This is a genomic window from Stenotrophomonas sp. STEN030, assembly GCF_056759995.1.
This window is the reverse complement of the sequence record NZ_JBRREB010000010.1, coordinates 52676-99425: the sequence shown is the minus strand read 5'-3', so window position 1 is coordinate 99425 and position 46750 is coordinate 52676. Positions and strand designations below refer to the sequence as shown.

General features: G+C 61.8%; 44 protein-coding genes and 3 tRNA genes (1 of these 47 only partly in view). 31 read left to right on the top strand and 16 right to left on the bottom strand.

Annotated elements, in window-relative coordinates:
* Positions 1-161 precede the first annotated feature (161 nt).
* A complete protein-coding gene (locus ACVOLR_RS05600; protein WP_481535554.1) occupies positions 162-1529 on the top strand; it encodes an NAD-dependent succinate-semialdehyde dehydrogenase in 1368 nt (455 codons plus the stop codon).
* 176 nt (positions 1530-1705) lie between these two features.
* On the opposite strand, the gene ACVOLR_RS05595 is transcribed toward ACVOLR_RS05600, so the two are convergent.
* The 8 genes from ACVOLR_RS05595 to miaB form a co-directional block, all read right to left on the bottom strand.
* Positions 1706-2998, bottom strand: a complete 1293-nt coding sequence (locus tag ACVOLR_RS05595; protein WP_481535553.1) for a M24 family metallopeptidase — start codon at positions 2996-2998, stop codon at positions 1706-1708.
* Positions 2999-3028: 30 nt separating this feature from the next.
* Complete coding sequence (locus ACVOLR_RS05590; protein ID WP_481510848.1) at positions 3029-4042, bottom strand: magnesium and cobalt transport protein CorA; 1014 nt, start codon at positions 4040-4042, stop codon at positions 3029-3031.
* Between the two features lie 14 nt (positions 4043-4056).
* Complete coding sequence (locus ACVOLR_RS05585) at positions 4057-5286, bottom strand: lipoprotein N-acyltransferase Lnb domain-containing protein (RefSeq protein ID WP_481535558.1); 1230 nt, start codon at positions 5284-5286, stop codon at positions 4057-4059.
* A gap of 5 nt (positions 5287-5291) precedes the next feature.
* Positions 5292-6170, bottom strand: a complete 879-nt coding sequence (locus ACVOLR_RS05580; RefSeq protein WP_282272562.1) for an HlyC/CorC family transporter — start codon at positions 6168-6170, stop codon at positions 5292-5294.
* Between the two features lie 71 nt (positions 6171-6241).
* On the bottom strand, positions 6242-6862 hold the full coding sequence (locus ACVOLR_RS05575) for a hypothetical protein (protein ID WP_481535552.1): 621 nt from the start codon (positions 6860-6862) through the stop codon (positions 6242-6244).
* A gap of 211 nt (positions 6863-7073) precedes the next feature.
* Positions 7074-7559 carry an rRNA maturation RNase YbeY gene (gene ybeY / locus ACVOLR_RS05570; RefSeq protein WP_313493664.1) on the bottom strand — a complete coding sequence of 162 codons (486 nt, stop codon included), beginning with the start codon at positions 7557-7559 and terminating at the stop codon, positions 7074-7076.
* Positions 7556-8542, bottom strand: a complete 987-nt coding sequence (locus ACVOLR_RS05565) for a PhoH family protein (RefSeq protein ID WP_481535557.1) — start codon at positions 8540-8542, stop codon at positions 7556-7558. Before ACVOLR_RS05565 ends, ybeY begins: the two co-directional genes overlap by 4 nt.
* 600 nt (positions 8543-9142) lie before the next feature.
* The gene (gene miaB, locus ACVOLR_RS05560; RefSeq protein WP_481535551.1) at positions 9143-10594 is read right to left on the bottom strand and encodes a tRNA (N6-isopentenyl adenosine(37)-C2)-methylthiotransferase MiaB; all 1452 of its coding nucleotides are present in this window, start codon (positions 10592-10594) and stop codon (positions 9143-9145) included.
* Positions 10595-10739: 145 nt separating this feature from the next.
* On the opposite strand from miaB, the gene ACVOLR_RS05555 reads away from it, so the two are divergent.
* From ACVOLR_RS05555 to ACVOLR_RS05530, 6 genes are all read left to right on the top strand, one after another.
* Positions 10740-11657, top strand: coding sequence for a lytic transglycosylase domain-containing protein (locus tag ACVOLR_RS05555; RefSeq protein WP_481535550.1), 918 nt, complete (start codon positions 10740-10742; stop codon positions 11655-11657).
* A gap of 178 nt (positions 11658-11835) precedes the next feature.
* Positions 11836-12456 (top strand): ubiquinol-cytochrome c reductase iron-sulfur subunit, encoded by a 621-nt coding sequence (petA, locus tag ACVOLR_RS05550; RefSeq protein ID WP_481515595.1) that lies wholly within the window; start codon positions 11836-11838, stop codon positions 12454-12456.
* Positions 12457-12458: 2 nt separating this feature from the next.
* Complete coding sequence (locus ACVOLR_RS05545; protein WP_481515594.1) at positions 12459-13721, top strand: cytochrome b; 1263 nt, start codon at positions 12459-12461, stop codon at positions 13719-13721.
* Entirely contained in the window at positions 13714-14457 is a 744-nt protein-coding gene (locus ACVOLR_RS05540; protein WP_481535549.1) for a cytochrome c1, read from the top strand. Before ACVOLR_RS05545 ends, ACVOLR_RS05540 begins: the two co-directional genes overlap by 8 nt.
* 143 nt (positions 14458-14600) lie before the next feature.
* Positions 14601-15236 carry a glutathione S-transferase N-terminal domain-containing protein gene (locus ACVOLR_RS05535; protein ID WP_296253894.1) on the top strand — a complete coding sequence of 212 codons (636 nt, stop codon included), beginning with the start codon at positions 14601-14603 and terminating at the stop codon, positions 15234-15236.
* 80 nt (positions 15237-15316) lie between these two features.
* Entirely contained in the window at positions 15317-15751 is a 435-nt protein-coding gene (locus ACVOLR_RS05530; protein ID WP_481535548.1) for a ClpXP protease specificity-enhancing factor, read from the top strand.
* A gap of 263 nt (positions 15752-16014) precedes the next feature.
* On the opposite strand, the gene ACVOLR_RS05525 is transcribed toward ACVOLR_RS05530, so the two are convergent.
* From ACVOLR_RS05525 to ACVOLR_RS05510, 4 genes are all read right to left on the bottom strand, one after another.
* Positions 16015-16365, bottom strand: a complete 351-nt coding sequence (locus ACVOLR_RS05525) for a DUF3301 domain-containing protein (RefSeq protein ID WP_062166374.1) — start codon at positions 16363-16365, stop codon at positions 16015-16017.
* 74 nt (positions 16366-16439) lie between these two features.
* Entirely contained in the window at positions 16440-17357 is a 918-nt protein-coding gene (locus ACVOLR_RS05520) for a DUF2272 domain-containing protein (RefSeq protein WP_481535556.1), read from the bottom strand.
* Positions 17358-17475: 118 nt separating this feature from the next.
* Positions 17476-18333, bottom strand: a complete 858-nt coding sequence (nadC, locus tag ACVOLR_RS05515; protein WP_481535547.1) for a carboxylating nicotinate-nucleotide diphosphorylase — start codon at positions 18331-18333, stop codon at positions 17476-17478.
* Positions 18333-18602: a Trm112 family protein gene (locus tag ACVOLR_RS05510; RefSeq protein WP_481535546.1), complete on the bottom strand. Its 270-nt coding sequence runs from the start codon at positions 18600-18602 to the stop codon at positions 18333-18335. Before ACVOLR_RS05510 ends, nadC begins: the two co-directional genes overlap by 1 nt.
* 59 nt (positions 18603-18661) lie before the next feature.
* Between ACVOLR_RS05510 and purE the strand changes: the two genes are divergently transcribed.
* The 3 genes from purE to ACVOLR_RS05495 are packed head-to-tail and all read left to right on the top strand — an operon-like array spanning position 18662 to position 20703.
* Positions 18662-19165: a 5-(carboxyamino)imidazole ribonucleotide mutase gene (gene purE / locus ACVOLR_RS05505; RefSeq protein ID WP_057629361.1), complete on the top strand. Its 504-nt coding sequence runs from the start codon at positions 18662-18664 to the stop codon at positions 19163-19165.
* Complete coding sequence (locus ACVOLR_RS05500; protein ID WP_481535545.1) at positions 19162-20322, top strand: 5-(carboxyamino)imidazole ribonucleotide synthase; 1161 nt, start codon at positions 19162-19164, stop codon at positions 20320-20322. Before purE ends, ACVOLR_RS05500 begins: the two co-directional genes overlap by 4 nt.
* A gap of 45 nt (positions 20323-20367) precedes the next feature.
* Entirely contained in the window at positions 20368-20703 is a 336-nt protein-coding gene (locus tag ACVOLR_RS05495) for a carboxymuconolactone decarboxylase family protein (protein ID WP_481535544.1), read from the top strand.
* Positions 20704-20896: 193 nt separating this feature from the next.
* On the opposite strand, the gene ACVOLR_RS05490 is transcribed toward ACVOLR_RS05495, so the two are convergent.
* The gene (locus ACVOLR_RS05490; RefSeq protein WP_481535543.1) at positions 20897-21475 is read right to left on the bottom strand and encodes a superoxide dismutase; all 579 of its coding nucleotides are present in this window, start codon (positions 21473-21475) and stop codon (positions 20897-20899) included.
* A gap of 117 nt (positions 21476-21592) precedes the next feature.
* Here ACVOLR_RS05490 and grxD point away from each other — a divergent pair, with 117 nt between their 5' ends.
* From grxD to ppnN, 5 genes are all read left to right on the top strand, one after another.
* Complete coding sequence (gene grxD / locus ACVOLR_RS05485; protein ID WP_481535542.1) at positions 21593-21913, top strand: Grx4 family monothiol glutaredoxin; 321 nt, start codon at positions 21593-21595, stop codon at positions 21911-21913.
* The gene (locus ACVOLR_RS05480) at positions 21910-22653 is read left to right on the top strand and encodes an SDR family NAD(P)-dependent oxidoreductase (RefSeq protein ID WP_481535541.1); all 744 of its coding nucleotides are present in this window, start codon (positions 21910-21912) and stop codon (positions 22651-22653) included. The genes grxD and ACVOLR_RS05480 overlap by 4 nt, the downstream gene beginning before the upstream one ends.
* Entirely contained in the window at positions 22650-23243 is a 594-nt protein-coding gene (locus ACVOLR_RS05475) for a YhgN family NAAT transporter (RefSeq protein WP_481535540.1), read from the top strand. The genes ACVOLR_RS05480 and ACVOLR_RS05475 overlap by 4 nt, the downstream gene beginning before the upstream one ends.
* 218 nt (positions 23244-23461) lie before the next feature.
* The gene (locus tag ACVOLR_RS05470) at positions 23462-26647 is read left to right on the top strand and encodes a TonB-dependent receptor (protein WP_481535539.1); all 3186 of its coding nucleotides are present in this window, start codon (positions 23462-23464) and stop codon (positions 26645-26647) included.
* Between the two features lie 114 nt (positions 26648-26761).
* On the top strand, positions 26762-28150 hold the full coding sequence (gene ppnN, locus ACVOLR_RS05465) for a nucleotide 5'-monophosphate nucleosidase PpnN (RefSeq protein WP_481535538.1): 1389 nt from the start codon (positions 26762-26764) through the stop codon (positions 28148-28150).
* On the opposite strand, the gene ACVOLR_RS05460 is transcribed toward ppnN, so the two are convergent.
* Positions 28151-29239, bottom strand: coding sequence for a sensor histidine kinase (locus ACVOLR_RS05460; RefSeq protein ID WP_481535537.1), 1089 nt, complete (start codon positions 29237-29239; stop codon positions 28151-28153).
* A 39-nt stretch (positions 29240-29278) separates the two neighbouring features.
* Here ACVOLR_RS05460 and ACVOLR_RS05455 point away from each other — a divergent pair, with 39 nt between their 5' ends.
* Genes ACVOLR_RS05455 through ACVOLR_RS05430 form a run of 6 tightly spaced genes read left to right on the top strand, consistent with a single transcriptional unit; the run spans position 29279 to position 35680 of the window.
* The gene (locus ACVOLR_RS05455) at positions 29279-29836 is read left to right on the top strand and encodes a GspH/FimT family pseudopilin (RefSeq protein ID WP_481535536.1); all 558 of its coding nucleotides are present in this window, start codon (positions 29279-29281) and stop codon (positions 29834-29836) included.
* The gene (gene pilV / locus ACVOLR_RS05450; RefSeq protein ID WP_481535535.1) at positions 29833-30336 is read left to right on the top strand and encodes a type IV pilus modification protein PilV; all 504 of its coding nucleotides are present in this window, start codon (positions 29833-29835) and stop codon (positions 30334-30336) included. The genes ACVOLR_RS05455 and pilV overlap by 4 nt, the downstream gene beginning before the upstream one ends.
* Positions 30333-31331: a PilW family protein gene (locus ACVOLR_RS05445; protein ID WP_481535534.1), complete on the top strand. Its 999-nt coding sequence runs from the start codon at positions 30333-30335 to the stop codon at positions 31329-31331. Before pilV ends, ACVOLR_RS05445 begins: the two co-directional genes overlap by 4 nt.
* Positions 31328-31864: a pilus assembly PilX family protein gene (locus ACVOLR_RS05440; RefSeq protein WP_481535533.1), complete on the top strand. Its 537-nt coding sequence runs from the start codon at positions 31328-31330 to the stop codon at positions 31862-31864. Before ACVOLR_RS05445 ends, ACVOLR_RS05440 begins: the two co-directional genes overlap by 4 nt.
* 8 nt (positions 31865-31872) lie before the next feature.
* The gene (locus ACVOLR_RS05435; RefSeq protein WP_481535532.1) at positions 31873-35253 is read left to right on the top strand and encodes a pilus assembly protein; all 3381 of its coding nucleotides are present in this window, start codon (positions 31873-31875) and stop codon (positions 35251-35253) included.
* A gap of 10 nt (positions 35254-35263) precedes the next feature.
* On the top strand, positions 35264-35680 hold the full coding sequence (locus ACVOLR_RS05430) for a type IV pilin protein (protein WP_481535531.1): 417 nt from the start codon (positions 35264-35266) through the stop codon (positions 35678-35680).
* A gap of 93 nt (positions 35681-35773) precedes the next feature.
* Here the strand turns inward: ACVOLR_RS05430 and ACVOLR_RS05425 are convergent.
* Together ACVOLR_RS05425 and ACVOLR_RS05420 are read right to left on the bottom strand one after the other, a co-directional pair.
* Positions 35774-35850, bottom strand: a tRNA-Asn gene (locus tag ACVOLR_RS05425).
* 61 nt (positions 35851-35911) lie between these two features.
* Positions 35912-36484: a GspH/FimT family pseudopilin gene (locus tag ACVOLR_RS05420; RefSeq protein WP_481535530.1), complete on the bottom strand. Its 573-nt coding sequence runs from the start codon at positions 36482-36484 to the stop codon at positions 35912-35914.
* A 153-nt stretch (positions 36485-36637) separates the two neighbouring features.
* Here ACVOLR_RS05420 and uvrB point away from each other — a divergent pair, with 153 nt between their 5' ends.
* The 10 genes from uvrB to pheT all read left to right on the top strand — a co-directional run.
* Positions 36638-38653: an excinuclease ABC subunit UvrB gene (gene uvrB / locus ACVOLR_RS05415; protein ID WP_481535529.1), complete on the top strand. Its 2016-nt coding sequence runs from the start codon at positions 36638-36640 to the stop codon at positions 38651-38653.
* A 97-nt stretch (positions 38654-38750) separates the two neighbouring features.
* Positions 38751-38825, top strand: a tRNA-Val gene (locus tag ACVOLR_RS05410).
* Between the two features lie 115 nt (positions 38826-38940).
* Positions 38941-39015 (top strand) — tRNA-Val (locus ACVOLR_RS05405).
* A gap of 356 nt (positions 39016-39371) precedes the next feature.
* Complete coding sequence (locus tag ACVOLR_RS05400) at positions 39372-40523, top strand: agmatine deiminase family protein (protein WP_481535528.1); 1152 nt, start codon at positions 39372-39374, stop codon at positions 40521-40523.
* A gap of 491 nt (positions 40524-41014) precedes the next feature.
* Positions 41015-42919 carry a threonine--tRNA ligase gene (thrS, locus tag ACVOLR_RS05395; RefSeq protein ID WP_481535527.1) on the top strand — a complete coding sequence of 635 codons (1905 nt, stop codon included), beginning with the start codon at positions 41015-41017 and terminating at the stop codon, positions 42917-42919.
* Between the two features lie 68 nt (positions 42920-42987).
* On the top strand, positions 42988-43512 hold the full coding sequence (gene infC / locus ACVOLR_RS05390; protein WP_313319538.1) for a translation initiation factor IF-3: 525 nt from the start codon (positions 42988-42990) through the stop codon (positions 43510-43512).
* 287 nt (positions 43513-43799) lie between these two features.
* On the top strand, positions 43800-43997 hold the full coding sequence (gene rpmI / locus ACVOLR_RS05385; protein WP_002811096.1) for a 50S ribosomal protein L35: 198 nt from the start codon (positions 43800-43802) through the stop codon (positions 43995-43997).
* Between the two features lie 10 nt (positions 43998-44007).
* Positions 44008-44367 carry a 50S ribosomal protein L20 gene (rplT, locus tag ACVOLR_RS05380; protein WP_054657697.1) on the top strand — a complete coding sequence of 120 codons (360 nt, stop codon included), beginning with the start codon at positions 44008-44010 and terminating at the stop codon, positions 44365-44367.
* Positions 44368-44567: 200 nt separating this feature from the next.
* Positions 44568-45563, top strand: coding sequence for a phenylalanine--tRNA ligase subunit alpha (gene pheS / locus ACVOLR_RS05375; RefSeq protein WP_481515573.1), 996 nt, complete (start codon positions 44568-44570; stop codon positions 45561-45563).
* A 126-nt stretch (positions 45564-45689) separates the two neighbouring features.
* On the top strand, positions 45690-46750 hold the start of the coding sequence (gene pheT, locus ACVOLR_RS05370; protein ID WP_481535526.1) for a phenylalanine--tRNA ligase subunit beta. 1321 nt of this gene lie beyond the right edge of the window; 1061 of the gene's 2382 nt are visible here — the first part of the coding sequence; its start codon is at positions 45690-45692; its stop codon lies off the right edge, out of view.

The window sequence follows — 46750 nt, the reverse complement described above, 5'->3', positions numbered from 1 at the left end:
GGGCCCCCGGGCTGGGGCTGCGCGCCGAGCACTCACATGTGGGTTTGTGGGCTCGGCCGGGGGGGTGCTGCGCCCCGCCACTACAGGGACTGCTTGGGATTTACCTGCGCGCAACATTCGCGGCGCTACCATTCCTGCATTCGTTGAATGCAGGTGAGTCCATGGCGTCGTATCAGACTATCAATCCCTTCAACGGCGAGGTCGTGCGTACGGTCGAGCTGCTGACAAGCGCGGCTATCGAACAACGTCTGGCCGCAGCTGAATCGGCATTCCCTCAATGGTCGGCCTTGTCGCTGGAGCAGCGTGGTGACCATCTGCGCAAAGTCGCAGCAGGCCTGCGCGAGCGCCGCGATGAGATCCAGCGCGTGATGACTTCCGAGATGGGAAAACTGCGCCGTGAGGCCTTGGCCGAGATCGAGAAAAGCGCAGCCGGATGCGAGTACTACGCCGACCACGCGGCCGACTACCTGAAGCCGCAGTCGATTCCCACCGAAGCCCAACGCAGCTACGTCATCTACCAGCCCATCGGCTGCGTTATGGCGGTGATGCCGTGGAATTTCCCGATCTGGCAGGTGATCCGCTTCCTCGCGCCGGGCTTGATGGCTGGCAATGTCGCCCTGCTCAAGCACGCCAGCAATGTGCCGGGCTGTGCGGATCTGCTGCGCGAGGTTGTTGCTGCTGCCGGCATTCCGGACGGCGTGTTCGACGTGCTGCATATCGATAACGACCAGGCTGCCGAAGTGCTGCGTGATCGTCGTATCAAGGCAGTGACGCTGACCGGCAGCGAGCGTGCAGGGCGGTCGATTGCGGCGAACGCCGGTGATCAGCTGAAGAAGTGCGTGATGGAGCTGGGCGGCAGCGATGCCTTCGTGGTGCTGGATGACGCGGATCTGGATCTGGCAGCGGCCGCAGCGGTGCGCTCAAGGTTCGACAATGCTGGCCAGACCTGTATTGCTGCCAAGCGCTTCATCCTGGTCGAGTCGGTTGCTGATGCTTTCGTGCAGCGCTTCGTCGAAGCTGCGCAGGCGCGTGTTTACGGTGATCCGCAGGAAGAGGCGAGCATGCTCGCGCCGATGGCGCGCGCTGACCTGCGCGACGAGCTGCACAAACAGGTGCACGCCAGCGTCAACAAGGGTGCAAAGGTGCTGTTGGGTGGCAAACCGGTTGCCGACAGCAACGCAGGCTATCAGGCTACGATCCTCGACAACGTCGGCCCCGGTATGCCGGCGTACGACGAGGAATTGTTCGGGCCGGTGGCGGCGATCATCCGGGTCAAGGACGAGGTCGAGGCCGTGCGCGTGGCCAATGACACCAGCTTCGGTCTGGGTGGCAGCGTCTGGACCCGTGATGTGCTGCGCGGCGAGAACGTTGCTGTACAGCTGCAATGCGGCGCGGCCTTCGTCAATTCAGTGGTGAAGAGCGATGCTCGGCTGCCGTTTGGTGGTACCAAGCGGTCTGGGTTCGGGCGCGAGTTGGCGGGGCCGGGTATTCATGAGTTCATGAACATCAAGACCGTTTACGTGGCCTGAGGAAAGCGCAGGCGTGATTGTGGGGGGGCGAGGTTGTAGGAGCGGCGTAAGCCGCGAAGCTGGTAGACCTTGCGCACCTGCGACAACCCGCAACTGCAGTGCGCCAGATTGCGGGTTGCCGGAGCGGTTTACCATCAGTGGCTTCGCGGCTTACGCCGCTCCTACAAAGAGCCGGCTCACCCAAACGGTTGGTCGATGGACCTGCTCTGCGGGGTCATCAGCGCGGCGCCATCCTCGGTAACGTAGAGGATGTCTTCCAGGCGCACGCCGAAGCGGTCCGGGATGTAGATGCCGGGTTCATCGCTGAAGGTCATACCCGGTTCCAGCAGGTGCTTGTTGCCGCGTACCAGGTAGTCCCATTCGTGCATGTCCAGACCGATGCCGTGGCCGAGACGGTGGCTGAAATAGCGGTAATCCGGGCCGTAGCCGGAATCGCTGATCACCTTGCGCGCGGCCGCATCCACATCGCCCATCGCCACGCCCGGGCGTGCCGTATTCAATGCGGCGGTCTGCGCCTTCAATACGATGTCGAATACCTTGCGGATCTCATCGTTGGGCTGGCCCAGCACCACGGTGCGGGTGATGTCGCTGGTATAGCCGCCGGCGCGGCAGCCACCGTCGAAGATGATTGGCGTGCCTTCGACCAGGTGCTGCGGTTTGTCCGAGCCATGCGGTGAGGCGGTGTACTTGCCGACGTTGACGCTGGCATCGCCATTCAGCCCGGTACGCGCGTAGGCCATGGCCAGCAGGCCGCTGATGTCCTGCTCGGTCATGCCCGGCTTCAAGGCCTTCCAGACTGCTTCGTATACCGCCAGGGTGGCTTCATTGGCCAGCTTCATCAATGCCAGCTCGGCCGCACTTTTTACCCGACGGCAGCCGGCTACCACCGGCCATGCAGGTACCACCTTGGCCTGTGGCAGGGCGTCGGCAATGCCTTTGGCGCGGAAGTAGGGCACGGCTTCTTCCATGCCCAAGGTGCCGGTGGCATGGCCCATGTCACGCAGCACCTTGGCGACCAGGGCGTAGGGGTCCTCATCTTCCTGCCAGCCGCGCACATCGTTGCCGAGCTTGATCTGCTCCAGCGTGCGCACGCGCTCGAACTCCGGTGTCACGTACACCGGTTCGCCCTTGCGCGGCAGGATCACCCCGGTGAGGCGTTCGCTGTCCCACCAGTGCATGCCGGTGAAATAGGTCAGCGAGCTGCCAGCGCCAATGAACACCGCATCGATGCCGTGCTCGGCCATCAGGCGCTGGGCCTTGGCCACGCGCGCGATGCGCTCATCGTTGCTGATTGGAACCACCTGCGCAGCGACTGATTTCAGGGCGCGCATCGATTCGGGCAAGGCGTTGTCGTTGCTGCTGGCAGTCTGCGCCGATGCCAGTTGCGACAACGGCAGCGCGGCGGCGCTGGCAATCAGCGTGTTGCGCAGGAAATTACGGCGTGCAGGATTGGAGTGGTCGTGCTGCATGGTTGCTCTCTCGAAAGACGAAGTGGCTGATCAAAGCCAGCCGGAACGTTTGAACAGGCGGTACAACACCACGCAGATCACGCCGACGCCAAGCATCAGCAGCGGATAGGCGAAGCGCCCGGCCAACTCCGGCATATGCGCGAAGTTCATGCCGTACCAGCTGGTGACCAGGGTTGGTGCAGCCAGTAGCGCTGCCCAGGCACCGAGCTGCTTGACCGTCTCGCCCTGCGCCAGTGTCACCAGCGAGAGGTTGACGCTCAGCGCGGTGCCCAGCATTTCGCGCAAGGTGTCGATGGCTTCGTTGACACGGGCGGCGTGGTCCTGCACATCGCGCAGATAGAGCCGCACTTCTTCGTTGATCAACTGCGCCTGGTTGCGCTGCAGCTGGGCCAAGGCATCCTGCAGCGGCGCCACTGCCAGCCGCATCTTGTTGAGCTCGCGCTTGAGCTCGTACAGGCGGATCACCGTGCGCCGCTCATAGGTGTCGGCGAAGATGTTTTTCTCCAGCAGGTCCAGGGTGTCGCGGAAGCTGTCGGTTATCGGCAGGTAATGATCGACCACGGCATCCAGCACCGAGTACAGGCAGAACGAGGGGCCCATCGCCAGCAGCTCGGGCTCCTGCTCCAGCCGCGCGCGCACTGGCGCATACGACAGCGAGGCGCCGTGGCGCACCGTCACCAGGAAGCGCGGGCCGAGGAATGCGTGGGTTTCGCCGTAGCGGATACGCTCATCCACGACCTGCGCGGTGTGCACCACCACGAACAGGGAATTGCCGTAGGTTTCGATCTTGGGCCGCTGATGCGCCTTGCGGGTGTCTTCGATCGCCAGTGGATGCAGGTCGAATTCTTCCTGCACCTTGTCCAGGATCGCATCGCTGGGCTCGTACAGGCCGACCCAGACGAAGCCCTTGGCATCATCGGCGAGTACATCGCTGATGCTGTCCAGGTCCAGTGGACGCTGGGTGCCGTCGGCACCGTACCAGGTGCAATTGATCACGCAGGCTGGATTGGCCTGGGCGGGAGTTGGAGTGATGCCGGTAGTCATCCCGGCATCGTGCCTCAGCTGGCCGGTAACGCCAAGCTGCGGCGCCCAAGAATCAGTGCCAGTGCGACGTGGATGGGCAGCAGCAGCACGATCCATTGCATGTTGAACTGCGCTTGCAGCGACAGCCAATGCAGCGGTAGCGCAAGCAGCGCAATGCCGGTCATCAGCCACAGGACGACTCGGAACCAGGCGTGCGGTTGACGCCCGCGCAGCAGACTCCATGCGCCGGGGATCAACAACAGTGCCAGTGGGCTGAGCAGCAGCAGGTTGCGGTTGGCCCAGGCGGCCTGGTGTTCGCTGAAGCCCCACAGGAAGGTCAGCAGGCCACCAGCAATGCCGCAGAACAGCCAGAACGGCAGGGCAAGGCCGCCAATCAGGCGCGGCTTGCGGCGTGCGGCGTACAGTGCAGCGGCGACGGCAAGGCCGACCAGCAGCCACGGCCACCAGGACCGCTGTTTTTCTTTTGGTTCGGGCGGCAGCCGTTGCGGCAGCAGTTCCTGCTCGGCCTGTACCAGCGGCCGGCCTTCACTGTTGCGTACTTCGCGCAGGCTGTCGGCCAGACGCATGGGCACGAAGGCTTCCTGCCAGCGCGACAGCGGCTGGTCGGCATTCGGGCCCAGACCGATGTCGAAGCCAAGCCACATCCACGGCGAAGGTGAGGCCAGTCGCACCGACTCGCTGCGGTAACTGTTGCCACGCGAACGACCCGCCAGCTGCGATTGCAGGGCGCCGCCCATGGCCTGGTCCAGGCTGTCGCGCACCATGGTGGCGCAGTTGGCGGTGAAGTAGTCGTAGCGGTAGCGTGCGTTTTCGGGCTTGGCGCGCTCGGCCAGTGCATCGGCCAGCGCCTGTGCCTGCGCCGGCGGCAGATCCAGCCACTGGATGTTTGCTCCGCGGCCGACACTCTCGTACTGCGCCAGATCCTGCTCCAGCGGCAGGGCGACCAGGTAATACATCATCTTGCCGCGCACGAAGTTGCCGATGAAATCCGGCTCGGACGGGTCGAAGAAGCCAAAGTTGTACGAAGTTGCCTGCCCCGTTACCGGGTCCAGCACCACCAGTGCGTCATGGCCGAAGCGCTCGAAGAACACTTCACCCGGCAACATGGTCACCACGCCGATGCGCGGTGCCGGGTGTGCGTTGGCTTCGTTGGGTTGGTTGGCGACCGGTTGTGCGCTGCTGGCCATCGCGGCCAGCAGCAGGAACAACGACGCAAACGCGGACAGCAGCCGCGGCAGGCGCAGGGTGATCAAGCTTCGTCCTGGTCTTCAGGTGGCAGGATGGTGACGTGGAAGGCCTGCACGCGGCGTGCATCGGCCTTGGCCACCCGGAACACGAAGCGCTCCAGGGTCAGCTCATCGCCGATTTCCGGCAGATGGCCGACGGCCTCGGTGACCAGCCCGCCGATGGTGTCGTAATCATCATCGGAGAACTCGGCGCCGAAACGCTCGTTGAAGTCGCCGATGGTGGTCAGCGCATCCACCACATAGCGGCCATCGGCAAGGATGGCAATCTGCGAGGTGTGGTCTTCGGTCTCGTCGTGCTCGTCGTCGATCTGGCCGACGATCTGCTCGAGCACGTCCTCGATGGTGACCAGGCCGGCGACGCCGCCGTACTCGTCCACCACGATCGCCATGTGGTTGCGCGAGAGCCGGAACTCCTTGAGCAGCACATTGAGCTTCTTCGATTCGGGGATGAGTACCGCAGGACGCAAAAGCTCGCGCACGCTGGCATGGCTGTTGTCGGCGACCACGCCGCGCAGCAGGTCCTTGGCCAGCAGGATGCCGAGGATGTCGTCCTTGTTCTCACCGTGTACCGGGAAGCGCGAATGGCCGGAATCGACCACCTGCTTCATCAGCTCGATGAAAGGCCGGTCCACCGGCAGCGACACCATGTGCGAGCGCGGGATCATCACGTCGCCGACGGTCAGCTCAGCCACCGAAATGGCGCCTTCCATCATCCGCAGGGTGTCTGCGGCGATCAGGCCGTCCTGCTGTGCCGTCTGCAGAATGCCAACCAGCTCGTCGCGGGTGTGGGGTTCGCTGGAGAACGCCGAACCCAGGCGCTCCAACCAGCTACGTTTCTTCTCGCCGTTTTCGGGCGAGGTACTACTGTCGTCTTCAGACATCTCTTGGTTTGACTGCACCCGGCAGGCCGGGCGGTGCCGACAAGTCTAGCAGGATGTTTGCCGCGGTCTGTTCAAGCTGGCGGCAGGTTGGGGGTCTGTACGCTTGGGGCTACCGGCGGTACATCGGCCGGGGTTTCGGCCGGCTTGGCGGGGGCGGGCGGGGCTTCTCCCTCGGCGGGAAGGTCCAGGCTGTAGGTGCAGCCGGCAAGGGTTTTGCCTGGGTGGGATTTAACCGTAGACACGCCGAGGATCACCGATTCGATCAACGCTTCGCCGGTCTTGGCGTCATTGACGTCGCGGCTGACCAGCTCGCGGCCCGCCATGAACTTGTCGGGGGTGTCGTAGCCGGTTTCCAGCTCCAGTTGTTTGGCTAGCGGGCGCGGATCGGGCATGTCGAGGATGGCGATGATGGTGCCGCCGGCCATGGCGATATGGTCGGCGCTATGCCCGAACACCGTGATCGGAGTGTTCAACATGTACTCGGCCATGAACAGATTGCCCTGCGGCAGGGGGCGCCAGCCAAGTGTTACCGCCTTCAGCGGGTCTTTGACGATAGGTGCCAGCGCGGAGAACTCACTGACGCTTTGCCGGCATTCGATCAGGGCGGGCAGGTCGATGGCGGGCTGGGCATGGGCCGAGCCGATGGCGACGAGCAGGAGCGGCAGCAGGCAGGTTGAGCGCACGGCATTCATTCGGGGAAGTCCTGACGCCGATGATAGCGGCATCGCGGGGCGGCGCAGTCTTGTAGGAGCGGCGTGAGCCGCGAAGCTCGCATTGCATCAGGGCCGGGAATGGCTGTAATCAGAACAATCAGAAGATGTATCTGCTTCGCGGCTTACGCCGCTCCTACAGTCTGTGGACTACCAGGCCATGGGTAAGGCCCCTGCCGAGCATGGCTCGGCACTACTGCTCGTTGGCGTAGGGATCTGCGATGCCAAGGTCGGCCAGGATCTCGCGTTCCAGCTGTTCCATGGCCTCGGCTTCCTTGTCGTCCTCGTGGTCCCAGCCCAGCAGGTGCAGCACGCCGTGCACGGTGAGGTGGGCGTAGTGGGCGTTGAGCGCCTTGTCCTGCTCCTCGGCCTCGCGGGCAACCACCGGGGCGCAGATCACCAGATCGCCCAGCAAGGGGAACTTCACTCCCTTGGGCAGGCCTTCGGGCAATTCGGCCGGAAAGCTGAGCACGTTGGTCGCGTAGTCCTTACCCCGGTAATGGCGGTTCAGTGACTGACCTTCCTTGGCGTCGACCACGCGGATGGCCAGGTCGGCCTCGCGGATGCGGCCTTTCAAGGCAGCAGCCACCCAGCGACGGAAGCTCACCGCTGCCGGCAGGCCGGCGCGGGGCAGGGCATAGCTGACGGCTACATCAAGGCGCACGGGACCCTTGGTCATTCGCTTGCTCCGGGTTTGACCTGCTGCAGATCGCGGCGGTCATAGGCGCTGACGATACGGGCCACCAAGGGGTGGCGCACCACGTCGCGCGATTCAAAGAAGGTGAAGCTGACCCCGTCCACGCCGCGCAATACCTCTATGCCGTCGCGGAGGCCGGATTTGATGTGCTTGGGCAGGTCGGTCTGGGTCAGGTCGCCGGTGACCACCGCGGTCGAGCCGAAGCCCAGGCGGGTCAGGAACATCTTCATCTGTTCGATGGTGGTGTTCTGTGCCTCGTCCAGGATCACGAAGGCGTCATTGAGGGTGCGTCCGCGCATATAGGCCAGCGGCGCGATTTCGATGACGTTGCGCTCCAGCAGCTTGGCGACCTTTTCCACGCCCAGCATTTCGTACAGGGCGTCGTACAGCGGGCGCAGGTAGGGGTCGACCTTCTGGGTCAGGTCGCCGGGCAGAAAGCCCAGCTTCTCGCCGGCTTCCACTGCCGGGCGCACCAGAATCAAGCGTTGCACGCGTGATTCATTCAGCGCGTCAACTGCCATCGCCACCGCCAGGAAGGTCTTGCCGGTACCGGCGGGGCCGATGCCGAAGCTGATGTCGTGGGTGGCGATCTGGTGCAGGTAGCTGGCCTGGTTGAGGCCGCGGCCACGCACGGTGCCGCGCTTGACCTTGATCGCTATTTCCTGCGCTTCATAGGCCTGCTCGGTCACATGATCGACGTTGGCGCGGTTCAAGCGCAGGTGGATGGCGTGGCTGTCGAAGATTGCGTCAGCCGCTTCCATGTAGAGGGCTTTAAGCAGCTTCTCCGCTTCCAGCGCGGTTTTACCCGGGCCGCTGACGCGGAAAATATGGCCGCGGTTGGCGATTTCCACGCCGAGCTTGAGTTCTACCTGGCGCAGATGCTCGTCGAACGGCCCAGCCAGATTGGCCAGCCGCTCGTTATCAACCGGGTCGAGAGTGAAGTCGCGATGCGTAGTGGTGGTCATTTTCACTGACAGTTGCTGGCCGGCGAAGCCGTGCCTTGGACCGGAGAAGGGTACCCCCGTGGCTGGCGGACCACCAGCGGGGGAGGCCGTTGTCAGGGTTCTCCACAGCCGATGTGGATGTGGCGTGGGCCAAGCTGTGGATATCCCTGGCCAGCCCTTGCGGCATAAGCCTCTTGGTGGCTTGGTTAAAAAAACGCCACATTTGACGGTTTGCAGGTAACAAGTTGTCCACAATTTGTGTGGATCGATTCGGGATGAACATGTGGATAACCGCGCGCAGCCCAACAACGGCGGGCTCTGAGTCGGTGTGGCTAATAAATGACCGCAGTGCGGGGGTGACGGCGAGCGATAAGAAGCGAAAACGAGCAGCGCCGGCTTTTCAAAGCAGAGGCGAGCAACGACGGCTGTTCCCCTCTCCCGCTAGCGGGGTGAGGGGGCGGCTTGCGAACCACCGGTTCGCTGCCCTTCGAACGACCTTGCGCCAGCGCAAGGGCCGGGGCGCCGGTGAGGGCGCTCCTGCTTCGGACTAGGGGACCCGGCCCCAAGCCCTCGCAGCGAAGCATCCGTAAGAAGAACAACGGCAAACAGCACCACCCATCTTCAATCCTGCGTAACCACCCGCCCACGCAGCGAATTGCTGAAGGCCTCAGTGATCAGCACATCCACAAACTGGCCGATCAGTCGCGAACTGGCCGGGAAGTTCACCGAACGCATGTTCTCGGTCTTGCCTGTCAACTCGTTCGGGTCCTTGCGCGAGGGGCCTTCGACCAGCACGGACTGCACGGTGCCGACCATGTTGGTGGAGATGCTGGCGGCATGCTCGTTGATCTGCGCCTGCAGCCGTGACAGCCGGGCGTGCTTGTCGGCGTCGCTGGTGGTGTCTTCCAGGTCGGCGGCAGGTGTGCCCGGGCGGCGTGAATAGATGAAGGAGAAGCTCTGGTCGAAGCCCACGTCCTCGATCAGCTTCATGGTCTTCTCGAAATCGGCATCGGTTTCACCCGGGAAACCAACAATGAAGTCCGAGCTGATCGAGATGTCGGGCCGTACTGCACGCAGCTTACGGATCTTGGACTTGAACTCCAGCGCGGTGTAGCCGCGCTTCATCGCACTGAGCACACGGTCGCTGCCAGCCTGCACCGGCAGGTGCAGGTAGTTGGCCAGTTTCGGCACGTCGCGGTAGGCGTCCACCAGCGAGTCGCTGAATTCCAGCGGGTGCGAGGTGGTGAAGCGGATGCGGCCAATGCCGTCGATTTCGGCAAGGGTGCGGATCAGCAGGCCGAGGTCGGCAATCTCGCCGTCGCCGTACGGGCCACGGTAGGCGTTGACGTTCTGGCCGAGCAGGTTGATCTCGCGCACGCCTTGATCGGCGAGCTGGGCGCATTCGACCAGCACGTCCTCGAACGGGCGGCTGACCTCGGTGCCACGGGTGTACGGCACCACGCAGAATGAGCAGTACTTGGAGCAGCCTTCCATGATCGAGACGAAGGCCGAAGGGCCCTCGGCACGCGGTTCGGGCATGCGGTCGAACTTCTCGATCTCCGGGAAGCTGATGTCCACCTGCGGCTTGTTCTGCTCGCGGCGGGCGCGGATCAGCTCCGGCAGGCGGTGCAGGGTCTGCGGGCCGAACACCAGGTCCACGTAGGGTGCACGTTTGACGATGGCCTCGCCTTCCTGCGAGGCCACGCAGCCGCCGACGCCGATGATGACGTCGCGGCCATTGGCCTTGAGTGCCTTCCAGCGGCCGAGCTGGCTGAACACCTTCTCCTGCGCCTTCTCGCGGATGGAGCAGGTGTTGACCAGCACCACGTCGGCTTCTTCGGGATTGTCGGTCAGCTCCAGCCCTTCGGATGCGGCAAGCACGTCGGCCATCTTGGTCGAGTCGTACTCGTTCATCTGGCAACCGTGGGTCTTGATGTAGAGCTTGCCGCGCGCGCCGCCGGCAACCGTCGGCCGCTGGCCGGGCAGGGGAATCAGTTCGGGTGTGGTCATTTCAACAGTAGGCACGGCGGAGCCGGCCGTGATCGGCAGGGGAGTTGCTGGCGTCCCGGGCATGGCGCTTATTCCAGACGGGTGGGCGGGCACGCAGCCGCTGGGGCTGCATTCGTAGCCGGCTATTGTATCGGTCTGCCGGGCAAAGCACGAAAGCCGCTGCGTCAAATACTTGGCAAGCCCCGGCGAAGCTGGGAGACTCGCGCCCATGAAGGGGATTTTGGGGATCACCGGCATTCTCGCAGCTGCATTGGTCGCTTCGCCGGCCAGTGCCGGCACGCTGTACAAGTGTGTTGGCAGCGATGGAGTGCCCAATTACGTCAGCAAACGCGTCAGTGGCGCGAGCTGCAGCGTGGTCAGCAGTTATCGCCCCACACGCGATGTGCCGCGTTATGTGCCGCCGACCCCGGCGCCCGTTGCCACCCCGGCTGCGGCTCCCGCGAGCCAAGTCAATGACAGTTCGACGGCGGTCGCTGCCCAGACCGCTCCCGCCGCAGTGTCGCCCACGCCGGCGCCGGCGCCTGCTACAGGACGGGCGCAGCGGGTGATCAGTGGGCAGGTCTATTCTTATATGAAGGACGGAGTGCGCCACTACACCAGCAGCCGGCCGGCCCAGGTGGCCAACATCGGCGCGGTGCGCACCATCCAATACAGTTATATCGAGCGTTGCTTTGCCTGTGGCGTGAACTCCAGGGTCAATTTTGGCTCGGTGCGACTGAACACCCAGGCCTACAGCACCGAGATCGCCTCGGCCGCGCGCGAGTTCGGTGTCGAGGAGGCGGTGGTGCGGGCCATCATCCACGCCGAGTCGGCGTTCAACCCGACCGCGCTCAGTCGCGCCGGAGCGCAGGGGCTGATGCAGTTGATGCCACCTACGGCGCGTCGTTTCGGCGTGTCCGATTCCTATGATGCCGGCCAGAACATCCGCGGTGGCGTGCAATACCTGTCGTGGCTGCTGCGTCGTTTCAATGGCAACCTGACCTTGGCCGCAGCGGGCTACAACGCCGGCGAAGGTGCGGTGGACCGCCATGGCGGTGTACCTCCTTACAAGGAAACCCAGTACTACGTGCAGCGCGTCGCACAGTTGGCCGACCGCTACCGTGGCGAGCTGGCCACGCGCCAGTAGACTGTCCCCGAATGATTCTGTTGCAGCAGGCCGTGACAAATTTCGCGGACTGGTGTTTGATCGCGTTGTGTCAGCGTTAAGCGTTCCGCTACACTCCGGAACGATTCGATTCAGAGCGGGATGGCCCCCACCAGACCGCTGGCAGCCTCTAGCTACCTAATCATTATCGGAGTGCCGGATGGCAAACGATGGGGTAAATGATCCAGTCAACACCGGACGTCGGCGGTTTTTGACAGCGACCACAGCTGTGGTCGGGGCAGTCGGTGTTGGTTTCGCAGCAGTTCCTTTCATCAAGTCGTGGAATCCCAGCGCCCGTGCCAAGTTGGCCGGTGCTCCGGTGACTGCCGATATCAGCGCTTTGCAGGAAGGCCAACGGCTGATCCTGGAATGGCGTGGCCAGCCGATCTGGATCGTCAAACGTTCCAAGGCCATCCTGCAGGCATTGCCTACCCTGGATGCGCGGCTTAAAGATCCGGAGTCCGGCAACAAGGACCAGCAGCCGGATTACGTGCTCAAGGGCAATCCCGAATTCCGCTCGATCAAGCCGGATGTATCCGTGCTGGTAGGTCTGTGTACCCATCTTGGCTGCTCGCCGGAGATGGTTGCCGAGATCCGCCCCGAGCCCTACGACGCGCAGTGGAAGGGCGGCTATTTCTGCCCCTGCCACAAGTCGCGTTTCGACATGTCCGGGCGCGTGTTCCAGGACGTGCCGGCGCCGATCAACCTGCTGGTGCCGCCGCACCACTATGTGGATGACAACACCCTTGTCATTGGCGTTGATCCGCAGGGAGCAGCCTGATCATGGCCGACAATATTCTTACCCGCACCGTCAGCGGCGTGGCCGACTGGGTCAATGAGCGCGCGCCTGGCCTGATGCCGGTGTACCGCAAACACATCAGCGAGTATTACGCGCCGAAGAACTTCAACTTCTGGTATTACTTCGGCTCGTTGGCGATGGTGATCCTGGTCAACCAGATCGTCACCGGCATCTTCCTGACGATGCATTTCAAGCCCAGCGCAGCCGAGGCGTTTGCCTCGGTCGAGTACATCATGCGCGACGTGGAATGGGGCTGGCTGATCCGCTACATGCACAGCACCGGCGCCTCGCTGTTCTTCATCGTGGTCTACCTGCATATGTTCCGCGGCCTGATGTACGGCAGTTACAAGAAGCCGCGCGAGCTGGTGTGGATACTGGGCATGCTGATCTATCTGGTGCTGATGGCCGAAGCCTTCATGGGCTACGTGCTGCCCTGGGGGCAGATGTCGTTCTGGGGTGCCAAGGTCATCATCTCGCTGTTCGGTGCCATCCCGGTGATCGGTAATGGCCTGACCGAATGGATCATGGGTGACTACCTGCCCGGCGACGCCACGCTCAACCGCTTCTTCGCCTTGCACGTGATCGCGATGCCGCTGGTGCTGCTGTTGCTGGTGGTGCTGCACCTGGGCGCGTTGCACGAAGTGGGTTCCAACAACCCTGACGGCGTGGAGATCAAGAAGGGACCGAAGGGCAATCGCTGGTCGCCGACCGCGCCGACCGATGGCATTCCGTTCCACCCGTATTACACGGTCAAGGATCTGTTCGGAGTCTGCTTCCTGCTCACCTTGGCGGCTTTCATCATCTTCTTCGCGCCGGTATTTGGTGGCCTGTTCCTCGAGCATGACAACTTCACCGAGGCCAACCGGCTGGTGACCCCGGAGCACATCAAACCGGTCTGGTACTACACGCCGTACTACGCGATGTTGCGGGTGATCCCGAACAAGCTGGGCGGTGTGATGGTGATGTTCTCGGCCATCGCCATCCTGTTCCTGGTGCCGTGGCTGGACAAGGCCAAGGTCAAGTCGGTCCGCTACCGTGGGCCGATTTCCAAGGTGATGCTGGGCATCCTGGTAGTGTGCTTCGTGTGGTTGGGTGTGATTGGTTCCGGCCCGGGCACGGCGATCTGGGAAACCTGGGTGGGCCGCGTGCTGACCTTCCTGTACTTTGGTTTCTTCATCACCATGCCGCTGTGGACGAAGATCGACAGCAGCAAGCAGGTACCGGACCGGGTGACGACGCATGACTGACAAATGGATTGTGCGGTTGGCGATGGCTGCCGCGATGATGTTCTGTGTCCCAGCGTTTGCCTCCGGTGGTGGCAAACTGATGCAGGCCGGCAATGATCTGGGCGATCGTGCATCGCTGCAGCGTGGTGCGCAGGCCTACATGAGCTACTGCTCGGGCTGTCATTCGCTGAAGTACCTGCGTTATTCGCGCATGGGCGAAGACCTCGGCCTGACCGAGCAACAGGTGATGGATAACCTGAACTTCACCGGTGCCGCCTACGGCGAACAGATCCAGGTGGCGATGCCGCACGATGAGGCGACCAAGTGGTTCGGCAAGATGCCGCCGGACCTGAGCCTGATTTCGCGGGTGCGTGGTAGCGATTGGGTCTACAGCTATCTCAAATCGTTCTATGTGGACGAGTCGCGGCCGCTGGGCTGGAACAACAGCGTGTTCCCGAATGCCTCGATGCCCAACCCGTTGTGGGAGCTGCAGGGCATGCAGCACGCCATCCACGGCAAACCCGAGCAGGAGGGGCTGGAGCCGCCGGTAGTCGGGCTCACATTGGCCCAGCCGGGCAATGTGGACTCGCGCAGCTACGACCAGACCGTGCGTGACATCACCAATTTCCTGGAATATGCCGGCGAGCCGGCCGCGCTGAAGCGGCAAAGCCTTGGCGTCTGGGTGGTGTTGTTCCTGGCCCTGCTCACCTTCCTGGCCTATCTGGTCAAGACCGAGTACTGGAAAGACGTGCATTGAGCTGGGTGCAAGCCGGGGATTGTGCGCAGGGGGCCTTGGCAACTGCGCCTGTGGCTTGGCACACTCGGGTAACCGTGGTCACCGTCGGCAATGTGCTGGCGGGGCCGTAAGGTTGGCGGAATCCGACCGATGGAGAGCCTTTGATGGCGGCGAGTGTGCGTATGCGTAATACCCTGACCTTGTTCTCTGCAAACGACGATGCCCTGTGTCATCGGGTGCGGCTGGTATTGGCGGCCAAGGGCGTGACTTACGATCTGGTGCCGGTCGACGCGCAGAATCCGCCGGAAGATCTGATCGATCTGAATCCGTATCACTCCGTGCCGACCTTGGTTGAGCGTGAGTTGGTGCTGTATGCGGCTTCGGTGGTGAGTGAGTATCTGGACGAGCGCTATCCGCACCCGCCGTTGATGCCGGTCGATCCGCTGTCGCGGGCACGGCTGCGTCTGGCAATGCTGCGTATCGAACATGACTGGGTGCCGCAGGTGCAGGCCATTCAGATGGGCAACAAAACCCAGGCTGAGGCTGGCCGCAAGCGCTTGAAGGAACTGGTCGCGCAGTCGGTGCCCTTGTTCAAGGCCTCCAAGTTCTTCCTCAATCCGGAAATGAGTCTGGCTGACTGCGCCATTGCGCCGATCATCTGGAGGCTGGAATCGCTGGGTGTGGCCCTGCCCAAGGATGGCAAGGCGATCGAGGATTATGGCAATCGCTTCTTCCGCCATCCGGCCTTCGTCCGTAGCCTGACCGATCAGGAAAAGAAGCTGCGCGAACTGCCAGGCTGAGCAACTGCCGGCTGTATCCGAACTTATCGATCACCGCCGTCAGGCGGTGATCGCGCTTCAATGCCGCGTACACTTATGCAATGACTGAAGAAACTTTCCGGATGAGCAGCCATCGCCCGTATCTGTTGCGGGCGCTGGTCGAGTGGATCAACGACAACGGCATGACGCCGCACGTGATGGTTGATGCCGGGGTTCCCGGCGTGCAGGTGCCGAGCAGTGCGGTCAAGGAAGAGCGGGTAGTGCTCAATATTGCCGAGCGCGCCGTTGTTGGCCTGCATATCGACAATGACGCGGTGAGCTTCACTGCGCGCTTCTCCGGAACTAGTTTCCCGGTGTACGTGCCGATCTCGGCCATCCTGGCTGTCTACGCGCGTGAGACCGGGCAGGGCATGGCCTTGCCGGATGACATTCCGGGCACCGAGGCCACGCCTGATGACGACGATACGCCGCCGACCGATCCGCCAGAGCGTCCGCAGCCTGCGGCAAAGCGTCCGTTCCTGCGGGTAGTCAAATAATTCCACCGCCGCCGCAAGGCGGCGGTTTTGTTTGCGGGCTTTGGGTAGAGCCGAGCCATGCTCGGCTGGGGCTTTCCAAGCGACGCCGGCCGGTGCTTGTGGGAGCGGCGTAAGCCGCGAAGCCGAGGATCTGTCAGGTCGCTGGCATGTCCGCAGCTTCCAGTGCATCAGCTTCGCGGCTGACGCCGCTCCCACAAAACGCGTGCAGCGTTATGGGTGCGTCGGTAAGGCCTCTGCCGAGCATGGCTCGGCACTACGGTGAATCAGATGTCTTCTGCTTCTTCGGTGCTTTTGCGCAGGCGGCCGATCTGCGCGGCAGCGGGGCCGCTGAACGAGATCAGTTCGCGGCCGCGTAACACCATGCGGCCGGTGTGGCGGTCCTGGCCGTCGTAGGAGTAGTCGAAGCGGAAGCTGCGCTCGAAGCCCAGCCAGCCGTTGGGCAGGCGGCACAGGCGCAGGCCGGTGCTGTGCACGCTCTGGTCCAGCCATTGCACGTCAGCAGCGCGGCAGGCGTTACGGCCAAGTTCGGTGGCGCGGTCGGCAGCGGCGCGGGAGCGGTCCCAGAACGCAAAACCAATCGCGCCGACAATCATCAGGATAAGAAGGGTAGGCATGCGAGCACTTTAGGCGATCTGCTCATCCATGCGCAGCCCTCTGTTTGCTGTTGATGCCCGCGCGTCAGCAAGCCTCAGTGAGTGACCGGTGTTGGGATCGGCTCGTTCGGTGGTGGCGGCAAGGGCGCGGTCGAATTGAATGCCGGTGCCGGGTTGGTTGCGGTCAGTTTCAACAATGCGGCCCAGTCCTGCCGATTGAGGTTGCACTCCTCCTCTTGACCCGGCGAGCAGCGCTGTTCAACTGCCCAGCTTTGCGCCTGCGCAGCGTTGGCCTTGGGCAGCTCGAGCAGGCCCGTGCGATCAAGCATGAGCTTGCGCATCACCACCGAGTTGGCGACGTTGCCACCGACCAGATAGAGCGTGCGATCGCCGCCCATATTGGCGCTGACCACGATTTCGCAATGTGACTTCCAGTTGCCGGCGCGGCCGCTGCCCAGTGCCTGGATCAACCCGGCGTAGTTCAAGGTGCTGCTGCGGTCGCGCAGGAAGCACAGCATGTCGCCGGGAGCGGGCTTCTCGCTGGCCGGGTCGGTCAGGCGATACGGCATGCCGTTGCTGCCGCCTTGATAGGCGGCGCGGATGTAGTCGATATGGCGCGGCGAGCGGGTGAAGCCAGGTACAGCAGCGCGTGTCATCACCCAGGAGATGAAGGCGGCTGACCACGGGTTGTCGATCAGGAACGCGCGGCAGTCGTTGTCATTAAAACGATTGCCGGCCGGTTGCGCGCAGCTGCTGGCACCGGCAATGGCACCCATCGGGCCCAGCGTGCCGCTGTCGCGCCAATAGCTGACCACTCGCTGCCAGGCGATCAGGCCGTTGTCGGCCAGATGCTCATTCTCGGCCTCGGTAACGCCGAGGCTGGCGATGCGGCCATCGCGGTCGATGAAGGGTCGATACCACAAGCGGTGCTCGCCGCAGGCGGCTGCGACCACGGCCTTGGCGGTTTCACTCAGGCCAAAGCGCGGTGGTACGTCGCAGGCTTCGGCTGCCATCGCGGGCAGGGCAGGCAGCAGCAGGGTCAGACCGCACAACAGAAATCGATATGCCACAGCAGGCTCCGCGAGGGATATTGGGGGAGTGTCGCAGCCGGGACCGTGTGCGTGCCGTGAGTCAGCGCGGCGGCGGGCCCAGTTTCAGCGACAGGTCGATGGCCTGCACGTGCTTGGTCAGGCCGCCGATGGAGATGCAATCCACGCCGTCTTCGGCGATGGCGCGCAGCGTGGTCATGTCGACGCTGCCGGAGACTTCCAGCGGAATCCGCCCTGCGGTGATGCGCACGGCATCGCGACGCATCGCTGCGCTGAAGTCGTCGATCAGGATGCGCTCGCAACCAGCGGACAACGCCTCCTGCAGTTGCTGCAGGTCTTCCACTTCGACCACCAAGGGCAGCTTGGGCTGCTGCACGCGTGCGGCGTGCACGGCAGCAGTCAACGAGCCGGCGGCGCGGATGTGGTTCTCTTTCAGCATCACCGTATCGAACAGGCCGATGCGGTGGTTGTCGCCACCGCCGCAGCGCACCGCGTACTTCTGTGCCAGGCGCAGGCCGGGCAGCGTTTTACGGGTATCGAGGATGCGTGCCTTGGTGCCTGCCACCGCCGCGACATAGCGCGCGGTGATGGTGGCGGTGCCGGACAGGGTCTGCAGGAAGTTGAGCGAGGTGCGCTCGGCGCTGACCAGGCTGCGGCTGCGCCCGCTCAGGGTTGCCAGCACCGTGCCGGCGCTGACGTGGTCGCCTTCCAGGACCCGCCAATCGATCCGGACCTGCGGGTCCAGTGCGCGATGGGTGGCGTCGAACCAGGGCCTGCCGGCGATCACCGCATCCTGCTTGCACAGCAGGTAGGCGACGTCGGCGGCATCGGGCAACAGCGCGGCGGTGATGTCGCCGCTGCCGATGTCCTCGGCCAGGGCGCGGGCGACATCGGCGTCAATCTGTTCCTGCGGCGGGGCCAGCGGCGGGTGTGGCAGCATTATTTGGCCGGGAAGTCGGTGATCTGGGCGGTGGCGATGGCTTCATCGGCCAGCAGCACCGGAATGCCGTCATCGACGCGGAAGACCTGCTTGCGATCGCCGCTGATCAGGGCTTCGCGCAGCGTCTGGGTCTGCGGGCTGCCGTCGGCGCGGGTCACGGCGGCGGCACTGATGGCGCGGTTGAGGGCTTCCAGGCCGGTGCTTTCCAGCAGGAACAGCGGCTGGCGGGTGTCGGGGGAGACGAGCAGGTCGAGCAGTTTGCGGTCCATCAGGTCGTGGTCTTGCGGGGAAGACGGCTAGAATACGTCTTTGCAGCAGGTGACGGCCAATGACCCCCAACCACCCCGCGCCGCTAGTCGGCATCGTGATGGGTTCCCGCTCAGACTGGGAAACCATGCAGCACGCCGCCCAAAAGCTTGATGCTTTGGGCGTTCCGTATGAAGTGAAGGTAGTTTCAGCGCACCGGACCCCGGATGTGCTGTTCAGCTATGCCGAGCAGGCGGGCCCGCGTGGCCTGCGCGCAATCATCGGCGGTGCCGGCGGTGCCGCGCACCTGCCGGGCATGCTGGCTGCCAAGACCGCCGTGCCGGTGCTGGGCGTGCCGGTGCAGTCCAAGGCGCTCAATGGCATGGATTCGCTGCTGTCGATCGTGCAGATGCCGGCTGGCATCCCGGTGGCGACCTTCGCCATTGGCAATGCAGGTGCTTCCAATGCAGCCCTGTTCGCCGCGGCCATGCTGGCCGCCGAGCAGCCGCAGATCGGTGCTGCGCTGGAAGCCTTCCGCGCACGCCAGACCGAAGATGTGATGGCTGCGGATGATCCGCGCCAATGATCACGGTTGGCATTCTGGGCGGCGGGCAGCTGGCCCGCATGATGGCGCTGGCGGGTGCTCCGCTGGGCCTGCGTTTCGTGGTGTTCGATCCGGCTGCCGATGCTTGTGCTGGGCAGGTGGCGCCGTTGCAGGTAGGCGACTTCGATGACACCGATGCATTGGCGGAGTTCGCTGCCAAGGTCGATGTGATCACCTTCGATTTCGAAAACGTGCCAGCCGCCAGTGCGCATTGGCTGGCCGAGCGCAAGCCTGTGTTCCCGAATCCGGCCGCTTTGGCGGTGGCGCAGGATCGGCTCAGCGAGAAGACCTTGTTCCAGGAGTTGGGTATCGCGCTGCCGGCGTTCGCCGATATCCGCAGCCGCGATGAGCTGGCCGCCAAGGCTGCCGAGTTCGGCATGCCGTGCATCCTCAAGACGCGGCGGCTGGGCTATGACGGCAAGGGCCAGTTCCGCATCCGCGATGCAGCGGATATCGATACGGCATGGCAGACGCTGGGCGCACAGGCCGACAAGACCGGGCTGATCCTCGAAGGCTTTGTGGCATTTGAGCGGGAAGTCAGCGTGGTGGCCGTACGCGGCCGCGACGGTGAGTTCCGCGCCTGGCCGCTCACCGCCAACTGGCATGTGGATGGAGTGCTGTCGGCCAGTCTGGCCCCGGCTTCGTTGTCAGCCGAGCAGCAGGCCACGGCGATTGCCTATGCGCGCCGCGTTGCCGAGCGCTTGGACTACGTTGGCGTGTTCGCGCTGGAGCTGTTCTGCCGCGGTGATGAGTTGCTGGCCAACGAAATGGCCCCGCGCGTACACAACTCCGGCCATTGGACCAGCGACGGTGCAGAAACCTCGCAGTTCGAGAACCATGTCCGCGCCGTGCTTGGTATGCCTTTGGGCGATACCCGCATGCTCGGGCACGCTTGCATGCTGAACTGGCTGGGGCAGATGCCCGACGCCAAGCCTGTACTGGCCGAAGCTGCCGGTCACTGGCATGACTACGGCAAGCAGGCCCGCGAAGGTCGCAAGGTCGGTCATGCCAACCTGCGTGATGACGCTCCGGCCGCTCTGGCTGACGCCCTGCAGCGCGTTGGCGAGGCCTTGGGTAGGCAGGAACAGGTTGCGCCGGTGGTGGAAACGCTGCGTCGCGGTGGCATGACGGCGAGCTAATCATTGCCGGAGTAAGGTTCTCCAGTCCCAACTGGAGAACCTCCCATGCTCGACTGGAATGATTACCGCCGTGAGTTGAAGGGGCGTATTGGCGAGCTCGGCAAGCTCTCGCCGGATACGCTCAAGGGCTATATCACCTTGAGCGGTGCGGGTACGCAGACCAACCATCTGGACGGCAAGACCCGCGAGTTGATCGCGCTGGCGGTGGCGGTGACCACGCGTTGCGATGGCTGCATCACCACCCATGTGGACGCTGCCTTGAAGCAGGGTGCCAGTCGCGAGGAAATTGCCGAGGCGCTGGGTGTGGCAGTGGCGCTCAATGCAGGCGCGGCGCTGGTGTATTCGGCACGTGTGCTGGACGCGGTGGCTGCGCACGAGTGAGGTGGTAGTACTTCTGGCTCCCTCAGAGAACTTTCAGAGCGTCATTCCCGCATAGGTGGAGTCGCTGTCGGGGTGGCCTGAGAATTTTCAGATCGTCATTTCCGCCTGTGCGGGAATGAGGACTTGGGGCCAAAGCCAAGCAAAAACACTACAGGCATCCTGTGGCGGCAGAATGCGCTCGCGCTATCCACTCTCAGCGCAGCTGCGCCTCCACGAAATCCCAGTTCACCAGCTTCCAGAACGCTTGCAGGAAGCGCGCGCGGTCGTTCTGGTAGTCGCTGTAATAAGCGTGTTCCCACACATCGCAGACCAGCAATGGCGTGCTGTTGCCGGTCAGCGGTGTGTTCGCATTGCGGGTGCTGACGATGGCCAGCTTGCCGTCCGGGTGCTGCACCAGCCAGGTCCAGCCCGAGCCGAACACGCCCAGGGCGGCCCGATTGAACTCCTCGCGCAGCTTCTGCACGTCGCCGAACTGGCGATTGATATGTTCGGCCAGCAGCCCGTGCGGGTCACCGCCTGCACGCGGGTGCAGGCATTGCCAGAAGAAGTCGTGGTTCCATGCCTGCGCCGCCGCCAGGAACAGGCTGCCCTGGCTGTTGCGCACGATCTCCTCCAGCGGCAGCTCGTCCAGCTCGGTGCCGGTGATGCGTGCATTGACCGTATCCACATAGCCACGATGGTGTCTGCCGTGATGCAGGTCCAGGGTTTCTGCGGAAATGTGCGGTTGCAGCGCGGTACGGGCGTAGGGCAGTTCAGGCAGTTGGACGGGCATTGGAGATTCTTTTCGGGGCAGGGCGACGGGAGTTGGCCGGCTCGGCTTACAATGGTCAACCACGGGAAAGTCTATCCGACCAGGACGGGCCGTTCTTTCGCAGTAGGGAGAATTCGAATGCCGGTGATGGAACAAATCCAGACCGAGGTGGAGCAATACCCCCTCGTTCTGTTCATGAAAGGTACGCCGCAGTACCCGATGTGTGGCTTTTCCAGCCGCGCGGTGCAGGCGTTGACGGCAGCCGGTGCGATCAACCTGCGCACGGTCAACCTGCTGGAGTTCCCTGAGGTGCGGGCCAATCTACCGCGCTATTCGAACCTGGCTACCTTCCCGCAGTTCTTCATGCATGGGGAATTGATCGGCGGCTGCGACATCATTCTGGAGCTGCTGGAATCCGGTGAGCTCAAGCGCATCGTTGCCGAGGCCGGTCAAGCGTGAGTGCCCAGCCTCGGGTGGGCGAGGGTGCCGATCTGGCCGGTCGGGTAATTCTGGTGGCGGGTGCAGCGGGTGGTTTGGGCGCAGCCGCGACCCGGGCCTGTGCCGAGGCTGGTGCGACGGTAGTGATGCTTGGCCGCAAGGTGGCCAAGCTCAATCGCGTCTATGACAGTGCGGCGCAGCTCGGCCCCGAGCCAGTGCTGTATCCGCTGGATCTGGAGGGCGCCAGCCCCGATGACTATGCGGCCTTGGCCGAACGGCTGGAATCCGAGCTTGGGCGGCTGGACGGCGTGCTGCATTGCGCGGCCGATTTCGCCGGGCTTACCCCGTTTGCGTCAGGCGATCCAGCAGCCTTTGCCCGCGCCATTCACGTCAACCTGACCGCTCGAGCCTGGTTGACCCAGGCCTGTCTGCCCTTGCTGCGGCAGCGTGAAGACGCCGCGGTGGTATTCGCGCTGGATGATCCGCGGCGGGTCGGGCAAGCCTATTGGGGCGGTTATGGGGTTGCCCAGTACGGGCTGCGCGGGCTGATCGAGAGCCTGCACCACGAGCTGCGCAACGGTCCGGTTCGGGTCTGCGGCATGCAGCCGGGGCCGATGCGCACCGGGTTGCGGGCGCGTGCATTCACCCATGAGGAAGATGCGGCACCGGTGGATCCTGCCAATTACGCCGCGGCCAGTGTGCAGCTGCTTGCTGCCAGCGGCGCGCAGTGGCGTGGAAAGGTGCTGGACCTGGCTCCGTGACGATCCTTTCAGCGGCTTTGCTGCTGTTTCTGATCCTGGATCCGCTGGGCAATATCCCGGTATTCCTCAGTCTGCTCAAGCCGTTGACGCCCAAGCGTCAGCGGGTGGTGCTGGTGCGTGAGCTGCTGATCGCGTTGGCGGTGCTGATGGCCTTTCTATGGGGCGGCAAGTACGCGCTGGAGCTGATGCACCTGCGTCAGGAATCGGTGGCCATTGCTGGCGGCATCGTGCTGTTCCTGATCGGTATCCGCATGATCTTCCCGCGCCCGGAGGGCCTGATGGGTGCGGTGCCGGATGGCGAGCCCTTCATCGTGCCGATGGCTATCCCGCTGGTCGCCGGACCCTCAGGCATGGCGGCGGTGATGCTGATGGGCAGCAATGAGCCAGAACGGCTGGGCGATTGGAGCCTGGCCTTGCTGTTGGCGTGGGGTGGGGCGGCGGCGATCCTGATGTCGGCAACCCTGCTGTACAAGCTGCTGGGGGCTCGCGCGCTGACCGCGCTGGAGCGCCTGATGGGCATGCTATTGGTCGCAATTTCGGTACAGATGCTGCTGGATGGTCTGGGGACCTATCTGGCGTCAATCCGCTAACTGCTTGATCTGCCGTAGGGGAAACTGCTGCAGCGCAGTACCGCTGTCTTCTTGCAGTCATAAATTGTCATTACCGTGTTAACCTTATCTTAACCGTTGCGGCTGAAACCGCCTCGGAAGGGACCCCCAGATTCAAGACGATCAGGCGCTCGGTTGACCCCGGGGCTGATGGATCGCGTTTTTTCTCAATCGCCAACTCGTTTCGAGGCTACCCACCTATGAATCACCCGCGTATCAAGATGTCCAAGCTTGCACTTGGTCTTGTCGTCGCACTTGCGGCTGCACCGGCTTTCGCGCAGAGCACCTCTGCCGGCGTCGGCGGTCAGGTCACCAACGTCGGCGGCCAGCCGGTTGCTGGCGCAGAAGTCACGATCACCCACACCGAGTCGGGCACCATCAGCCGTGCCGTCACCGATGATTCGGGTCGTTACTCCGCGCGCGGTCTGCGCGTAGGTGGCCCGTACACCGTCACCATCACCAAGCCAGGCGAAGGCACCAAGACCGAAGAGGGTGTCTACCTGAACCTGAATCAGGTCGGTGCGATCAACGCCCAATTGGGTGGCGATGTCACCACGATCGCTGGTGTTGCTGTTAGTGCTTCGCGCCTGATGGATACCTTCAATCCTGATAACAAGGGTGTGGGTACCTCGGTCAGTGGCCGTCAGCTCGAACTGACCCCGAAGGGCAACCGTTCGCTGGACGACATTGCACGTCTTGATCCGCGCATCACCGTGACCGACCAGGGCAGCGGCGCGATCTCGGTCGCTGGTGTCAACAACCGTTACAACAATATTTCTGTCGACGGTCTGTCGCAGGGTGACCCGTTCGGCCTGAACGCCAACGGTATGCCGTATGCAGGTTCGCCGATTTCCATCGATACCATCGCTGCCTATGACCTGAAGGTCTCGGACTACGATGTGAGCTCGGATACGGTCGGTGCCACCGTCAACGCGGTCACCAAGTCCGGTACCAATGAGTTCCACGGCTCGGTGTACTACGCGTACAAGAATGCCGAAGACATGGTTGGTACCCGCAACGGTCAGGACTATGCCGGCTTCGACAAGGATGCAACCAAGGGCATGACCCTGGGTGGCCCGATCCTCAAGGACAAGCTGTTCTTCTTCGCTTCGTACGAAGAGCAGGAAGTGACCAACTTCGGTGGTTCTTCCAACGCCGATGGTTACGAGAATGGTGTGGTCTCGATGGACGAGATCAATCAGGTCATCAACATCGCCAAGAACAAGTGGGGCATTGATCCGGGTAACTACGGCGCATTTGGCGTCAACCTGGACAGCAAGCGTTATCTGGCCAAGATCGACTGGAACATCAATGACAGTCACCGTCTGAGCCTGACCCACCAGCGCACCGAAGAGTTCCTGCCGCAGCCGTCCGACGCCAACAACAACTCGGTGATCCTGAGCAGCCGTTGGTACAACAAGGACAACCTGACCAAGAACACCTCGTTGCAGCTGTTCAGCGACTGGAGCCCGAATTTCTCCACCGAGGCAAAGGTCAGCTACCAGACGTTCGACCAGATCAACGGCAACCCGTTGAATCTGCCGACGATCAACGTCACCACGGCCAACAACCCCACGCTGGGTAATGGTGTGCGCCTGGGCGAAGACCGCAACCGTCACGAAAACCAGATCAACACCGAGAAGCTTACGGCTACGGTGTTCGCAAACTGGTACTTGAATGACCACACCCTGAAGTTTGGTGTGGACTACATGCGCAATGACGTGTTCAACCTGTACGGCCGTGACACGCATGGTGTTTACACCTTCGCCAGCATCGCCGACTTCGAAGCAGGTATTTACGACTCGTACAACGTGCGTCGTCCGATCGCCGGTTACAGCATCAACGACACTGCTGCTGCGATGATCTACACGCAGATCAGCCCGTTCGTGCAGGACACCTGGATGGTCAACGACCAGCTGTCGCTGACCTACGGCGTGCGCGTGAACATTCCGAAGGCCAACAAGGCACCGCCGACCACGCCGGGCTTCGAAGAAGCATTCGGTTACCGCAATGACTACCGTCTGAGTTCCAGCAACAAGGTCGTCCTGCCGCGCGTTGCGTTCAACTACACCTTCGAGACCGAGCGTTACTCTCAGTTGCGCGGTGGCGTGGGCCTGTTCCAGAGCGTGCCGCCGTTTGTGTGGCTGGCCAACCCGTACCAGAACAACGGCGTGACCGCTGCATCGTTCACTTCGTTCGATCCGTCGGCTTATCCGTTCAGCCCGGACTCGGCCAACCAGCCGTTCCCGCCGAACATGACCGCCGACGGCGTGTCCAAGCAGGTCGATACCATCGATCCTGACTTCAAGCTGCCGACCGTCTGGAAGATCAGCCTGGGCTACGACGCAGAGCTGCCGTGGATGGGCCTGATCGGCTCGGTTGAAGCACAGCACATCAAGAACAAGGATGGCGTGTTCTACCAGGCCATCAACATTGGTGAAGTGCAGGGTCAGTTGCCGGATGGCCGTAACTATTACTACTGCAACCTGGGTTCGATCAGCAGCGCGAACAAGAACTGCGGCCGCAAGCCTGGTTTCGAGTACAACTCGACCAAGCTCGGCAATACCGACAAGGGTTCCTCGACCGCTGTTACCTTCTCGCTGAACAAGCCGATGGCGAACGGTTGGTACGGCAACCTGAGCTACACCTACACCAAGGCTACCGAAGTCGGCTCGGACAACTCGTCGCAGGCATGGTCCGGTTACCAGTTCGTGTCGCGTCTGAATCCGAACGAAGAGATCGCTTCGACGGCCAGCCGCGAAGTACGTAACTCGATCAAGGCTTCGTTCGGTTGGGAACATGCGTTCTTCCGCGACTACAAGACCAGCTTCACTGCGTTCTACAACGGTCGTGACGGCCTGCCGTACACCTGGAACATCGACGGTGACCTGAATGGCGACCGTATCTTCCAGGATCCGGCATACATCCCGCTGGTGAACGACTCGAAGGTGAGCTACGGCAACGCAACGGCTGCTCAGATTGCCGCGTTCCATGCTTTCATCGACGCCAATCCGTATCTGGCAGCTCGCCGTGGTCAGGTCGCAGAGCGCAACGGTGCTCACTACCCGTGGGTGAACCAGTTTGACGTGAGCCTGCAGCAGGAGCTGCCGGGCTTCTTCAAGGAGCACAAGTCGATCGTGCGTCTGGACATCTTCAATGTCCTGAACATGCTCAACAAGGACTGGGGTGTGACCGAGCAGCAGTCGCAGGGCTTCGATGCCCGCTATCTGGCTGGTCTCAGTGGCATGAAGGCTGACGGTACCTATATCTACAACATCGGTAGTCAGTACCCGGAAAAGCTGGCCACGTACGATGCCAACAGCGGGTTCCCGCACCGCGTCGTGTCGCGCTGGTCCGCCCTGCTGACCCTGCGTTACGAGTTCTGATTTTTCAGGGCTGATTTGAAGTAGTCGGAAAACGGCCGGGGGAACCCGGCCGTTTTCTTTTTAATGGGGGGAGCGCTAAAGTCGATCGCCAATGAGGAAGGAGCAGTTGTGGAAATGACCAAGAGTGAAGGGCTAGCGAGGGCGCTGCCGGTGCAGGACGCACGTATTTATCCGCGTGGCGGGCTTGATGTGTTGTCGCGGGCAGAAGTGGCGCGGTTGCGCGACGCTTCCGGCGGCGGCATGCATGAGTTGCTGCGTCGCTGTGCGCTGGCGGTGCTGACCAGTGGCAGTGCTTCGGATGACCCGCGCGCTGCGCGCGACCTGTATCCGGATTTTGATGTCCAAGTGACCCAGCAGGACCGCGGCGTCCGCATCGACCTGAGCAATGCGCCCGCAGTCGCGTTCGTTGATGGTGAAATCATCCGCGGCATCGCCGAACTATTGTTCTCGGTGGTGCGCGACCTGGCCTATATGGCGATCGAGCTGGGGCCGGAATATGCCTCGGATCTGGAGACCTCCGACGGCATCACCAATGCGGTGTTCGGCGTGCTGCGCAATGCGCGCATCCTGCAGCCCAGCGACCCGAATCTGGTCGTGTGCTGGGGTGGTCACTCGATCTCGCGTGACGAATACCTGTACACCAAGCAGGTCGGCTATGAGCTGGGCCTGCGCGGCCTGGATATCTGCACCGGCTGCGGCCCGGGTGCGATGAAGGGGCCGATGAAGGGCGCAACCATTGCCCATGCCAAGCAGCGCAAGACCAATACCCGCTACATCGGCATCACCGAGCCGGGCATCATTGCGGCCGAGTCGCCGAACCCGATCGTCAACCACCTGGTGATCATGCCGGACATCGAGAAGCGCCTGGAGGCGTTTGTCCGTCTCGGCCACGGCATCATCGTGTTCCCGGGCGGCGTCGGTACCGCCGAAGAAATCCTGTACCTGCTCGGCATCCTGTTGAGCGAGGAGAACAAGGACCTGCCGTTCCCGCTGATTCTCAGTGGCCCGGCCATCGCTGCGCCGTACTTCCAGCAGATCGACCGTTTCATCCGTCTGACCCTGGGTGACAAGGCGGCCGAGCGTTACGAGATCATCGTTGGTGATCCGGTTGGCGTTGCCCGCAGGATGTCACAGGGCATCAAGCGCGTGCGTGAGTTCCGCCTGGCGCAGCGCGATTCGTTCTTCTACAACTGGCAGGTGGAAATTCCCCTGGCCTATCAGCAGCCGTTCGTGCCTACGCATGAAGCCATGGCCGGCCTGGACCTGCATAAGGGGCGCCCGGCCCCGGACCTAGCTGCCGATCTGCGGCGTGCGTTCTCGGGCATCGTTGCTGGCAACGTCAAGGAAGAGAGCATGGCCCGGATCGAGGAGTTCGGCCCGTTCAAGATCCATGGCGACAGCGAGATGATGCAGGCCCTGGATGAGCTGCTGCGTGCCTTCGTCGAACAGCGCCGGATGAAAATTTCGGGCGAGTACCGCCCGTGTTATCAGGTGGTTGCTTGATCAGCTGCGAGGAAGTTTGATCACGGTGCTGTAAGTGTCTCCCGCAGTGGTGGCTTCCACCACTGCGCGGCCTTGGAAGTGGGCATCCAGGCGGCTTCGGGTCGAGCTCAGTCCGAGCTGCTGGCCCGAGGTGTTTGTAGGGCTGCAGGAAGGGGCTGGGTTGCTTATTCTGATGGTTACCCATGTTTGATGCGTCTCGACACAGACCTCAATGGTGCCTCCATCCATGCGTGGCTCCAGTCCATGGCGTATAGCGTTCTCCATCAGTGGTTGCAGCGAGAGGCTGGGTACCTGAAGGGCGGGGATTGGCGAGGGTGCGCTCCATACAAGTGTGAGGCGGCTGCCGAATCGCAGCGCTTCTATGTTCAGGTACTGTCGGGATAGTTCCAGTTCGTGCTCCAGACTTACCGTCCCATTGCGGGACAAGGCTGCGCGAAAGAGATCGGCCAGATCAACCAGCAGGCGCTCGCTGGTCGCTGGATCTTGGCGTACCAAGGCGACGGCCGAGTTGAGTGCGTTGAACAGGAAGTGAGGGTCAACCCGCGCACGGAGTGCATTCAGCTCGGCTTGCTTGGCTTGGATTGCGAGAAGTCGATTACGCCAGTGGTTCTGAAAGGCGGCGACCCCGAGTAACCCAAATATCAGTGCCAGCGCAGTCATATGGAACAGCAACTGGGACCATCCCCCTGCCGGGGCTGGGACGGCGCCATCCAGTAACAATCGCAATAGCGTGTAGGTGGTGGCCGTGGCCAGTAGTAGTGCGCCAAGCGCGACGATTGCGACGGTGGTTGGCTGCCGAGTCTTCAGTCGATGGCGCGCCATGTAGAGCAGGCCAAGGCAAAGCAGGGCGGTCCATTGGATGGCGAGAGAGTTCAAGCCAAACAGGACCAAGCGATCGCTGCTGATGCCTGGGGACAGGCTCATGGCCATCGCCAAGGCTTCGCCAATCATGATGATCCAGGCCAGCGTATTTGGGCGCCAGAGCGCTTCCAGGGGCTGAGGGGTGGTTGTCAGGGGGGAAGGGGGCATGATGTCCGGCCGCTCATAGTCGTCGAAGAACCGCTCATCTGTCTGGCCATGGCGGCGCACTGGTAGGACAGTTATCTTAACCGTGGTGATAAGTCGGGGATGACGTTGATGCACGTCAATGGGGAAATGAAAATCGGGCCTTCCGCGGCAGTCGCCCGGGGGTTCACCTTGATTGAATTGATGGTCACGCTGGCGGTGTTGGGGATCATCGCGGCCATCGCATTGCCTGCGTTCAACGGTCTGATGAATGCCAGTCGCTTGACCGCCCAATCCAATGAGCTGATCGCTGCCATCCAGATGGCACGTAGCGAGGCGGTCAGGCGCAATGCGCGAGTCGTTTTCTGCGGATCTTCCGATGGCGCTACTTGCGAGGCTACCACTGCCGTTTGGACGCATTGGCTGGTGGTGCTTGATTCGGATGCTTCGATTTTGCAGGCCGGTCAGATCCGCCCACCCGCACAGGTCAACTCTGCGACACCACAGGTTACATTCCAATCCGATGGATTGGCCCGCACCGCGGCGGGGCTGTTGTTCGCGGGGAATGTCGAAGTCTGCCTCCCCGTCACCAAGCCTGCGCAGAATCTGCGCCGGATCACCATTGCCTCCGGGTCACGTACATCGATTGCACCGGTGAATAATTCTGGAGCCTGCCCGTGAACCGTGGTTGCAAACTCCCGCCATCCCTGCGTCCACGCGCCCGCATGGCCGGCGTCAGCCTTCTTGAAGTGCTCATCTCAGTGCTGATCATGGGCATTGGCATGCTCGGTGTGGCGGCGATGCAGGCAACGGCATTGCGCAACAGCCAGAGTTCGGTGGAGCGCAGTCAGGCCGTGATTCAGAGCTACACGATCATTGATGCGATGCGCGCCAATCGCACCAATGCACTGGTTGGTGGATACAACACAAACGGCTGGATGTGCAGTGCGCCTACTGCAGCGACGCTTAGTGCCACTGATCGCGCCGCGTGGCTGGCGTCGCTGCGTGCAGCGCTGGGTGGGGTGGCTGGCGACGACACCGTTTGCGGCCAGGTCACCTGTACAACGGCAACCAGCATCTGCGTGGTTGCCGTACGTTGGGACGATAGCCGCGGAGGTGGCAGTAACGGTGCTGCGCGCGGTTCCGGTCAATATTCGGTTGAAACAAGGGTGCGGTTATGACGGGGACTCGACGCGTAAGCGCGCGACGCAACAGCATCGGCTTGAGCCTGATCGAGCTGATGATCGCGTTGGTGCTTGGTACCTTGGTTATCGGGGCCGCCTTCGGTATTTTCTTGACCAGCCGGCAAACCTATAAAACCACCGATAATCTGGGGCGGATTCAGGAGAGCGTGCGTACAGCGTTCGAATTGATGTCGCGCGACGTCCGCGAGGCATCGGGTAATCCATGTGCCAATTCCGCGCCGTTGGTGAATGTGATCAATGGCGCAAGTGGGCGCTGGTGGACGCGTTTGGATACCTGGGGCAACGCAGTTGTGGGCTATGGGTCAACGGCAGCGTTTGCTGACGCAAGTTTTGGTGCTGGAGCTGCGCAGCGGCTGTCGGGGACTGAGGCGTTGGAGCTCATTTCTACCGATACCAACGTGTCCACCCTGCAGAGCCATAATGCCGCAGGTGCGACGATGGTGCTCAATCGGGCCAATCATGGTTTTTCGGCCGGCGACATCGCACTGGTATGCAATCCTCGTCAGGCCAGTATTTTTCAGGTGAGTAGTGTTGCCGGCCAGTCGATTGGTCACGCTACCGGCGGTACGCCGGGAAACTGCGGCAGTGGCCTTGGTTTGCCGTTGGCTTGCGGTGCCGGCACCAGTTTCCAGTACACGCAGCCTAATTCAGTGATAGCGAGGCTCAGTGCTTCAAGGTGGTTCATTGCCAATAACCCAAATGGCCGTTCTTCTCTGTACCAATCGCGCCTGACGAGTGCAGGGCCTGTATCGCAGGAGGTGGTCGAGGGCGTTACTGCGATGAGCTTCCGCTATCTGGTTGAAGGCGCGGGGTCCTATGTCGACGCCGGCGGTGTCGGCGGTAATTGGGCGCAGGTCAAGGCTGTGAGGATATCGATGACGTTTAGTGGTGAGCCAAACAGTGGGTCGGGCGGTGCCGCATTGGCGCGAACCTTGACTCAGGTAGTCAGCATCCGGAATCGTAATCCATGAACGTCGCCATTATTTCCAGATCGGTACGGCGCAGCCAGCAGCGTGGTGTTTCGTTGCTGATAGTACTGATATTGCTGCTGATCATGACCCTGCTCGGGCTTGCGATTCTTCGCGGCACGATGATGGAGGAGCGCATGACGGCGAACATGTACGAGCGTAGCCTCGCCTTCCAGGCGGCGGAATCTGCACTCCGTCAAGGTGAGCTGATTGCTTCGGCGACGCCGGTGCCGCCGACCTCCGGTTGCAATAACGCAGGTGTATGTGCATCGCCAAATGCCGCGTCTACCGACCGGTGGCTGGACACTGGGTTTACTGGGTGGGTTACCGCCACCGCCATCGCTGGGGCCACTCCTGTGCCGCCGCCTTCGGCATATTTCGTGGAGTACATGGGGGAAGCCCCGACTTGGCCTGGTTGTGATCGACAGGTTCCGATGCCTGCGCTGTGCATGGCGCCTAGTTACCGGGTTACCGCGCGCAGTGCAGATGCCGCACGGTCAACCGTGCTTATCCAGTCCAACTATGTGGTTCGTTGAGGATTGATATGAATATTTCCATCCGTAACGCCGGCCGCAAGCGCAATACATGGCTGCAGAAAGCGCTGCCAGCGAGCTTGGCTTTCGCGGTCACATTGCTGGCGCTGCCGGTCAATGCGGCGATGACTCTGCCCACCGACCCGCTGACCACCAATGCACGCGTAGCGCCGAATATTCTTCTTCTGCTGGATGATTCGGGTTCAATGGCGTGGACATACATGCCTGACAGCGTGCCGGCGCTGGCGAGTCCTGGTGATAGGAACCTGGCCTATACGCGCAATACGGTGTACTACAATCCTTACGTAGATTATCTGCCGTGGGTGAACGCCGCTGGCGTGGCGATGACCGCGGGCTTGTCCTATGAAAGCGTGTTTACCAATGCCAACCTCGCATCGGGTGGTACCACCGATCTGTCTGATAATATCCAGACATACTATGTTCCCAAGGATGCGGGGATAGGTGCGGATCCGGACACGGCTACCGAAGCGCAGTTGTCTGCGATCGAAAGCTATTACCGATATCAAATCCATACCGATGGCGAGGTTGTTCGCAGCGAGTACATGGGGCGGAGTGGTAATTCCCCCAATTACAATCAAGGCGTCTCCAATCGAGGTTGCAGTAGCAGTTCCGGTACTCAGTGGAGAAACTGCACCTTGATAGCGCCTTTGGGGCGGACTGCAGCGAAGGAGCGTGCAAACTTCGCGGCTTGGTATTCTTACCACCGTACTCGCATGAAGGCGGCCAAGGCGGGCGTGAGCCTTGCGTTCTCGCAGCTGGGCACCGACATGCGCGTAGGCTTTAGAACGATCAACGGGCAGGGAGGGGCTACCTCCAATAACGTGCCAAGTCATGCGGTGCCTATTCCTGTCAGGTACAACCAAGGGTTGTTTGCTGACCCGGCCGGCGCTACGGGTGCGAACAACAATCGCAGTCAGTGGTTCCAGCGGCTGCAAGCAACCACGACGACGGGTTCAACGCCCTTGCGCTCTGCACTTGATAACGCGGGCAAGTATTTCCAGAGTAGCGCTGATACCGGGCCCTATGGCCCGGAGTCGGGAAACTCCCAGCTCGCTTGCCGGCAGAACTTCACCATTTTGACAACGGACGGTTTCTGGAACCAGGATAGCGGCACAAGTTTTGGTAATGCTGACAATGCCGACGGTGACCTGATCGAGGGTCCTGGTGGGAAGAGTTACCAGTATCGGGCCGCCGTGCCCTATAGCTCCTCGGACGGAAATACTCTGGCTGACGTGGCAATGAAATACTGGAGTCAGGATCTTCGTGATCTGGACAATATCGTGCCGACCTCGTCCTCCAATCCGGCGTTCTGGCAGCATATGGTTACCTTCGGTATTTCCATCGGCCTGCGTGGCACCCTTGATCAGGGTTCAGTGGCAAGAGTTCTTTCTGATGGTTCGCCACGTAAAAACGGTGTCAATGTTGCGTGGCCCAAGCCGTCTTCCGACAGCATCAATAATATCGATGACCTTCTGCATGCGGCGGTCAACGGCCACGGCGAGTTCATTGCCGCGAGTAACCCGCAAGCGTTGTCAGTAGGTTTGAAGGCGGCGTTGTCGACTATTACTGAGCGGACGGGTTCGTTCTCCAACGTTGCGGCAAACTCGACTTCCGTGGATGGTGGGACGCGTGTCTATCAAGCCAGCTATGTGTCCGGTGTCTGGACCGGCGAGGTTCAGGCGTATCCCGTCACCAGTGATGGGGTAGGCAGTGCCGCGAGTTGGCGTGCCAGTACTGGTGTTCCGACAAGTGGTCGCAAAATCTTTGTTGGTAATGACGCGGGGACAGCGGCTTCGATTTTTCCGAATGGGCTCTCAACTGCACGTCTTACTCTGCTTGAGCGTACTGGAGTGACCAATTACCCTGTGACTCGCGATAACAATGCGGCCTATCTGGCTGGTGGCCGAACGCTAGAATTGCAGAATGGCGGCACCCTGCGCAATCGCAATCATCTATTGGGAGATATTGTTAGTTCTTCGCCGGCTTACGTGCGCGAAACCGACACGCTCTATGTGGGGGGCAACGACGGCATGTTGCACGCCATCAATGCAGCAAACGGCAACGAAGTGTTCGCCTACATTCCAGGCGGAATCAACTGGAGCGATTTTGCGAGTTTGAGTCGTCCTGATTATGGGCATCGCTACTTCGTGGATGGCCCGGTGACCGTTTCGACTCGCGCCCAGGGTGGTGGTAGCAATATTCTGGTCGGCACGCTGGGTAAGGGCGGCAAGGGCCTGTACGCGTTGGATGTCACCACTCCAGCTGCGTTCTCCACGACCAGTTTCAAGTGGGAGGTGCGAGATAGCTCGACCCTGATGGGCCTGGTGCAGGCCAAGCCGCTTATCGCCAAGCTCAACAATGGCGTTACTGCGGTTATCGTCGCCAACGGTTTGAATAGCGCCAGTGGTAATGCGGGACTGTTGGTCTACAACCTCAGTACCGGAGCGTTGATCAAGGCTATCGATACCGGGGTGGGCTCGGCTGCACTGGATGCAGCTACTTCCAATGGATTGATGGGGGCGGTAGGTTGGGATGGTGACGGCAGTGGCACTGTCGATGCTGTTTATGGCGGCGATATGCTCGGAAACGTATGGAAGTTCGACTTGTCCGCAGCTACCGTTGGCAGTTGGGGGGTCGCAGGCAGCGCGCCACTGTTTACGGCAACCGATTCGGCGAGCAAGGCTCAGCCGATCACCGGCGGCTTGACTGTGGCTATGCATCCCAGGACTTATAAGCCTTGGGTGTTCGTTGGCACGGGGCGGTTGATTACAACTGGCGATATGAAGACTACCGATACGCAAAGTATGTATGCGTTCGTTGACGACGGTACGGCCAAGAGTCGTAGTGGTGCTGGTGTCAATTTGACTCGGCGTACTATCGTGGCAGCGCAAGACGTCAATGGCTATCCCTTGCGTGCTTTTGAGGCCAAAGCGGCGCTGCCAGCGGGTTCAAAGGGCTGGTACATGGATCTGCTCACCCCGCCCGCACCTGGTACAAAGGAGGGTGAGCGGGTTGTAAGTGATACGCAGTTGTATGGCGACATGCTGGTCTTTTCATCGGTGATTCCGACGGCAGATGCGTGTCGCCCGGATGGTCGGGGCTATCTCAACGCACTGGATGCCTTTACCGGCACTAGTGCTGCTGAATCACTGTTTGATTTGAACAAAAATGGCAGTTTTCAGGATGAAGTGATTGGCAATGCCAAGTTGCCGGTTGGTTCGGTGGATTTGGGTGTTGGCATGCCCACTCTGGCTGAACTTCTGCGCGGGCAGGCTGTGGTGGGGGGCTCCAGCGGTGGTCGCGGCGGCATGCCTATCCGAGAAACACGTAATGTAGGCCGCGTTTCGTGGCGCGAAATCCTGAATAATTGATGAGGGTCGAATGATGCAGCGTGCACAGAGCCAGCGTGGTTTCTCGCTGATTGAGCTCATGGTAGTGGTGGCGATCATTGGCATCCTTGCCTCGATCGCCTATCCCACTTACATCAACCATATCGTCAAGACGCGTCGTGCGGCTGCGGCATCTTGTCTGCTGGAGTCGGCGCAATTGGCGGAGCGTTTCTACACCACCAATCTCACCTATGTGGGGGCGCCGGTAGCCCGGTGTGACGGTGGTATCGCTCAGTTCTACGCGGTGGGGTTCGATGGTGCTGCGGCGGCAAGGACCTATACCTTGCAAGCTGTACCGCAGGGGGCGCAGGCGTCCAAGGACTCAAAGTGCGGCACGCTGAAGGTGACCTCGCAAGGGCTGAAGAGCGTGACCGGATCAAGCAGTTCTACGCCCAGTAGTTGCTTCTGATTTCTGGCTCTTTGATCCTGTTTCGGCTTTCGATCGAATGCTGGAGCAGGATCAAAGGCAAAAAAAAACCTGCCATTGGCAGGTTTTTTTATTTGGCGCCCGAAGTTGGACTCGAACCAACGACCCCCTGATTAACAGTCAAGTGCTCTAACCGGCTGAGCTATTCGGGCGGGGAGGCGCATTCTAAACGTCTTATGCAGGCTCTGCAAGAGCGGGTTGTGTCATCAGTAGTCATCTTGGGCAATTGCGGGTTTCTTTCGGGCGTTGGCTGCGGACACGCCCAGCGTTGTTGACGACTATCTGTTTAAGTGCGGCACCGTTTTTTTCGCAGATGGAAATTGTCAGGTTTGTGCCTGCACTGCGTCCGTCCGGCAGGTATCGGATGAACTGGCGGCCGCCTGAGCCGATGATGTGGAGGGCGGTTGCGGGAAAGGTATCGGTTCGGATGATGTCCGAGACGATGTTTGGCTCTCTGTCGCCGTCAGTGTCCAGAAACAGGAGCCAGCCGGTAGTCCAGTCGCTGCTGCGGCTGCATCGCACTCCGTTCAGTGAGGGGCAGAGGATGACTTCCTCCCTGCGGGTAATTGCGGTTGAGCGAGCCAGCTGCAGGCTACCGATCAATGCATGTTCGGCGGTGATTACGCGATTCCTTGTCGCCAGTGCGCGCAAGGACGGGCCGCTCAGGACGCCCAGCAGAGTGATCATCCCCATGCAGATCATCAGTTCGATCAAGGATGCGCCTTTGGTGCCTCTGGTCCGTTTGCGTTGATGGGCCTTGTCCTGGAGGGCGATGCTGTAGTGCATGCTGGTGGCCGTCGGCATTGGGATGGTGATGGTTGCCGGAGGAAGGGGGATGCGGCATCGCTGGGTGTCGTGGCTGAACGTGGGGGTATTGCTGGGTGAGGGGTCATGCCAGAGCTGGCTATACTTCGAAGTCCACTCCGGTCAGCGCCCGCCATGTCCGACAGCTTCCAGCTCGTATCGCCGTATTCGCCCGCTGGCGACCAGCCGGCTGCCATCGAAAAGCTGGTGGCCAACTTCGAAGCGGGCATTGCCAAGCAGACGCTGCTGGGTGTGACCGGCTCGGGCAAGACCTATACCGTCGCCAATGTGATTCAGCAGGTGCAGCGCCCGACACTGGTGATGGCGCCGAACAAGACCCTGGCCGCGCAGTTGTACGGCGAGTTCAAGGCGTTCTTCCCGAACAACGCGGTGGAGTACTTCGTAAGCTATTACGACTACTACCAGCCCGAGGCCTATGTGCCTTCGTCGGACACCTTCATCGAGAAGGACAGTTCGATCAATGAACACATCGAGCAGATGCGTCTGGCGGCAACCAAGACACTGCTGTCGCGGCCGGATGCGATCGTAGTGGCGACTGTGTCGGCCATCTATGGCCTCGGTGCGCCGGAAGACTACCTGTCGCTGCGCCTGATCCTGTCCAAGGGTGAGCGTATCGATCAGCGCGATCTCATCAAGCACCTGACCCAGTTGCAGTACACCCGCAACGAGTACGAACTGCAGCGAGGCACCTTCCGCGTACGCGGTGAGGTGATCGATGTGTTCCCGGCCGAGCTGGACAGCGAGGCGCTGCGCATCGAGTTGTTCGATGGTGATATCGAGCAGCTGAGCATGTTCGATCCGCTCACCGGCGAAAGCCTGCGCAAGATGCAGCGCTACACCATCTATCCGAAGACCCACTACGCGACCACGCGCGAGCGTGTGCTGGCGGCGGTTGAGACCATCAAGGTCGAGCTGAAGGAGCGGCTGGAGCAGTTGTACGCGCAGAACAAACTTGTCGAAGCGCAGCGCCTGGCGCAGCGCACCCAGTACGACCTGGAGATGATGGCCGAGGTTGGCTACTGCAACGGCATCGAGAACTACTCGCGCCACCTCACCGGCAAGGCGGCTGGCGATCCGCCGCCGACCCTGTTTGATTACCTGCCTGCCGACGCGCTGCTGGTCATCGACGAATCGCACGTGACCATCCCGCAGATTGGCGCCATGTACAAGGGCGACCGCTCGCGCAAGGAAACCCTGGTTGAATTCGGTTTTCGCCTGCCCTCGGCGCTGGACAATCGTCCGCTGCGTTTCGAAGAATGGGAGGCGCGTTCGCCGCGTGCGATCTATGTTTCGGCAACGCCGGGCCCGTACGAGCTGCGCGAGTCTGGCAACGACATCACCGAGTTGGTGGTGCGCCCGACCGGTTTGATTGACCCGCAGGTGGAGATCCGGCCGGTCGGCACCCAGGTTGACGACCTGATGTCGCAGGCAAACGAGCGCATCAAGATGGGCGACCGCGTGCTGGTCACCACGTTGACCAAGCGCATGGCCGAGAACCTCACTGAGTACCTGAGCGAACACGGCATCCGCGTGCGTTACCTGCACTCGGATGTGGACACGGTGGAGCGCGTGGAAATCATCCGCGATCTACGCCTAGGCAAGTTCGATGTGCTGGTCGGCATCAACTTGCTGCGCGAAGGCCTGGACATGCCAGAGGTATCGCTGGTCGCGATCCTCGATGCCGACAAGGAGGGCTTCCTGCGTTCAACCGGCTCGCTGATCCAGACCATCGGCCGCGCCGCACGTAACGTGCGCGGCAAGGCCATCCTGTATGCCGACAAGATGACCCGCTCGATGCAGGCGGCGATCGACGAAACCGACCGTCGTCGGCAGAAGCAGGTGGAGTACAACGAACAGCATGGCATCGTGCCGCAGTCGGTGGTGCGGCCCATCGTCGACATCCTGGAAGGTGCACACGAGGAAAGCTCGCCCAAGTCCAGTGCCAAGGGCAAGGGGCGTCGCGTGGCCGAGCCCGAGAGCGATTATCTGCCGCTGGAGCCGGCCAAGCTGGCCGCGCGGCTCAAGGAGCTGGAGCAGACGATGTACCAGCACGCCCGCGATCTGGAGTTCGAGGATGCCGCGCGTATCCGCGACCAGATCCATCGCCTGAAGGAGGCGAATCTGGGCTGAAGCGGCCTGATGTGAAATTTTTCGCGAAAACGGTTGTTCTTCGTGAAGAGCAGGGTTAAGATACGCGCCCTCGCAGCGAAGAAATTGTTGCTGAGACGGGCGGTTAGCTCAGCGGTAGAGCACTACCTTGACATGGTAGGGGTCACAGGTTCGAACCCTGTACCGCCCACCACTTCCCTGGGAAGTGGCCACAAAAGCCCGGCACCGGCCGGGTTTTTTGTTTACAGGTGATGTTGTAGGTTGCGGTACGGGTGAACGACCCTCGCAGCAGAGATTGGCTTCAAAACGGGCGGTTAGCTCAGCGGTAGAGCACTACCTTGACATGGTAGGGGTCACAGGTTCGAACCCTGTACCGCCCACCACTTGAAACCCGACACAGCGGTTTCGGTGGAATCACTTGAAGAGCGAATCAGGCCTCTGGGCTTTGCATTTCGCCTTGTCTGCCCGGAGGCTTCCGTGGCAATCCGAATTCATTCGTTGATGTTCATGGATGGGCGCTCTTGCTTGGTATGGTGCTGCGTGGGTTTCGCCTGTGGCTGGTGTCGTGAGGGAGTTCCGCCGGCCGTCGCTCGCGACAGCGCCTTCATCAGCTGGGCGGGACTATCCGCTTGTTCTGTGGAGTACGGGCTCTGCTGGCGCCTTCTGCGTCGGTAGTGCCCGGTTCACATGTGCCTGCCGACTGTCTGGTGAAATCGCCGCCTATCCTTGAGATGATGTGATGTTGAACCGTAGGCAATTTCTTGCGCAGCTCTCCGTTGGCCTTGGCGCGGCGGCATCCATCAAGAGTGGCTTGTGCGCGCCGTTGGATGCAGCAGCGGGGCAGGGCTGGCGCTTGCCGGCGGAGGAGGTGCCGCAGGAGCGTGTATTTCTTGCCTATGCCGCATCCAAGGCTGTCTGGCGTGACTGGGCCGCCCCTGTGAACAGGACGGTTGCCCTGCTTGCCAGGACAATTTCCCGCTATCAGCCGGTCACCATTCTGTGCCGGGAGGCGCAGGAGGCTGAGGCGCGGCGTGCCTGCGGAAATACCAACATCCGCTACATGCCGATGCCGCTCGATGACATCTGGGTGCGCGATTACGGCGGTTGTTTTGTGCTCGGGCGCGATGCGCAGCTCGGGCTGGTTGATTTCAACTTCAACGGCTGGGGGCGCAAGCAGGCCTTCGCAGGCGATACCGCTGTGGCGAAGACGCTGAGCGCAGATCTGCAGGCGCGCTATATGCGCAGCCGCCTCACTGGTGAAGGTGGTGGCATCGAAGTGGACGGTGACGGCACCGCGATCATGACCGAGAGTTGCTGGGTCAACGAAAACCGCAACCCGGGCATGAGCAGGGCGCAGATCGAAGCAGAGCTGAAGTCCCTGCTTGGTCTGCGCAAGATCATCTGGCTGCCGGGAATCAAGGGGCAGGACATCACCGATGCCCATGTTGATTTCTATGCGCGCTTCGCGGAGCCGGGTGTGGTCATCGCCAATCTGGACAATGACCCCGACTCCTATGATTTCGCCGTTACCCGTCGGCACCTGGAGATACTCCGGGCGGCTACCGACGCTGCCGGGCGACGCCTGCAGGTGCACACGCTGTCGCCGCCCGAGGCGCCGCGTGACAACGTCTACACGCGCGAAGCCGACTATGCGGCGGGTTACATCAATTTCCTGCCGATCAATGGTGCGGTCATCGCTCCCGAGTTCGGTGATGCAGAGGCGGATGCGCGCTGCAGGGATCTGCTGAAGTCGCTCTATCCGGGGCGGGAGATCGTCCAGATCAATATCGATCCGATCGCCGCCGGTGGCGGCGGCATTCACTGCGTGAGCAAGAATCTTCCGGTTTTCGGAGGGGCTCGGCGCCAGGCGGGCGCGGCTGGGCGCGGATGATTGGGTCCTGCGTGGAGCTGGGCGGGCGGAGTGGTGATTGTTGAAGGGCGCGGACTACCGGGTGTGTTCCCTTATGTGTTGATTTCATTGACTCTATCCACGTTTCAAGTCGGTGCCAGGTTGCTTGGTGGGCGCCGTTGGAGTGGGTTGATTCTGGTGAAGTTCCGCCGCAGAGGTGGGCGTTCAGCCTGATGGGGCTGAGGGTGAGCCGGGGCGCGGAAAGGCCCCAGAGCAGGTTTCCCCCGATTGGTTTAATATCTCCATAACAACCCCTTCGGCAATCGAGGTGGCCCGCGCCAAGCGCCGGCCGAGCGTGTGACATGAGCACTACCATCGCCCACTGCTGATCTCCGCCACCGCCCTGATGCAGGCGCCGTCGTGGCGCTTTTTTATTGCCCAGAATTCCAAGAAACTCCATGAATTCCCGTAAAGCCGCGCCACTTGGCGTTGCTTTCAGCCCGCCCGGCGGGTCGTGACCTTTGGTGAACCCCATGATCAACATCACTCTCCCAGACGGCAGCGTCCGTCAGTTCGAAAACCCGGTCAGCGTCATGGACGTTGCCCAGTCCATTGGTGCGGGCCTGGCCAAGGCCACCATTGCCGGCGCCGTGGACGGCGTGCAGGTCGATGCCAGCGACGTGATCGATCACGACGCTTCGCTGCGCATCATCACCGCCAAGGACGAGGAGGGTGTGGAGATCATCCGCCACTCCTGCGCCCACCTGGTCGGTCATGCCGTGAAGCAGCTGTACCCGGATGCCAAGATGGTGATCGGTCCGGTCATCGCTGAAGGCTTCTACTACGACATCTACAACGAGCGCCCGTTCACGCCGGAAGACATGGCGGCGATCGAGAAGCGCATGGGTGAGCTGATCGCGCAGGATTACGACGTGATCAAGAAGGTCACGCCGCGCGCGGAGGTGATCGAAATCTTCAAGGCGCGTGGCGAGGACTACAAGCTGCGCCTGATCGAAGACATGTCCGATGACGTCACCGCGATGGGCATGTACTACCACCAGGAATACGTGGACATGTGCCGCGGTCCGCACGTGCCGAACACGCGCTTCCTGAAGTCCTTCAAGCTGATGCGCATCTCCGGTGCGTACTGGCGCGGCGATGCCAAGAACGAACAGCTGCAGCGCATCTACGGCACCGCATGGGCCGACAAGAAGCAGCTCGAGGCCTATATCAAGCGCATCGAAGAGGCTGAAATGCGCGACCACCGCCGCATCGGCAAGCAGCAGGACCTGTTTCATCTGCAGGAAGAGGCGCCGGGCCTGGTGTTCTGGCACCCGAAGGGCTGGTCGATCTGGCAGGTTGTCGAGCAGTACATGCGCAACGTCTACCGCGAGAGTGGTTACGGCGAAGTGCGTTGCCCGCAGATCCTCGACGTGAGCCTGTGGAAGAAGTCCGGTCACTGGGACAACTACCAGGACAACATGTTCTTCACCGAGTCGGAGAAGCGCACCTATGCGCTGAAGCCGATGAACTGCCCGGGTCACGTGCAGTTGTTCAACCAGGGGCTGCACAGCTACCGCGACCTGCCGATCCGCTACGGCGAGTTCGGTGCCTGCCATCGCAATGAGCCGTCCGGCGCGCTGCACGGCATCCTGCGCGTGCGCGGTTTCACCCAGGACGACGGCCACATCTTCTGCACCGAGAGCCAGGTTGAAGCCGAAGTGACGGCCTTCCACCAGCAGGCGCTGGCGGTGTACAAGGCGTTTGGTTTCGAGGAAATCCAGATCAAGATCGCGCTGCGTCCGGAATCGCGTCTGGGTGACGACGAGACCTGGGACAAGGCCGAAGGTGCGCTGCGCACCGCGCTGTCCAGCTGTGGCGTCGAATGGCAGGAGCTGCCGGGCGAGGGTGCGTTCTACGGCCCGAAGATCGAGTACCACTTGAAGGACGCCATCGGCCGCACCTGGCAGCTGGGCACCATGCAGGTCGATTTCATGATGCCGGGTCGCCTTGGCGCTGAATACGTGGACGAGAGCAGCCAGAAGCGCCATCCGGTGATGCTGCACCGGGCGATTGTGGGCTCGATGGAGCGTTTCCTGGGCATTCTGATCGAGCAGCACGCCGGTTCGTTCCCGACCTGGCTGGCGCCGGTGCAGGTGATGGTGGCCAATATCACCGACGCCCAGGCCGATTACGTCGAGGAAGTTCGCAAAAGCCTTGCAAATCAAGGCTTCCGGGTTGACGCCGATTTGCGCAACGAGAAGATCGGCTATAAGATTCGCGAGCATACGCTGCAGCGCGTACCGTACCTGCTGGTCATTGGTGACCGCGAGAAGGAAAACGGGGCCGTGGCGGTACGCACGCGGTCCGGTGAAGACCTTGGTTCGATGTCGGTTCAGGCCTTCGTCGAACGGCTGCAGGCAGAATTGAAACATTGAAGTAAGTAGGGCCCCGGCCCCGGCGGACACTCCGCAGGGCCGGTACTAATCCACTTGGAGATTGCAATATCAGTATCCCTGACAACAAACAGAACCGCCGTAATCAGGAAATCCGGGTGCCGCGCGTACGCGTGATCGGCAGTGACGGTGAAATGATTGGCGTGTTGTCGCGCGACGAAGCGCTGTCCATGGCCGAAGACGAAGGCCTGGACCTGGTTGAAATCCAGCCGCAGGCCGATCCGCCGGTCTGCAAGATCATGGATTTCGGCAAGTTCAAGTTCGAAGCGCAGAAGAAGGCCAACGAGGCCAAGAAGAAGACCAAGCAGGTCGAGATCAAGGAAGTGAAGTTCCGTCCGGTAACGGACGAGGGCGACTACCAGATCAAGCTGCGCAAGATGCGCGGTTTCCTCGAAGAGGGCGACAAGATCAAGGTCAACATCCGCTTCCGTGGCCGCGAAATGAGCCATCAGGAACTGGGTCGCGAAATGGCCAACCGGATCGAGGCTGATCTGGGTGAGGACATCGTGATCGAGTCCCGTCCGCGCCTGGAAGGCCGGCAGATGGTCATGATGATCGCGCCGAAGAAGAAGTAAGCCGTCGGCCCTCGGGCCTGCTGCTTTGCTGAACAGGGAGGGGCTTCGGCTACCTCCCTGTTTGCATGCCTGTTCAGCCATTTTGGGTGCCAACCTGCTTGCAGTTTGCAAGTGGCTGGTGCGCAAGGCATAATGGGCGGCCCGGTTCGCCGGGTTTGTTGTTTGCTTCACCCAGGACCTGCCTGCCTCCAGTGGGAGTGTGGGCTTTAAACAGACAAGGGCAGGGACGGAAAGTGTGGGTAAAACCACCGCCCAGTCAGTGAAAAGAGACCATCAAGGACATAGCAATGCCCAAGATCAAGACCAACCGGGCGGCGGCCAAGCGTTTCCGCAAGACCGCCTCCGGCAAGTACAAGTGCGGTCACGCCAACCGTAGCCACATCCTCACGAAGAAAGCGACCAAGCGGAAGCGTAACCTGCGTCAGACGAATCACGTCCGCGCAGAAGACGCAGGCCGTCTGGACCGTATGCTTCCCTACCTCTGAGGACTGAACCATGGCACGAGTAAAGCGTGGTGTGCAGGCGCGCCGCCGCCACAAGAAAGTATTGGATCTCGCCAAGGGCTATTACAACGCCCGTCGCAAGGTCTTCCGCGTTGCCAAGCAGGCAGTCATCAAGGCACAGCAGTACGCCTACATTGGCCGTAAGCAGAAGAAGCGCAATTTCCGTTCGCTGTGGATCACCCGCATCAATGCGGCTGCCCGCATCAACGGCCTGAGCTACAGCCGTTTCATGAACGGCCTGCTGAAGGCTGGTATCACCCTGGACCGTAAGGTTCTGGCTGATATCGCCGTGCACGACGCAGCCGGTTTTGCCGCTCTGGCAGAAAAGGCCAAGGGCGCACTGGCGGCATAAGTTCTTCCTGCAGCAGTTGTAGCGTTCACGCGCAGCGGCTGTGGTGAGACAATGCATGGGGAAGGGCGCAAGTCCTTCCCCATTCTTTTTTGTGCTGGTTGCCGCTGCCGATGGTTGCGCGGCGGTCAGCCACTGGTGGCGACGGGGGTCGGCCCGGCGCGTACCGCGTAGGCAAGCCGGCCAGAGGTTTCGTCGATCCCATGAGTGACATCCAATCCTTGACCGCGCAGGCGCTGGCCGATGTGGCCGCGGCGCAGAGCCCGGAAACGCTGGAAAACCTGCGTGTTTCGCTGTTGGGCAAGAGCGGCAGCATCACTGCCCAGCTCAAGCAGCTTGGCGCACTGCCGGCCGACGAGCGCAAGGCAGCGGGCGAGGCGATCAACATCGCGCGCGACGCCGTGTCCTCCGCGTTGGGTGAGCGCAAGACGCTGCTGGAAAACGCCGCGCTGGATGCGCGTCTGGCCTCTGAAAGCATCGATGTCACCCTGCCTGGCCGTCATGGCGAGCGCGGCGGTCTGCACCCGGTCACACGCACCCTGGAACGCATCACCGAAATCTTCGCCCGCCTCGGTTACGAACTGTCCGAAGGCCCGGAAATCGAAGACGACTGGCACAACTTCGAGGCGCTGAACTTCCCGCCGCACCACCCTGCGCGCGCCATGCACGACACCTTCTACTTCGGCGATGGCCGCCTGCTGCGCACGCATACCTCCGGTGTGCAGGTGCGCTACATGGGCGAGCACAAGCCGCCGCTGCGCATGATTGCCGCCGGCAAGGTGTACCGCAGCGACAGCGACCAGACCCACTCGCCGATGTTCCATCAGGTCGAAGGCCTGCTGGTGGACGAGCACTCCAACTTCGCCGACCTCAAGGGCACCTTGTCCGAGTTCGTGCGTGCCTTCTTCGAGCGCGATTTCGAAATGCGTTTCCGCCCGAGCTACTTCCCGTTCGTGGAGCCGGGTGCGGAAGTGGACATCGCCTGGCAGCAGCCCGATGGCAGCACCCGCTGGCTGGAAGTGCTGGGCTGCGGCATGGTCCACCCGAACGTGTTGAAGTCGGTAGGCATCGATCCGGAGCGCTACACCGGCTTCGCTTTCGGTCTGGGCGTTGAGCGTTTCGCGATGCTGCGTTACGGCGTCAACGACCTGCGCGCCTTCTTCGAAAACGACGTCCGCTTCCTCAAGCAGTTCGCCTAAAGGCGAACTGTGTAGTGCCGAGCCACGCTCGGCAGCTTCTAAACGTTGACCAGCCCCAGGCGCAAAGCGCTGGGCATCAACAAAAGAAACCGCAACGGGAGGCGCGCCTCCCATCAAGGTAAACACATGAAATTCTCTGAAAGCTGGCTGCGCAGCCACGTACCGACCACCGCCTCGCGCGACGAACTCAGCGCCGTGCTGACTGCCATCGGTCTGGAAGTCGAAGAAGTCACCGCGCTGGGCGCAGGCCTGGATAACGTGGTGGTGGCGCGTATCGTTGAAGCTACCCGTCATCCGGAAGCCGATCGTCTGCAGATCTGCAAGGTCGACGCCGGCCAGGCTGAGCTGCTGCAGATCGTCTGCGGCGCGCCGAATGCGCGCCCGGGTCTGGTGGCGCCGCTGGCGATGGTTGGCGCGCAGATCGGCGAGCTGAGGATAAAGCCGGCCAAGCTGCGTGGCGTGGAATCCAACGGCATGCTGTGCTCGGCCAAGGAACTGGGTCTGGACAACGATGCTTCCGGCCTGCTGGAACTGCCCGACGATGCTCCGGTCGGCACCACGCTGGTCGAGTACCTCGGCCTGCCGGATTCCAGCATCGAGATCAAACTCACGCCCAACCGCGCCGACTGTTTCAGCGTGCGCGGCATCGCCTTCGACGTTGCTGCGGCTACCCGCAGCGAAGTGAAGCCGTTCGCCGCCGATGCGGTGCCTGCACAGGGTGCACGTGAGCTGGTCATCCAGCTAGACGCCGGCGCTGAAGCGCCGCGTTACCTCGGCCGGGTGATCGAAGGCGTCAATGCCGCCGCGACCACGCCACTGTGGATGGCGGAGCGTCTGCGCCGTAGTGGCGTGCGCCCGGTGTCACTATTGGTCGACATCACCCAGTACGTGATGCTGGAACTCGGTCAGCCGATGCACGCCTACGACCTGGATACGCTGAAGGGGCCGATCGCTGTGCGCCGCTCGCGCGCCGGTGAAAGCCTCAAGCTGCTCGACGGCCGCGACGCCGCGCTGGATGACAGCTTCCTGGTAGTGACCGACGCCGATCGTCCGGTCGGCTTGGCTGGCCTGATGGGCGGCTTCGATACCCGCGTCACCGATGCGACCAGCAAGGTGTTTCTGGAAGCGGCGCACTTCGCCCCGGCGGCGATCATGGGCCGTGGCCGCAAGCTCGGCCTGCACACCGA

Excerpts from the sequence above, each read along its gene's own strand:
- rplT (WP_054657697.1), top strand. The coding sequence starts at position 44,008 with ATGGCACGAGTAAAGCGTGGTGTGCAGGCGCGCCGCCGCCACAAGAAA.
- ACVOLR_RS05545 (WP_481515594.1), top strand. The coding sequence starts at position 12,459 with ATGGCCGACAATATTCTTACCCGCACCGTCAGCGGCGTGGCCGACTGG.
- petA (WP_481515595.1), top strand. The coding sequence starts at position 11,836 with ATGGCAAACGATGGGGTAAATGATCCAGTCAACACCGGACGTCGGCGG.
- ACVOLR_RS05455 (WP_481535536.1), top strand. The coding sequence starts at position 29,279 with ATGACGTTGATGCACGTCAATGGGGAAATGAAAATCGGGCCTTCCGCG.
- ACVOLR_RS05530 (WP_481535548.1), top strand. The coding sequence starts at position 15,317 with ATGACTGAAGAAACTTTCCGGATGAGCAGCCATCGCCCGTATCTGTTG.
- ACVOLR_RS05500 (WP_481535545.1), top strand. The coding sequence starts at position 19,162 with ATGATCACGGTTGGCATTCTGGGCGGCGGGCAGCTGGCCCGCATGATG.
- ACVOLR_RS05575 (WP_481535552.1), bottom strand. The coding sequence starts at position 6,862 with ATGAATGCCGTGCGCTCAACCTGCCTGCTGCCGCTCCTGCTCGTCGCC.
- uvrB (WP_481535529.1), top strand. The coding sequence starts at position 36,638 with ATGTCCGACAGCTTCCAGCTCGTATCGCCGTATTCGCCCGCTGGCGAC.
- miaB (WP_481535551.1), bottom strand. The coding sequence starts at position 10,594 with ATGCCCGGGACGCCAGCAACTCCCCTGCCGATCACGGCCGGCTCCGCC.
- ACVOLR_RS05495 (WP_481535544.1), top strand. The coding sequence starts at position 20,368 with ATGCTCGACTGGAATGATTACCGCCGTGAGTTGAAGGGGCGTATTGGC.
- pheS (WP_481515573.1), top strand. The coding sequence starts at position 44,568 with ATGAGTGACATCCAATCCTTGACCGCGCAGGCGCTGGCCGATGTGGCC.
- ppnN (WP_481535538.1), top strand. The coding sequence starts at position 26,762 with ATGACCAAGAGTGAAGGGCTAGCGAGGGCGCTGCCGGTGCAGGACGCA.
- thrS (WP_481535527.1), top strand. The coding sequence starts at position 41,015 with ATGATCAACATCACTCTCCCAGACGGCAGCGTCCGTCAGTTCGAAAAC.
- ACVOLR_RS05525 (WP_062166374.1), bottom strand. The coding sequence starts at position 16,365 with ATGCCTACCCTTCTTATCCTGATGATTGTCGGCGCGATTGGTTTTGCG.
- rpmI (WP_002811096.1), top strand. The coding sequence starts at position 43,800 with ATGCCCAAGATCAAGACCAACCGGGCGGCGGCCAAGCGTTTCCGCAAG.
- ACVOLR_RS05510 (WP_481535546.1), bottom strand. The coding sequence starts at position 18,602 with ATGGACCGCAAACTGCTCGACCTGCTCGTCTCCCCCGACACCCGCCAG.
- ACVOLR_RS05430 (WP_481535531.1), top strand. The coding sequence starts at position 35,264 with ATGATGCAGCGTGCACAGAGCCAGCGTGGTTTCTCGCTGATTGAGCTC.
- nadC (WP_481535547.1), bottom strand. The coding sequence starts at position 18,333 with ATGCTGCCACACCCGCCGCTGGCCCCGCCGCAGGAACAGATTGACGCC.
- purE (WP_057629361.1), top strand. The coding sequence starts at position 18,662 with ATGACCCCCAACCACCCCGCGCCGCTAGTCGGCATCGTGATGGGTTCC.
- ACVOLR_RS05555 (WP_481535550.1), top strand. The coding sequence starts at position 10,740 with ATGAAGGGGATTTTGGGGATCACCGGCATTCTCGCAGCTGCATTGGTC.
- ACVOLR_RS05580 (WP_282272562.1), bottom strand. The coding sequence starts at position 6,170 with ATGTCTGAAGACGACAGTAGTACCTCGCCCGAAAACGGCGAGAAGAAA.
- ACVOLR_RS05590 (WP_481510848.1), bottom strand. The coding sequence starts at position 4,042 with ATGACTACCGGCATCACTCCAACTCCCGCCCAGGCCAATCCAGCCTGC.
- ACVOLR_RS05535 (WP_296253894.1), top strand. The coding sequence starts at position 14,601 with ATGGCGGCGAGTGTGCGTATGCGTAATACCCTGACCTTGTTCTCTGCA.
- ACVOLR_RS05565 (WP_481535557.1), bottom strand. The coding sequence starts at position 8,542 with ATGACCACCACTACGCATCGCGACTTCACTCTCGACCCGGTTGATAAC.
- ACVOLR_RS05440 (WP_481535533.1), top strand. The coding sequence starts at position 31,328 with ATGAACGTCGCCATTATTTCCAGATCGGTACGGCGCAGCCAGCAGCGT.
- ACVOLR_RS05400 (WP_481535528.1), top strand. The coding sequence starts at position 39,372 with ATGTTGAACCGTAGGCAATTTCTTGCGCAGCTCTCCGTTGGCCTTGGC.
- ACVOLR_RS05600 (WP_481535554.1), top strand. The coding sequence starts at position 162 with ATGGCGTCGTATCAGACTATCAATCCCTTCAACGGCGAGGTCGTGCGT.
- ACVOLR_RS05520 (WP_481535556.1), bottom strand. The coding sequence starts at position 17,357 with ATGGCAGCCGAAGCCTGCGACGTACCACCGCGCTTTGGCCTGAGTGAA.
- ACVOLR_RS05420 (WP_481535530.1), bottom strand. The coding sequence starts at position 36,484 with ATGCACTACAGCATCGCCCTCCAGGACAAGGCCCATCAACGCAAACGG.
- ACVOLR_RS05445 (WP_481535534.1), top strand. The coding sequence starts at position 30,333 with ATGACGGGGACTCGACGCGTAAGCGCGCGACGCAACAGCATCGGCTTG.
- ACVOLR_RS05490 (WP_481535543.1), bottom strand. The coding sequence starts at position 21,475 with ATGCCCGTCCAACTGCCTGAACTGCCCTACGCCCGTACCGCGCTGCAA.
- ACVOLR_RS05435 (WP_481535532.1), top strand. The coding sequence starts at position 31,873 with ATGAATATTTCCATCCGTAACGCCGGCCGCAAGCGCAATACATGGCTG.
- ACVOLR_RS05595 (WP_481535553.1), bottom strand. The coding sequence starts at position 2,998 with ATGCAGCACGACCACTCCAATCCTGCACGCCGTAATTTCCTGCGCAAC.
- ACVOLR_RS05540 (WP_481535549.1), top strand. The coding sequence starts at position 13,714 with ATGACTGACAAATGGATTGTGCGGTTGGCGATGGCTGCCGCGATGATG.
- grxD (WP_481535542.1), top strand. The coding sequence starts at position 21,593 with ATGCCGGTGATGGAACAAATCCAGACCGAGGTGGAGCAATACCCCCTC.
- ybeY (WP_313493664.1), bottom strand. The coding sequence starts at position 7,559 with ATGACCAAGGGTCCCGTGCGCCTTGATGTAGCCGTCAGCTATGCCCTG.
- ACVOLR_RS05470 (WP_481535539.1), top strand. The coding sequence starts at position 23,462 with ATGAATCACCCGCGTATCAAGATGTCCAAGCTTGCACTTGGTCTTGTC.